Annotated in this window: 41 protein-coding genes and 1 riboswitch (1 of these 42 running past the window's edge); of the genes, 28 read left to right on the forward strand and 13 right to left on the reverse strand. The window is 63.1% G+C overall.

Annotated features, from left to right (window positions below; all coding sequences use genetic code 11):
• Positions 1-283: 283 nt before the first annotated feature.
• Positions 284-2,260, reverse strand: coding sequence for a dihydrolipoyllysine-residue acetyltransferase (gene aceF / locus AC3WJP_RS19410; protein ID WP_493720821.1), 1,977 nt, complete (start codon positions 2,258-2,260; stop codon positions 284-286).
• Between the two features lie 11 nt (positions 2,261-2,271).
• On the reverse strand, positions 2,272-4,917 hold the full coding sequence (aceE, locus tag AC3WJP_RS19415; protein ID WP_493720822.1) for a pyruvate dehydrogenase (acetyl-transferring), homodimeric type: 2,646 nt from the start codon (positions 4,915-4,917) through the stop codon (positions 2,272-2,274).
• Positions 4,918-5,299: 382 nt separating this feature from the next.
• Here aceE and glnE point away from each other — a divergent pair, with 382 nt between their 5' ends.
• The 6 genes from glnE (at position 5,300) to AC3WJP_RS19445 (ending at position 13,815) form a co-directional block, all read left to right on the forward strand.
• Positions 5,300-8,233 (forward strand): bifunctional [glutamate--ammonia ligase]-adenylyl-L-tyrosine phosphorylase/[glutamate--ammonia-ligase] adenylyltransferase, encoded by a 2,934-nt coding sequence (gene glnE / locus AC3WJP_RS19420; protein WP_493720823.1) that lies wholly within the window; start codon positions 5,300-5,302, stop codon positions 8,231-8,233.
• Between the two features lie 39 nt (positions 8,234-8,272).
• Entirely contained in the window at positions 8,273-9,322 is a 1,050-nt protein-coding gene (waaF, locus tag AC3WJP_RS19425; protein WP_493720824.1) for a lipopolysaccharide heptosyltransferase II, read from the forward strand.
• A 1-nt stretch (position 9,323) separates the two neighbouring features.
• On the forward strand, positions 9,324-10,385 hold the full coding sequence (gene waaC / locus AC3WJP_RS19430; protein WP_493720881.1) for a lipopolysaccharide heptosyltransferase I: 1,062 nt from the start codon (positions 9,324-9,326) through the stop codon (positions 10,383-10,385).
• Complete coding sequence (locus AC3WJP_RS19435) at positions 10,385-11,506, forward strand: glycosyltransferase family 4 protein (protein WP_493720825.1); 1,122 nt, start codon at positions 10,385-10,387, stop codon at positions 11,504-11,506. Before waaC ends, AC3WJP_RS19435 begins: the two co-directional genes overlap by 1 nt.
• Positions 11,503-12,309: a lipopolysaccharide core heptose(I) kinase RfaP gene (rfaP, locus tag AC3WJP_RS19440; RefSeq protein ID WP_493720826.1), complete on the forward strand. Its 807-nt coding sequence runs from the start codon at positions 11,503-11,505 to the stop codon at positions 12,307-12,309. The genes AC3WJP_RS19435 and rfaP overlap by 4 nt, the downstream gene beginning before the upstream one ends.
• Positions 12,310-12,372: 63 nt before the next feature.
• Positions 12,373-13,815, forward strand: coding sequence for a lipopolysaccharide kinase InaA family protein (locus AC3WJP_RS19445; RefSeq protein ID WP_493720827.1), 1,443 nt, complete (start codon positions 12,373-12,375; stop codon positions 13,813-13,815).
• A 55-nt stretch (positions 13,816-13,870) separates the two neighbouring features.
• Here the strand turns inward: AC3WJP_RS19445 and AC3WJP_RS19450 are convergent, their stop codons facing one another.
• From AC3WJP_RS19450 to AC3WJP_RS19465, 4 genes are all read right to left on the reverse strand, one after another.
• A complete protein-coding gene (locus tag AC3WJP_RS19450) occupies positions 13,871-17,191 on the reverse strand; it encodes a hypothetical protein (protein ID WP_493720828.1) in 3,321 nt (1,106 codons plus the stop codon).
• Between the two features lie 65 nt (positions 17,192-17,256).
• Entirely contained in the window at positions 17,257-19,296 is a 2,040-nt protein-coding gene (locus AC3WJP_RS19455; RefSeq protein WP_493720829.1) for a hypothetical protein, read from the reverse strand.
• 324 nt (positions 19,297-19,620) lie between these two features.
• Positions 19,621-21,846, reverse strand: a complete 2,226-nt coding sequence (locus tag AC3WJP_RS19460) for an autotransporter outer membrane beta-barrel domain-containing protein (protein ID WP_493720830.1) — start codon at positions 21,844-21,846, stop codon at positions 19,621-19,623.
• Between the two features lie 139 nt (positions 21,847-21,985).
• Positions 21,986-24,409, reverse strand: coding sequence for an autotransporter outer membrane beta-barrel domain-containing protein (locus tag AC3WJP_RS19465; protein WP_493720831.1), 2,424 nt, complete (start codon positions 24,407-24,409; stop codon positions 21,986-21,988).
• Positions 24,410-24,808: 399 nt separating this feature from the next.
• Here AC3WJP_RS19465 and AC3WJP_RS19470 point away from each other — a divergent pair, with 399 nt between their 5' ends.
• Positions 24,809-26,716 (forward strand): hypothetical protein, encoded by a 1,908-nt coding sequence (locus AC3WJP_RS19470; protein WP_493720832.1) that lies wholly within the window; start codon positions 24,809-24,811, stop codon positions 26,714-26,716.
• Positions 26,717-26,779: 63 nt separating this feature from the next.
• Here AC3WJP_RS19470 and AC3WJP_RS19475 read toward each other — a convergent pair whose 3' ends face one another.
• Positions 26,780-28,825, reverse strand: a complete 2,046-nt coding sequence (locus AC3WJP_RS19475) for a TonB-dependent receptor family protein (protein ID WP_493720882.1) — start codon at positions 28,823-28,825, stop codon at positions 26,780-26,782.
• Positions 28,826-29,135: 310 nt separating this feature from the next.
• Here AC3WJP_RS19475 and relB point away from each other — a divergent pair, with 310 nt between their 5' ends.
• The 12 genes from relB to AC3WJP_RS19535 all read left to right on the forward strand — a co-directional run bounded on the left by relB (position 29,136) and on the right by AC3WJP_RS19535 (position 42,357).
• The gene (gene relB, locus AC3WJP_RS19480) at positions 29,136-29,363 is read left to right on the forward strand and encodes a type II toxin-antitoxin system RelB family antitoxin (protein ID WP_493720833.1); all 228 of its coding nucleotides are present in this window, start codon (positions 29,136-29,138) and stop codon (positions 29,361-29,363) included.
• Positions 29,364-29,379: 16 nt separating this feature from the next.
• Positions 29,380-29,613 (forward strand): type II toxin-antitoxin system RelE family toxin, encoded by a 234-nt coding sequence (locus AC3WJP_RS19485; RefSeq protein ID WP_493720834.1) that lies wholly within the window; start codon positions 29,380-29,382, stop codon positions 29,611-29,613.
• A gap of 315 nt (positions 29,614-29,928) precedes the next feature.
• Positions 29,929-31,671, forward strand: a complete 1,743-nt coding sequence (locus tag AC3WJP_RS19490; protein ID WP_493720835.1) for a carbamoyltransferase family protein — start codon at positions 29,929-29,931, stop codon at positions 31,669-31,671.
• Entirely contained in the window at positions 31,668-32,576 is a 909-nt protein-coding gene (locus AC3WJP_RS19495; protein ID WP_493720836.1) for a glycosyltransferase family 2 protein, read from the forward strand. Before AC3WJP_RS19490 ends, AC3WJP_RS19495 begins: the two co-directional genes overlap by 4 nt.
• A 5-nt stretch (positions 32,577-32,581) precedes the next feature.
• A complete protein-coding gene (locus AC3WJP_RS19500; RefSeq protein WP_493720837.1) occupies positions 32,582-34,060 on the forward strand; it encodes an ArnT family glycosyltransferase in 1,479 nt (492 codons plus the stop codon).
• A 118-nt stretch (positions 34,061-34,178) separates the two neighbouring features.
• Positions 34,179-36,002, forward strand: coding sequence for a lipid A export permease/ATP-binding protein MsbA (gene msbA, locus AC3WJP_RS19505; RefSeq protein ID WP_493720838.1), 1,824 nt, complete (start codon positions 34,179-34,181; stop codon positions 36,000-36,002).
• Complete coding sequence (locus AC3WJP_RS19510; protein WP_493720839.1) at positions 35,996-36,892, forward strand: GNAT family N-acetyltransferase; 897 nt, start codon at positions 35,996-35,998, stop codon at positions 36,890-36,892. The genes msbA and AC3WJP_RS19510 overlap by 7 nt, the downstream gene beginning before the upstream one ends.
• Positions 36,893-36,895: 3 nt before the next feature.
• A complete protein-coding gene (locus tag AC3WJP_RS19515) occupies positions 36,896-38,299 on the forward strand; it encodes a PIG-L deacetylase family protein (RefSeq protein WP_493720840.1) in 1,404 nt (467 codons plus the stop codon).
• Positions 38,300-38,405: 106 nt separating this feature from the next.
• A complete protein-coding gene (hldE, locus tag AC3WJP_RS19520) occupies positions 38,406-39,827 on the forward strand; it encodes a bifunctional D-glycero-beta-D-manno-heptose-7-phosphate kinase/D-glycero-beta-D-manno-heptose 1-phosphate adenylyltransferase HldE (protein ID WP_493720841.1) in 1,422 nt (473 codons plus the stop codon).
• Positions 39,828-39,852: 25 nt separating this feature from the next.
• Positions 39,853-40,830 carry a glycosyltransferase family protein gene (locus tag AC3WJP_RS19525; RefSeq protein WP_493720842.1) on the forward strand — a complete coding sequence of 326 codons (978 nt, stop codon included), beginning with the start codon at positions 39,853-39,855 and terminating at the stop codon, positions 40,828-40,830.
• Between the two features lie 11 nt (positions 40,831-40,841).
• On the forward strand, positions 40,842-41,513 hold the full coding sequence (locus AC3WJP_RS19530; protein ID WP_493720843.1) for a hypothetical protein: 672 nt from the start codon (positions 40,842-40,844) through the stop codon (positions 41,511-41,513).
• Between the two features lie 40 nt (positions 41,514-41,553).
• Complete coding sequence (locus tag AC3WJP_RS19535) at positions 41,554-42,357, forward strand: hypothetical protein (protein ID WP_493720844.1); 804 nt, start codon at positions 41,554-41,556, stop codon at positions 42,355-42,357.
• Positions 42,358-42,364: 7 nt separating this feature from the next.
• Here AC3WJP_RS19535 and AC3WJP_RS19540 read toward each other — a convergent pair whose 3' ends face one another.
• The 4 genes from AC3WJP_RS19540 to AC3WJP_RS19555 all read right to left on the reverse strand — a co-directional run bounded on the left by AC3WJP_RS19540 (position 42,365) and on the right by AC3WJP_RS19555 (position 45,840).
• Positions 42,365-43,330, reverse strand: a complete 966-nt coding sequence (locus tag AC3WJP_RS19540) for a metal ABC transporter ATPase (RefSeq protein ID WP_493720845.1) — start codon at positions 43,328-43,330, stop codon at positions 42,365-42,367.
• Between the two features lie 41 nt (positions 43,331-43,371).
• On the reverse strand, positions 43,372-44,184 hold the full coding sequence (locus AC3WJP_RS19545) for an aldo/keto reductase (protein ID WP_493720846.1): 813 nt from the start codon (positions 44,182-44,184) through the stop codon (positions 43,372-43,374).
• Positions 44,181-45,356: an NAD(P)/FAD-dependent oxidoreductase gene (locus AC3WJP_RS19550; RefSeq protein WP_493720847.1), complete on the reverse strand. Its 1,176-nt coding sequence runs from the start codon at positions 45,354-45,356 to the stop codon at positions 44,181-44,183. Before AC3WJP_RS19550 ends, AC3WJP_RS19545 begins: the two co-directional genes overlap by 4 nt.
• A gap of 151 nt (positions 45,357-45,507) precedes the next feature.
• Positions 45,508-45,840 carry a DMT family transporter gene (locus AC3WJP_RS19555; RefSeq protein ID WP_493720848.1) on the reverse strand — a complete coding sequence of 111 codons (333 nt, stop codon included), beginning with the start codon at positions 45,838-45,840 and terminating at the stop codon, positions 45,508-45,510.
• Positions 45,841-46,015: 175 nt separating this feature from the next.
• Between AC3WJP_RS19555 and AC3WJP_RS19560 the strand changes: the two genes are divergently transcribed.
• The 4 genes from AC3WJP_RS19560 (at position 46,016) to AC3WJP_RS19575 (ending at position 49,514) form a co-directional block, all read left to right on the forward strand.
• Positions 46,016-46,909 carry a LysR family transcriptional regulator gene (locus AC3WJP_RS19560; RefSeq protein WP_493720849.1) on the forward strand — a complete coding sequence of 298 codons (894 nt, stop codon included), beginning with the start codon at positions 46,016-46,018 and terminating at the stop codon, positions 46,907-46,909.
• Between the two features lie 251 nt (positions 46,910-47,160).
• Positions 47,161-48,432 (forward strand): lipid IV(A) 3-deoxy-D-manno-octulosonic acid transferase, encoded by a 1,272-nt coding sequence (waaA, locus tag AC3WJP_RS19565; RefSeq protein ID WP_493720850.1) that lies wholly within the window; start codon positions 47,161-47,163, stop codon positions 48,430-48,432.
• 166 nt (positions 48,433-48,598) lie between these two features.
• Positions 48,599-48,997 carry a type II toxin-antitoxin system TacA family antitoxin gene (locus tag AC3WJP_RS19570; RefSeq protein WP_493735686.1) on the forward strand — a complete coding sequence of 133 codons (399 nt, stop codon included), beginning with the start codon at positions 48,599-48,601 and terminating at the stop codon, positions 48,995-48,997.
• Positions 48,990-49,514, forward strand: a complete 525-nt coding sequence (locus AC3WJP_RS19575) for a GNAT family N-acetyltransferase (protein WP_493720852.1) — start codon at positions 48,990-48,992, stop codon at positions 49,512-49,514. Before AC3WJP_RS19570 ends, AC3WJP_RS19575 begins: the two co-directional genes overlap by 8 nt.
• Positions 49,515-49,520: 6 nt before the next feature.
• On the opposite strand, the gene AC3WJP_RS19580 is transcribed toward AC3WJP_RS19575, so the two are convergent.
• Positions 49,521-50,966, reverse strand: a complete 1,446-nt coding sequence (locus tag AC3WJP_RS19580; RefSeq protein ID WP_493720853.1) for a TolC family outer membrane protein — start codon at positions 50,964-50,966, stop codon at positions 49,521-49,523.
• A 146-nt stretch (positions 50,967-51,112) separates the two neighbouring features.
• Positions 51,113-51,220: riboswitch (TPP riboswitch) on the forward strand.
• Between the two features lie 148 nt (positions 51,221-51,368).
• On the opposite strand from AC3WJP_RS19580, the gene thiC reads away from it, so the two are divergent.
• Positions 51,369-53,258, forward strand: a complete 1,890-nt coding sequence (gene thiC / locus AC3WJP_RS19585; RefSeq protein WP_493720854.1) for a phosphomethylpyrimidine synthase ThiC — start codon at positions 51,369-51,371, stop codon at positions 53,256-53,258.
• Between the two features lie 158 nt (positions 53,259-53,416).
• A complete protein-coding gene (gene cytX / locus AC3WJP_RS19590; RefSeq protein ID WP_493720883.1) occupies positions 53,417-54,709 on the forward strand; it encodes a putative hydroxymethylpyrimidine transporter CytX in 1,293 nt (430 codons plus the stop codon).
• Here the strand turns inward: cytX and AC3WJP_RS19595 are convergent.
• On the reverse strand, positions 54,678-55,433 hold the full coding sequence (locus AC3WJP_RS19595; protein WP_493720855.1) for an RsiV family protein: 756 nt from the start codon (positions 55,431-55,433) through the stop codon (positions 54,678-54,680). The genes cytX and AC3WJP_RS19595 overlap by 32 nt on opposite strands.
• A 356-nt stretch (positions 55,434-55,789) precedes the next feature.
• Here AC3WJP_RS19595 and AC3WJP_RS19600 point away from each other — a divergent pair, with 356 nt between their 5' ends.
• The 3 genes from AC3WJP_RS19600 to cpdA all read left to right on the forward strand — a co-directional run.
• Positions 55,790-56,407 (forward strand): NUDIX domain-containing protein, encoded by a 618-nt coding sequence (locus tag AC3WJP_RS19600; RefSeq protein ID WP_493720856.1) that lies wholly within the window; start codon positions 55,790-55,792, stop codon positions 56,405-56,407.
• Positions 56,398-56,850 (forward strand): DUF1249 domain-containing protein, encoded by a 453-nt coding sequence (locus tag AC3WJP_RS19605; RefSeq protein ID WP_226504267.1) that lies wholly within the window; start codon positions 56,398-56,400, stop codon positions 56,848-56,850. Before AC3WJP_RS19600 ends, AC3WJP_RS19605 begins: the two co-directional genes overlap by 10 nt.
• Positions 56,851-56,959: 109 nt before the next feature.
• A protein-coding gene (gene cpdA, locus AC3WJP_RS19610) for a 3',5'-cyclic-AMP phosphodiesterase (protein WP_493720857.1) crosses the window boundary here: on the forward strand, positions 56,960-57,671 show its 5' portion. 101 nt of this gene lie beyond the right edge of the window; the window shows 712 of its 813 coding nt (coding positions 1-712); its start codon is at positions 56,960-56,962; the stop codon falls past the right edge of the window.

Genomic DNA, 57,671 nt, shown 5'->3' on the forward strand with positions numbered 1-57,671 from the left:
CGGCATCCATGCCGGCTATCCCTGCGCAAGCGCACCTCCACGCGGCCTGCTGAAAGGGGGCGGCGACCCCAAGGCCGACTCGAAAGCAGAACAGTGAGATTTGCGTTGCTGCTTCGAAAAAGCTTTTCTGGGGGGCACGCAAATCTGCGGACCACACCCCACTCTCAAATCCAGCCCAAAAAAAACCAAAAAAAAGCCCCGCCACAAAGGACGGGGTTGAGGCTCCGAGCGTGGCAGCTCGAAAATCGATCGCCCCCGACTAGCAGGGGCGATGTGCAGCGGGTTACAGCAGGATAGTGCGGATGTCACCCAGCAGGTCGCTCAGGCGCTTGGTGAAGCGCGCGGCGGCGGCGCCGTTGATCACGCGGTGATCGTAGGACAGCGACAGCGGCAGCATCAGCTTGGGCTGGAAGGCTTTGCCGTCCCACACAGGCTGGATGGTAGCCTTGGACACGCCGAGGATCGCCACTTCCGGGGCATTGACGATCGGCGTGAAGCCGGTGCCGCCAATGTGCCCGAGGCTGGAGATGGTAAAGCAGGCGCCTTGCATGTCGTCCGAAGACAGCTTCTTGGTCCGCGCCTTTTCCGCCAGGGCCGCCGCTTCGCCAGCCAGTTGCAGCAGGCTCTTCTGATCGACGTTCTTGATCACCGGCACCAACAGGCCATCCGGGGTGTCGACGGCGAAACCGACGTTGACGTATTTCTTGCGGATGATCGCTTTGCCGCTCGGCGCCAGCGAACTGTTGAAGTCCGGCAGCTCCTTGAGCAGGTGGGCGCAGGCCTTGAGCAGCAGCGGCAGCACGGTCAGCTTGACGCCGGCCTTTTCCGCCACGGCTTTCTGTGCGACACGGAAGGCTTCGAGCTCGGTGATGTCGGCCTGGTCGAACTGCGTCACGTGCGGCACGTTGAGCCAGCTGCGGTGCAGGTTGGCGGCGCCGACCTGCATCAGGCGGGTCATCGGCACTTCTTCGATTTCACCGAAGCGGCTGAAGTCGACGGTCGGAATCGGCGGGATGCCGGCACCACCGGTGGCGCCTGCGGCCGCGGCGGCCGGTGCTTCCTTGGCCTTCTGCATCATGGTCTTGACGTACGCCTGCACGTCTTCCTTGAGGATGCGACCGTGTGGGCCGGAGGCACCGACGGCGCTCAGCTCGACGCCGAACTCGCGCGCCAGCTGACGCACAGCCGGGCCGGCGTGAACCTTGGCGCCGGAAGCGGCTGCCGGGGCTGCGGCCGGCGCGGCAGCAGGTTTGGCAGCTTCAGGGGCAGCGGCAGGGGCGGCCGCAGCAGGAGCAGCAGCAGGAGCAGCAGCTGGTGCCGGAGCGGCTGTCGGTGCGGCGCCAGCGACTTTCAACTTGAGGATCAGGTCGCCGGTACCGACTTCGTCATCCAGCTTGACGCTGATGCTCTCGACCACGCCGGCAGCCGGCGATGGAATCTCCATGCTGGCCTTGTCGGATTCGAGGGTGATCAGCGATTGATCGACTTCGACGCTGTCGCCGACCTTGATCGACAACTCGATGATCTTGGCCTTGCCCGACGAGCCGATGTCCGGCACGTGGATGTCCTGAACGCTAGGCGCGGCAGGGGCTGCGGCCGGTGCAGCGGCAGGTGCCGGCGCGGCGGCAGCAGGCGCTTCAGCCTTGGCCGGGGCCGCAGCGGCAGGTGCGGCAGGTGCGGCACCCGCCACTTTCAGGACCAGGATCAGGTCGCCGGTGCCGACTTCGTCGCCGAGCTTGACGCTGATGCTCTCGACCACGCCGGCAGCAGGAGAAGGAATCTCCATGCTGGCCTTGTCCGATTCCAGGGTGATCAAGGATTGATCGGCTTCGACGGTGTCACCGACCTTGACCGAAATCTCGATGATCTGCGCCTTGCCCGACGAACCGATGTCCGGCACGTGGATGTCCTGGCTCGACGCCGCGGCAGCCGGCGCCGGAGCGCTGGCGGCAGGAGCGGGGGCCGCGGCTGGCGCTTCGGCCTTGGCTGCAGGTGCCGGAGCGGCCGCCGCAGGGGCTTCGGCAGCGTCTTCGACTTCCAGCTCCAGGACTTCGTCGCCTTCTTTCAGGCGATCGCCCAGCTTGACCTTGAGGCTCTTGACGACGCCGGCCTTGGGGGCCGGAATCTCCATGCTGGCCTTGTCCGACTCCAGGGTCAGCAGGCTCTGGTCGGCTTCGATGCGATCACCGACCTTGACCAGCAGTTCGATGACTTCACCTTCACCGCTGCCGATGTCGGGTACGCGAATGACTTCACTCACGGTGTTTCTCCTCAGCAGTCCAGTGGGTTGCGTTTTTCAGGGTCGATGCCGAATTTGACGATGGCCTCGGCCACCACCTTCGGTTCGATCTCACCCCGATCAGCCAAGGCTTCCAGCGCGGCCAGCACGACGAAGTGGCGGTCGACTTCGAAGAAGTGACGCAGCTTCTTGCGGCTGTCGCTACGGCCGAAGCCGTCGGTGCCCAGAACCTTGAATTCCTTGGAAGGAACCCACTGACGGATTTGCTCGGCGAACATTTTCATGTAGTCGGTAGACGCCACGACCGGGCCTTTGCGGCCAGTGAGGCACTGCTCGACGTAGGTCTGCGCTGGCTTCTGGCCAGGGTGCAGGCGGTTGCTGCGCTCGACGGCCAGGCCATCGCGACGCAGCTCGTTGAAGCTGGTGACGCTCCACACGTCGGCGCCGACGTTGAACTGCTCGCGCAGGATCTTCGCCGCTTCACGCACTTCGCGCAGGATGGTGCCCGAACCCAGCAGCTGCACGTGGTGTGCGGCGTCGCGGGTGTCTTCTTCGAGCAAGTACATGCCCTTGACGATACCTTCCTCGACACCGGCCGGCATGGCGGGCTGCTGGTAGGCTTCGTTCATTACGGTGATGTAATAGAAGATGTCCTGTTGCTCTTCGGTCATCTTCTTCATGCCGTCCTGGATGATCACCGCCAGCTCGTAGCCGTAGGTCGGATCATAGGTGCGGCAGTTCGGAATGGTGCCCGCCAGGATGTGGCTGTGACCGTCTTCGTGCTGCAGGCCTTCACCGTTGAGGGTGGTGCGTCCGGCAGTGCCGCCGATCAGGAAGCCACGGGTGCGGCTGTCGCCAGCGGCCCAGGCCAGGTCGCCGATGCGCTGGAAGCCGAACATCGAATAGAAGATGTAGAACGGCAGCATCGGCTGGTTGTGGTTGCTGTAGGAGGTACCGGCGGCGATGAACGACGACATGGCGCCGGCTTCGTTGATGCCTTCCTCGAGGATCTGGCCCTTCTTGTCCTCGCGGTAGAACATCACCTGGTCCTTGTCGACTGGCTCGTAGAGCTGGCCCACGGACGAGTAGATGCCCAACTGGCGGAACATGCCTTCCATACCGAAGGTACGGGCTTCGTCCGGGATGATCGGGACGATGCGGTGGCCGATTTCCTTGTCCTTGACCAGCTGCGAGAGGATTCGCACGAAGGCCATGGTGGTGGAGATTTCACGGTCGCCCGAGCCGTCCAGGATGGCCTTGAGGGTATCCAGTGGCGGTGTCGGGATGTTGAAGCTCTTGGCGCGGCGCTGCGGTACGAAACCGCCCAGTGCCTGGCGACGTTCGGCCAGGTAGCGCGCCTCGGCGCTGCCTTCTTCGGGCTTGAAGAACGGCAGGTTTTCGAGTTCGGAATCCTTGACCGGGATGTCGAAGCGGTCGCGGAATTTGCGCAGGCTGTCGACGTCGACCTTCTTGGTGTTGTGCGCGGTGTTTTTCGCTTCACCGGCACCGGTACCATAGCCTTTGATGGTCTTGGCCAGGATCACGGTCGGCTGGTCTTTGTGGTTGACCGCCTGGTGGTACGCGGCATAGACCTTGTACGGGTCATGGCCACCACGGTTGAGCTTCCAGATCTCGTCGTCGGTCAGGTCGGCGACCATGGCCTTGAGTTCTGGCGAATTGAAGAAGTGCTCACGGACGAACGCGCCGTCCTTGGCCTTGTAGTTCTGGTACTCGCCGTCGATGACTTCGTCCATGCGACGTTGCAGGATACCGTCGACGTCCTTGGCCAGCAGTGGGTCCCAGAAGCGGCCCCATACGACCTTGTTGACGTTCCAGCCACCGCCACGGAACACGCCTTCGAGTTCCTGGATGATCTTGGCGTTGCCGCGAACCGGGCCGTCGAGGCGCTGCAGGTTGCAGTTGATGACGAAGATCAGGTTGTCGAGCTTCTCGCGGCCAGCCAGCGAGATCGCGCCCAGGGATTCCGGCTCGTCGCACTCGCCGTCGCCCATGAAGCACCAGATCTTCTGCTTGCCGGCCGGGATGTAGCCGCGCGCTTCGAGGTACTTCATGAAGCGGGCCTGGTAGATCGCCTGGATCGGGCCCAGGCCCATCGACACGGTCGGGAACTGCCAGAAATCAGGCATCAGCCAAGGGTGCGGGTACGACGACAGACCGCCGCCATCCACTTCCTGACGGAAGTTGTTCATCTGGTCTTCGGTGATGCGGCCTTCCATGAAGGCGCGAGCGTAGACGCCCGGCGACGCGTGACCCTGGAAGTAGATGAGGTCGCCACCATGCTCGTCGGTCGGCGCCTGGAAGAAGTAGTTGAAGCCGATGTCGTACAGCGTCGCACTGGAGGCAAAGCTGGAGATGTGGCCGCCCAGATCCGAGTCTTTCAGGTTGGTACGCATCACCATGGCCAGCGCGTTCCAGCGTACCAACGAGCGAATGCGGCGTTCCATGAACAGGTCGCCAGGCATGCGTGCTTCGTGGGTGACGGGGATCGTGTTGCGATACGGCGTGGTGATTGCGTAAGGGAGCTGGGAACCGCTGCGGGTTGCCAGTTCGCCCATGCGGGTCATCAGGTAGTGAGCGCGGTCTTCGCCTTCTTTGTCGAGAACCGACTCCAGGGCGTCCAGCCATTCCTGGGTTTCGACGGGATCGAGGTCTTGCATGGCTTGCTCCAGGGCGGAAAGGCTTCCAGAATCGAAGCCTGAGTTTGCGACGGCCTTGTGGGCAGACGATATTGAATTCTTGGATGACCGGAGGGTAAGCCCGGCGGCGTGTAGTTTTACTACAAATTGATCTTCATTTCATGCTTTCGAGATGAAGGTGGGGTAGCGCTACTACACTGCGACGGCTTGTCGCCCCCTTTCGGGTTGTGAGAATAATCGATACGGCGACCAAAATATAAGCAATCGAGGGGCTGTACTGGATGAAATCTGCCAAAAAATCTCAACATTCAGCTATTTGCAACTTTTGTTCGACAGTCCGGCCATCGCCCTTCGCCCAGCTTCCCTCTCTTTCTGCCACCGATACGACGATCTAGGATAGACCATGAGCTTGCCTTCGCTGGTTGAAATCCCCGCCACTCTTGTCCCTTTGATCAGCCGCAATCGGCAGTCGTTCAAAGACGCTGTCGCCGCCCACGAACCTGCTGCAGACATTGATCAATGGAGCGCCGAGCGGTGGGCCGAATTCGATCGCGTGTGCGCGGCCAGCGACTTCGTCCTCGAGCAGGCGGTGCGTGAGCCGAGCCTGCTGCTCGAGCTGGTGGACAGCGGCGACCTGGACCGCAGCTTCGCCCCCGGCGAGCTGTGCGCCCAGGTCAGCGCTGCCGTTCGTCAGGCCGACAGCGAAGACGGCCTCGGCAGGACCCTGCGCCGCCAGCGCAGCCGCCATCAGGTGCGCATCGTCTGGCGCGACCTGACCCGCCAGGCCGATCTGGTGCAGACCTGCCGCGACCTGTCGGACATGGCCGACGCCTGTATCGATCAAGCCTACCAGTGGCTCTATCCACGCCACTGCCTGCAGCTCGGTACGCCCATCGGCCGGCGCAGCGGCGACGTGCAGCACATGGTCATCCTCGGCATGGGCAAGCTGGGGGCGGTGGAGCTCAACCTGTCTTCCGATATCGACCTGATCTTCGCCTACCCCGAAGGCGGCGAGACCGAAGGGGTCAAGCGCGCCCTCGACAATCAGGAGTTCTTCATTCGCCTTGGTCAGCGCCTGATCAAGGCGCTCGACCCGGTCACCGTCGACGGTTTCGTGTTCCGCGTCGACATGCGCCTGCGCCCCTATGGTTCGTCCGGCGCGCTGGTGCTGAGCTTCAACGCCCTGGAACAGTACTACCAGGACCAGGGCCGCGACTGGGAACGCTACGCCATGATCAAGGCCCGCGTGGTGGCCGGCGATCAGGTGGCCGGCGCGCAGTTGCTGGAGATGCTGCGCCCGTTCGTGTATCGCCGCTACCTGGATTTTTCCGCAATCGAAGCGCTGCGCACCATGAAGCAGTTGATCCAGCAAGAGGTGCGGCGCAAGGGCATGGCCGAGAACATCAAGCTCGGTTCCGGCGGTATCCGCGAGGTGGAGTTCATTGCCCAGGCATTCCAGTTGATCCATGGCGGCCGCGATCTGAGCCTGCAACAGCGGCCGCTGCTGCGGGTACTGTCGACCCTCGAAGGGCAAGGCTATCTGCCTGCCGCGGTGGTGGACGAGTTACGCGAAGGCTATCTTTTCCTGCGCTACACCGAGCACGCCATCCAGGCCATCGCCGACCGCCAGACGCAAATGCTCCCCGAGGGCGATCAGGATCGCGCACGCATCGCCTTCATGCTCGGCTTCGCCGATTGGGCGGGCTTCCATGAACGCTTGATGTTCTGGCGCAGCCGCGTGGATTGGCATTTCCGTCAGGTGATCGCCGACCCTGATGAAGAAGAGGACGACAGCGTGGTGGTGGGCGGCGAATGGCTGCCGCTGTGGGAAGACAGCCAGGATGAAGAGGCCGCCTGCCGACAGTTGGAAGACGCCGGCTTTCGCGACGCGCCGCAGTCCCTCAAGCGCCTCACCGACCTGCGTGGCAGCCCGCAACTGCGCGCCATGCAGCGCCTCGGCCGCGAGCGTCTGGATGCCTTCATACCGCGCTTGCTGGCCCAGGCCATCGAGCACGCGCACCCGGATCTGGTCCTCGAGCGGGTGCTGCCGCTGGTAGAGGCAGTGGCGCGGCGCTCGGCCTATCTGGTGTTGCTCACCGAAAACCCCGATGCCTTGCGTCGCTTGCTGACCCTGTGCGCGGCCAGCCCGTGGATCGCCGAGCAGATCACGCGCTTCCCGTTGCTGCTCGATGAGCTACTTAATGAAAGCCGCCTGTTCAATCCGCCCCAGGCGCTGGAGCTGGCGGCCGAATTGCGCGAGCGCCTGACCCGCATCCCCGAGGATGACCTCGAACAGCAGATGGAAGCCCTGCGGCATTTCAAGCTGGCCCACCGCCTGCGCGTCGCCGCCTCGGAAATCACCGGCAGCCTGCCCTTGATGAAGGTCAGCGATTACCTGACCTGGCTCGCCGAGGCGATCCTCGAGCAGGTGCTGGCCCTGGCCTGGCGCCAGACCGTGGCCCGCCATGGTGTGCCGATGCGCAACGACGGCAGCCTGTGCGAGCCGGGTTTCGTCATCATCGGTTACGGCAAGGTCGGCGGCATCGAGCTGGGCCATGGTTCGGACCTCGATCTGGTGTTCATCCACGATGGCGATCCGCAGGCGGAAACCGACGGTGCCAAGCCCATCGACGGCGCGCAGTTCTTCACCCGCCTGGGCCAGCGCATCATTCACCTGCTGACCGCGCAGACCAACTCCGGCCAGCTCTATGAAGTCGACATGCGCCTGCGGCCTTCGGGCGCTGCCGGGTTGCTGGTCAGCTCGCTGGGCGCCTTCTCCCGTTATCAGGAGGGCGAGGCCTGGACCTGGGAGCATCAGGCGCTGGTGCGCGCGCGGGTGCTGGTGGGCGCGGCGGATGTCGGCGCCGCATTCGAGCAGGTGCGCGCCCACGTGCTGGGGCGCAAGCGGGATGAAGCGAGCCTGCGCCAGGAGGTCAGCGAGATGCGCGCGAAGATGCGCGACAATCTGGGAACCCGCGCCACCCAGGCCGGAATGGGGGCCAACGCCTTCGACGCCAGCGCCTCATTCGACCTCAAGCAAGACGCCGGAGGTATCGTCGATATCGAATTTATGGTGCAATACGCCGCTTTGGCGTGGTCCAGGGCGCATCCTGAGCTGCTGCGCTACACCGACAACATCCGCATTCTGGAAGGGCTGGAAGAGGCCGGGCTGATGCCCCAGGCCGATGCCGCGCTGCTGCGTGAAGCCTACAAGGCCTACCGCTCGGCCGCGCACCGCCAGGCCTTGCAGAATCAGACCGGGGTCATTGCCGCAGACCAGTTCGGCACCGAGCGCCGCGAGGTGATGCGTATCTGGGCGCAGCTGGGGCTTGGTTGAGCCCGGCCCGACGCCTGCCCGATCGTTTCTGGAAAGAACATGAACATTCTGATCATTGGACCCAGCTGGGTTGGCGACATGGTGATGGCGCAGACACTGTTCCAGTGCCTCAAGCAACGCCACCCGGACTGCGCCATCGACGTGCTGGCCCCCGACTGGAGCCGGCCGATTCTCGAGCGCATGCCCGAGGTCCGGCGTGCTCTGAGCTTCCCGCTCGGCCACGGCGCCCTCGAGCTGGCCACCCGCAGGCGCATCGGCAAGTCGCTCAAGGGCCAGTACGATCAAGCGATCCTGCTGCCCAATTCGCTGAAGTCGGCGCTGGTGCCGTTTTTTGCCGGCATCCCCAAACGCACCGGCTGGCGTGGCGAGTTCCGCTACGGCCTGCTCAATGACGTGCGCACGCTGGACAAGGCCCGTTATCCGTTGATGATCGAGCGCTTCATGGCCCTGGCCTACGAGCCGGGCGCGCCGTTGCCGCAGCCTTATCCACAGCCGCGCTTGCAGATCGACGCCGACAGCCGCGCTGCCGCGCTGGCCAAGTTCGGCCTGGAGCTGGATCGCCCGGTGCTGGTGTTGTGCCCGGGCGCCGAGTTCGGCGAGGCCAAGCGCTGGCCCTCCGAACACTATGCCCAGGTGGCCGAGAACCGCATCCGTGAAGGCTGGCAGGTGTGGCTGTTCGGCTCGAAAAAGGACCACCCGGTGGGCGAGGCGATCCGCGAGCGCTTGATCCCGGGCTTGCGTGAAGAGTCGGTCAACCTCAGTGGCGAAACCTCGCTGGCCGAGGCGATCGACTTGATGTCCTGCGCCGAGGCGGTGGTGTCCAACGATTCCGGCCTGATGCACGTAGCCGCCGCGCTCAATCGGCCGCTGGTCGCCGTCTACGGCTCGACCTCGCCGGGTTTCACGCCGCCGCTGGCCGATCAGGTCGAAGTGGTGCGCCTGGGGCTGGACTGCAGCCCGTGTTTCGATCGCACCTGCCGATTCGGTCACTACAATTGCCTGCGACTGCTGGAGCCGCAGCGCGTGGTCTCAGCCCTGGAAACCCTGCAAGGCCCGGAACGGGTCGATGCGCTGGTCGAGGTCGACTGAAGTGCGGGTATTGCTGATCAAGACCTCATCGCTGGGCGATGTCATTCATACCCTGCCGGCCCTCACCGACGCTGCGCGGGCCATCCCCGGGATTCGTTTCGACTGGGTAGTGGAAGAAGGTTTCGCCGAACTGCCGAGCTGGCATCCTGCGGTAGACAAGGTCATCCCGGTGGCCATCCGCCGCTGGCGCAAAAACTTGTGGCAGACCCACAAGTCCGGCGAATGGAAGCTGTTCAAACAGCGCGTGCGCGAGCGCCATTACGACTTGGTGATCGACGCCCAGGGCCTGCTGAAAAGCGCCTGGCTGACACGCTACGTCAAGGCACCGGTGGCCGGCCTCGATCAAAAATCGGTGCGCGAGCCGATCGCCAGCCGCTTCTACGATCGTCGCCTGGCGGTCAGCCGCAATCAGCATGCGGTCGAGCGCTTGCGCCAACTGTTCGCCCTGGCGTTGGGCTACGATCTGCCCGCCAGCCTGGGCGACTACGGCCTCGATCAATCGCAACTGTTCACCGGCCCGGCGCTGCGGCCGTTCGTGATGTTTTTGCACGGCACCACCTGGGACACCAAGTTCTGGCCCGAGGCCTACTGGCGCGAGCTGGCCGAGCGCCTTGGGCTGGCCGGCATCGATGTGCGCCTGCCATGGGGCAATCAGGCCGAGCAGGCGCGCGCTTATCGCATCGCCACGGGCTTGAATAACGTCCATGTACTGCCCAAATTGAACCTGGCAGGGGTGGCCAAGGTGCTGGCCTCGGCCAAGGCCTGTGTGGCGGTCGATACCGGCCTGGGGCACTTGGCGGCGGCGCTGGACGTGCCCACGCTGTCGTTGTTCGGGCCCACCAATCCAGGGCTGACCGGCGCCTACGGCAAGGGCCAGGTGCACCTGGCGAGCGATTTCGCCTGCGCGCCGTGCCTGCAAAAGAACTGCACCTACCAACCCACGCCGGACGATCTGGCGAAGTTCAATATCAAGCGCGAGTGGCCCTTGTGCTTCACTCGCGTCAATCCCGAGCGTGTGGCAGGCCGACTGAGCGCGTTGTTATTGGCTGAGGATCTACGTTGATGCAACTGGCATTCGTGCTCTACAAATACTTTCCATTCGGCGGCTTGCAGCGCGATTTCATGCGCATCGCCCTGGAATGCCAGCAACGTGGGCATCAGATTCGCGTGTATACCCTGATCTGGGAGGGCGACGTACCTCCAGGCTTCGAGGTGCTGGTGGCGCCGGTCAAGGCGATCTTCAATCACCGGCGCAACGAGAAGTTGCTGGCGTGGATGCAGGCCGACCTGGCCAAACGCCCGGTCGATCGCCTGGTGGGCTTCAACAAGATGCCCGGCCTCGACGTTTATTACGCCGCCGACGGTTGCTTCGAGGACAAGGCGCAGACCCTGCGCAATGGCCTGTATCGGCGCTGGGGCCGTTATCGCCACTTCGCCGAATACGAGCGCGCGGTGTTCGCCCCGAATGCGAAAACCGACGTGCTGATGATTTCCGAGGTGCAGCAGCCGCTGTTCATCAAGCATTACCACACGCCGCTGCAGCGCTTCCATCTGCTGCCGCCGGGCATCGCCCTGGACCGTCGTGCCCCGGCCAATGCCGCGGAGATACGCGCCGAATTTCGTGGCGAGTTCATGCTCGAAGACGACGAACTGCTGATCGTGCAGATCGGCTCGGGGTTCAAGACCAAGGGCGTCGACCGCAGCCTCAAGGCCGTGGCCGGATTGCCATCGGCGCTGCGCAAGCGCGTGCGTATGCTGGTCATCGGTCAGGACGATCCCAAGGTGTTCCAGCTGCAAAGCGTGGCGCTGGGGCTGGGCGATCGGGTGCAGTTCCTCAAGGGCCGCAGCGATATTCCGCGTTTTCTGCTGGGCGCTGATCTGCTGATCCATCCGGCCTATAACGAGAACACCGGCACCGTGCTGCTCGAAGCGCAGGTGGCGGGTTTGCCGGTACTGGTCTCGGCGGTCTGCGGCTATGCCCACTACATCGCCGAGGCCGACAGCGGCCTGGTGCTCGACGAGCCGTTCGAGCAGGCGCAGCTCAATCGTTATCTCGAGACCATGCTCAGCGATGATGAGGCCCGCGCGGCCTGGTCGCGCAACGGCCTGGCGTTCGCCGACACGGCGGACCTCTACAGCATGCCGCAGCACGCGGCCGATGTGATTCTGGCGGAGCGCCCATGAAGCTCAAACTGGCCGAGCCGTTCCAGAGCCTGTGGGCCGGGCGCGATCCCTTTGTCGAAGTCGAAGGCCTGCAGGGCGTGGTGTACCGCGAGCTCGAAGCGCGGCGTACCTTGCGCACCGAAGTGGCGGGGCGCGGCTATTTCGTCAAGATCCACCGCGGCATCGGCTGGGGCGAGATCTTCAAGAACCTGCTCACCGCCAAGTTGCCGGTGCTGGGCGCCGGGCAAGAGTGGCTGGCGATCCAGCGCTTGCAAGAGGCCGGCGTACCGACCATGACCTCGGTGGCCTACGGCGAGCGCGGCAGCAACCCAGCCGATCAGCATTCGTTCATCGTCACCGAAGAGCTGGCGCCGACCATCAGCCTCGAGGATTACAGCCTCGACTGGGAGAAAAACCCGCCAGCGCCAGCCCTCAAGCGCGCGCTGATCGCCGAGGTCGCGCGCATGACCGGCATGATGCACCGCGCCGGGGTCAACCATCGCGACTGCTATATCTGCCACTTCTTGCTGCACACCGATACTGAGGTCACCCCGGAGCATTTCAAGCTTTCGGTGATCGACCTGCACCGCGCCCAGACCCGCTCGCGCATCACCCGTCGCTGGCGTGACAAGGACTTGGCCGCGCTGTATTTTTCGGCGTTGGGCATTGGCCTGACCCGCCGCGACAAGCTGCGTTTTCTCAAGGGGTATTTCCAGCAGCCGCTGCGCCAGATTCTCCGCGAAGAGGCGGGGTTGCTGGGCTGGCTGGATGGCAAGGCGAACAAGCTGCTCGACCGCAAGCAGCGTTATGGTGATGCCCTTTGACCGTGCCGATGTCTCCGCTTCATGGGCGCCTGATGCCCACAGTCCTTGCCGGGAGGCATGCTGATGCGTTTGTCTGAACTCAAGTCGCTGGGCCGTACGCCAGCGCTGCCGCTGGATATTCAACTGGCCGATGCCGCCGGTGCCGGGACCTTGCAATTGCTCAGCCTGCTGCGCGTGCTGCCGGGGCAGCGCTATGTCGGCGCGGCGGTGTGGCGCGGGCGCCCGGTGCTGGCCAAGTTGCTGGTGGGCAGCCGCGCGGCGCGGCATTTCCAGCGTGAAGTCGCCGGGGTCAAGGCGCTGGCCGCGCAAGGCTTGCCGACCCCTAAGCTGCTGGCCGATGGCTTGCAGGAAGGCGAGGGTGGCTGGTTGTTGTTCGAATTTCTGCCCCAGGCGCAGAGCCTGGCGCAGGCCTGGGCCGAGGTCGAAGCGCTGCCGATGCTCGCCGACGAGCAGCAAGCGGTGCTGGCGGAGGCCCTCACGGCGGTGGCGCAGATGCATGCCAAGGGCCTGTGGCAGGAAGACCTGCACCTGGACAACCTGCTGCGTGCCAACGGCCAGTTGTATCTGATCGACGGCGCCGGCATTCAGGTCGAGCAAGCCGGGCAACCGTTGTCGCGGCCCAAGGTGCTGGAAAATCTCGGGGTGCTGTTCGCCCAGCTGCCCAAGACGCTCGAGCCCTTTATCGAGGAATTGCTGGTGCATTACCTGCTGGCCAACGGTGAGCACGGCCTGCCGCTCGAAGCACTGCTCAAGCAGATCGACAAGGTCCGCCAGTGGCGCCTGCGCGATTTCATCGCCAAGGTCGGCCGTGAATGCAGCCTGTTCAGCGTGCGCCGCGGGGCTTTTGCCTTGCAGGCGATTCGGCGCAGTGAAGTGGCGGCGATGCTGCCGGTGCTGGAGCAGGCCGATGCCTTGCTCGATCAGGGCCTGCTGTACAAGACCGGCGGCGCGGCCACGGTCGGCAAGGTCGAGGCGGGCGGGCGTTTGCTGGTGATCAAGCGTTACAACATCAAGGGCGTGGGGCACTGGTTCAAGCGTTTCTGGCGGCCGAGCCGGGCCTGGCATTCGTGGGTCGAGGGTAATCGCCTGGCGTTCCTGGGCATCACCACGCCGGTGCCGCTGGCGGTGCTGGAGCGTCGATTCCTGTGGCTGCGGCGCAGTGCCTATCTGGTGACCGAATACTGCGCCGGGGCCGATGCCATTCGCCATCTGGAGCCGTACCGCGACAACGGCGAGATCCCCGAGGCCGAGCTGGCGGGGCTGCAGCAGTTATTCACTGATCTGATGCGCCAGCGCATCAGCCATGGCGACATGAAGGGTTACAACCTGTTCTGGCAGGATGGGCGCTGGGCGTTGATCGATCTGGATGCGGTATGTCAGCACGGCAGCGCGGGCAGTTTCGCTCCGGCATTCGAGCGCGATCGGGCGCGGTTCCTGCGTAACTGGCCGGCCAATAGTGCGCTGTATCGCGTGCTGGATGAGCAGTTGCCACGGTTGAACGGTTGATTGCCTATGAATCACCTAGAACCCTTGGACCTGTCGGTCAGCAAGGGGACAAAAGCTAAAAATAGTCCAGCTTGATGTTGTCGATGGACAGGGCGTGATACATGGTCGCGCTGAAAGTGACGGCCGTGATGCGATGAGTGCCTGCCGCATCGGCGAAGACTATGCGCTGGGGCGTTCGATAGGTCTGTCGGCTGCTCTGACCGTTGGCCAACACATAGGTGACTTGAAAGTCGCCTGGACCCGTCGCGTCGAGATCGAAGGTGATCTGCGTTACGGGGCGATGCATCGTCAATGTCCATCCGCCATTTGCGACGGTACGCAATATCATCCCTTTGAGCAGCGGCGATTCCAGCCTGTTCTGCTCTATGGTCGAGGATAATCCCCAAGGGGATACCGAAAAGTACCTCAATGTTTCGGTCGTTCCTGCTCGTATCGATCTGGGCGTCTCTGTGGAAAAATCTTCGGTCTGTGGGTCTGGTAATGCTACTACCCTCACAGGCACTTGCGCCGAACTCTCCCACACCGCGCCTTCGGTACGCGCCACTCGATAACTGACTTGCACCGTGTCGCCGTCGTATTGCGCGGCGCGGTCATTCGGCATCGCAAATTCCAGGCTGCCCGGCATGGGTCGTGCCACCGCTGGTAACAGCACGGGCGGTTGCGCCTCAGAGCCCTGCCAAACTACCTGAACCAATTGTCCTGGTAACGGGTTGTAGCGCGCGGTGATACCCAGCGTGCCCGTGACACCGTGTATTTCCACTTTGCTGTCGTCTTCCAGTCGCTCTATCAACGGTGTCTGCAGCCCTAGTCGCAATTGGGTGAAACGCAGTGTCGAGGAGTTGAAATCGAAGGCCTTCTGCTCATCGGAGCTGCCTGATAGCCCTGCCTTCAACGCCAGAATAATGTCCGCCTGATCGTTGAGCCGCAGTAGCAGAGCGCGGTCAACCGATCGCTGCAGATAGCCCACGGCAACATCCGCCTGGGTCACGATAAAAGGCGGGGAGCCCAGGCGCATGCTCCAGGCGCTGCCATCGTCGCGGGTGCTGTACATCCATAGCCAGAAGATTTGGCCAACGGCCATGAACGGGTATTTGCCTACGCGCACGGTCGCTGCAGTGGTGAAGGTATTGAGGTCCAGTGAGTCGTCGTTGTCGGACTCGACAACTGCGGGTGAGGGGAAGGCGTCCTTGGACACACTTGCCACGATCAGTTCCAGCTCTTCGCCCAGGTGCGCCGGTACACCGCTGACCGTCGCCAGGTAGGTTATCTTCACCGCTGTGCCGAAACTCTCGGCCAGCACCTGCGATGGGACGGTTATACGCGCCTGGCCGTTTTCGGCGGTCGCGCGGGGAATGGCCGGATAATGTCCGCTGAGCAATTTCCAGAACACATCGACCGTATCGCCGGCCCGCAGACGTGCGTCGGTAACCACCACAGTGGCGGTGTTTTCTGTCCATTGGCCGTCGCTGATTTCCCGTACGGGGGCCAGCACGCTGACGGCCAGGCCACTGGCGTCCAGCACCTGCGCCTTGGGCCAGCGCAGGCTGGCGCTGTTGATCACCGACAGTACAAGGGCCTTTGAGCGCGCCCAGTGGCCGTCGCGGCGCAGGATCCTATAGCTCACCGCCACGTTCTGATCCAGGTTCGGTTCGATCAGCCTTGCTCGATCGATACGAAAACGCAGGGGCGGCGAGTTGGCTGGAATGGACCCGATCACCAGCTCTTCGCTGGCGGCAGACCCCACCCACGCCAGTGTGGCGGTGCCTCCCGCAAAGTGGGGATTACTGGCATCGACCAGCACATACAAGGCACCGGTGAGACTCTCGAGGTCGAGTTCGTCGTCAAGGGACAGGGGAGGATCGAAGTCCGGTACCGGGAGCAAGCTGGCGTCGCCCGCTACGGTATGGCGAAGGACCTCCGAGCCGTAGGCCAGCCCCCCGGCCAGCAGATTGTACGAGACTTGCAGTGTGCCGCCGGCGATCTCCAGTACCCAGGCGATGGGCGCTTTGAAGATCAACTCCGCCGCCTGATTCAGCACGGGCTGGATCACGCTGTGAAGGTGCTCGTCACCGGCGCCGTCGATGCCGAGCCATCGTAGTTCCACACTGCTGCCAGGCGCGAAGGCGATGTTGAGCGGCACGACAACCGTGACCGCTACGGCACCCACTGGCGGTACCAGCTCGCCACCGGCAGCCTCATGGATGTACGGCGCAGGCAAGGCTATCGGGGTGCCCACGATCTGCACCATCGTGCTGTGAGAGCGCAAGGTTTCTGTGCTGCGTTGCACCTGGTAGTAAAGATTGAGGGTGCTCCCGCTCAGGCTGCGAACCAGCGGGTTGGGCGCCTCGAATGTCAGGCTCGGACCGCTGAACGGCTGCTCCTCGGTGACGTAATGCAGATAGGGCCAGTCCAGCGGTTGACCCACAACGTGCACGACGATCCTGTCGCCAGGCAGCAGATCGATGCCTGGCACCGTGATGAGCGCCGCGCCGCCAGCCAAGGTATCGGGGTTGAACTGGCTCCCCACTTGGCCGACCAGTATCGGAGCAGCCAGCGTTGCCTGTTCAGCCACGTTGCAGTAGGCACTGAGGCTGAACAATGAGTAGTTCTGCACCCGATCGCGGATCGAATAACGCACCTCGCGGGCATCCCCCGGCCAGGCGGCGATGAGGGTATCGGGCACCGCGATGGTGATGCTGCTGCCCACTTGGTCGGCGGTCAGCGGTGGGTGGGGGATGGCTGCCCCTGCCCAGAACAGGGTAATGACGTCCCCGGCGGCCATGTAGCGATAGGGTGGGATCAGCACCGGCAGGTCGACGCCCGCTACTGGCGTGAGCTCGGCGGGAACGCCCACTGGGCGGGCCAGGTTGTTATTGACGATCGTTCCGGGAGGCAGGTCGTCGGGCGGGGCACCCGGTACGGTCAGTTTTACCGGCAGCAGGGTGGAGCGTGAAGCGGTCACGTTGCCGCCTAGCTGGTCGATGGTGTGGTAATGCACGTCGGCCTGATAGTCGGGGGCAGTGGGTGACGGATTGAATGCGCGGACCGGCGCGGCGAACACCAGCTGCGCATCGCTGTCGCGTACCGTCTGGTCATCCACGTAGGCGTCGTCGACATACAGCACCACGTTGTCGCCTTGAGCATAGAAATCGTACAAGGGGATGACGATATCCACGACGCCCGATTCCCAGCGTTGCTGGCCGACACCACCCTGGTTGATCAGAGCAGGGATGATCGGAGGAGGCAGGCTACCGGTGACGCCGTCGTGAAACAGGCCGGGATGGCCATGCTCTCCGGGCTGGGCGCCAGCGCTGGCTTGTCTGGCGCTGAACGCTTTGTGAATCGCGTGCAGTAAGGTCAGAGGTGGGTTGCGCATGTTGTCGGTACCTCGAAGAGGCGCTGCCGCTGCGCAGCGCTGGCGTTTTGGCGTTAGTTTTGGCGTTAAAGGTCGGTCACTGCCACTCTGACCAGTTGCTCGCGCGCGTTGGCGATGCCGTGCCTGTTTCTGATGGTGTAGTTCGCCGTTACCGAGCCACGCCCAATTGGCAGCAGATCCCATTTGCCGGCAAAGTAATCCGTCGTGATCAGGAAGTCGTGGTACTTGGCGGCGCCACCGGTGGGGTCTGGCACTGTATAGGTCAAGCGGCGCAGGGTATCGGGCGTCTGCGTACCAGTGCCGTCGAGGGAGTAGTAGCCTTGCAGCGTCAAAACGATTTCATCGTCCTCGGCGACATTGGTGTAGTCGAGCATCACCCTGAACGGGGTACCCCCGCCGCTTTCCACTGTCGCCCTGTTGAGCGCGTTTTGGGCGTTCGCTTCGGTGAAGGTCCCGACATCCAGCCCACCCGGCCCGCCCGGGAGCAACGCTGTCGAAATCACTTCAACCGACTGCGCCGGTGACAACGAAGCGTTGATCAGGTCTGTCCCCTGTTTGCGGCTGACGGTGTAGCTGACGTTTATATGGCCTGCGCCACCGCTGGCCATTTCGGCGGGGATGGCGGTCAGTTGGAGTGGAATCCGATCGCTTATGTCCGTCGCGCTGATGGTATGGGTATCGGCCAGCTTCACGCTGCCCCACTGAACCGTGACGACGTCATTCTCTTCGAAGTATTCGACGTCCGAGCCGGAGTCGTCGGTGGCGAACCAGGGCACGAACACAGTGGCATCGGTGAGGATGTCGTCCTGGCTGATGTAATTGTCGGTGCCGCTATCCCCCACTGCGGTGGGGCGGCGAAGGTTTTCGTTTTCGGGTGTCTGCGGATCTGGATCGACTCCGCCGGGGGTGGTGATGTTCACCTCTATCGGGTTCGATCGCGGTGAGGTGGCCAGCAGAGCGGTGCCTCGATACAGCTCGTAGTAGGCATCGACGCTGTATTGCTGATTGCCGCCGCCGGCTTCGACGATCAGGGCGTAATCCAGATCGAAGGTGAGGATGGGGTTGTTGCCCGTCTCCGAGGCGTCGATCGCAATGGGCTGCGTGTGGGCATCGCCCAGGTAGAAGATGATCGTGTCGCCGCCTTCGGCTTTGTCGAACCCCGGGATCTGTACTTCCACAGGGTGGCGGGCATCGGCTTCGTCGATCAGGCGATCGTCCTCGAATAGGGCGATGATCGGTTTGGACAGGTCCGTGTCCACTGGTGCGCCTTCGAGGATGAGCGTCAAGGGCCTCGGCTGCAGCTTCGTGGCACTGGCGTTGCCGGCCTGGTCGCGTAGCACTATGCCAAAGAACAACGGGCCGTCGCCAATATCCCTGAGTACTGACTCGGGTATCTTGACTTGAATGTCATTTCCCGCGCCGCCCGCTTGTACTTCGGTGTAGGCCTCGGGAATGTAAAATGCGGCGCCCACCAGAGGGTTCTTGGTGTAATAGGGTTCGATGATGTCGAAGTCCTCCATCCCGAACCAGTCCGGCACCGTCGCCACCAGAAAACCGCCTTCCAGTGAATGGACGGTAACCCCGTGTTCTACCGCATCTTCATCGAAGGCGATCAGCGGCAGCGTGGTCCCGCCAGGTGGGGTGCGGTCGATACGCAGGGGTTGAGGGGGGACGCCGTTGAATTCGTTGCCGAAGCCGTCATCCATCAGGTAGGTCACCGTGTGACGGCCTTCGGCAATCAGATTGGCGCCGCTATTGGGCAGGACCCGGATAATCTTCGAGGGGCCATCTGCTGGACCGATGGCAGCGACAGGAAAAGCGGTGTTATCGAGGAACAAGGTGACCAGGTCCCCTTGTGCGGAAAATTCGAAGTAGGGTATTTCGACGACGATGTCCCGGTCTGCGTCGGCTTTCAGGACCAGCCCATCAGCATTGATGGTGGCGGGCAGCACTGCCGGGGGCGTGTCCTGAAGCAGTTGCCCGGCATCGGTCGTGGTGGTTGACTGTAACTTTGCGGCGCTGCGCAAATGCTTCTTGTGTGCCCGTATGGCAATGGACGAGCCTGTTTTGCCGGAAGCTTCGAGTAAGCGGACAAGAGTGTTCATGTGCCTATCCTTCCTTGATCGGTAAGGCGCCATAATCCCTGTGAAAATAAATGTTCGAACAGGAGGGCGCGAATATAAAATTTCATTGAATTCGGAAACTTGGCGCCGCTCGATGGGAAGCGTTGCGCACTATAAAGTTAGTGCGGGATATAGGTGGTTATCAAGTTTTAAGTTTTATTTATTTTCGTCTGGAAAATAGTAAATGCAGACGTGTTGGCTATAATTTGTTCGTTGAAGTATTGAATAAATATATTCAAAGTGCGGCTGTGTGTATATTGATGACCCAGTGCAAGAAAGCGGGCTGTCAGCCCGCTCCTTTGAAAGTTAGAAGCGGTAGCGAAGTCCAAGGTTCAATCCCCAGGGCTGCTCGAGCCTGCGGCCTTTGGCGTAATCGAACTCGGCATGAGCCTGCACGCGCTCGGACGCCTGAAGCGCTATGCCGACCCCCAACTCCCCACGGCTACCGGAAAGGTCATTGTTGAACGCGTTGCCGTTGACCTTGACGCGGTTGCTGCTGACGAACTCGTGGGCCAACGCTGCCTTGGCGTGGAGCTCCAAGGTACCCCCGGCGCGCAGTGTCATCTTCTGGCTGATCCTGGCACCCGCTTTGCCCAGGGTGGAATCAGCGTGGTTACTGCTGGCGCCCATGCCGTTGTCCAACCGGTAGTGCTGGCCTTGCACCTTGAGTACCGACAACTGGGTGAAGGGCGTAACTGCGACCGTGTCGTTGAGGGCGATGCGGCGCCCGGTCTCCACCGAGAAGCCCAGCCCATAGTGGTTGTAGTCGCCGCTGGCTTGCGCGCCGTCGCTCATGCGCACTTGCGAGGCATTCTGGAAGCGGTTGAGCTTTGCCAGCGCGTCGAGGTAGTGGCCATCGTCGGCCACCCAGGTCGCGTAGGCGCCGACATGATAGCTGTCGACCTTGCCGGAGGTGCCGGCTTGCAGGTCCAGGTCGGCCTGGCTGTAACCGGCCTGTACACCTATCAGGGCCTGGCCTCGGGCAACCGGCAAGGGGGCGTCGGCGCCCAGGCTGATCCCCTGCTGGGTTTGCCGATAGCCCACGCCCGCCGCGGCCGACAGGTCGAGCCTGCTGCCATAGGCGCGGCTCCACAGCCCAGGCTGGCCGATGCCGCTGCGCCATTCGCCCATGCGCCCTTGCAGGCTCGACAGCTCGCCATACCACACGCTGGGCGCGGCGCTGAACAGTCCCAGCACTGAGCGGGTGCCGGGCGCCACGACGTCGCCGGGGCGTTGCACCAGTTGCCATTGATCGCCGATCTGCTTGAGGTCATAGACGAAAGTGCCGAGGTCCACCTGGCCGCCGATCACGCCGAACTGGCCGGTGCCGCCGCCGGTCTGCACCACGGTCAGCGGCGCCTGGCCCTGAGCGACATCGGTGCCGGTGTTCTTGATCGCCAGCAGGTGGTTGCCACTGACCTCACCCTTGACCACCAGCCTGTCGCCTTGGCCAGCAGCCAGATCGGTACCCAGGCCGAAGGAGCCTTGGCCGTCCAGGCGGTCGAGGGTCAGTTCGCGGAAGTCACCGGCCGAACCACCCAGCTCGACATGGCCGCCGTTCAGCTCGAGATTGCCGACCGCCGCGCTCTGCGTCATGCGCCACTGGGCGCCGCTGTCGATCGCCAAGGCGGCGACACCGGTCATGTTGCCCGTGAGGCGTGCGTTGTCTTGCAGGGTGATGCGGGTCGTTGAGCCCTCGGCTACGTGAATGTCGCCGTCGAGCGCGGTGTTGGCGGCGGTGAAAGCGACCTGGGTATTGGCGCCAGCCTCCAGAATCACGCCGTTACCGCCCTTCAGCGTGGCGCCGTTCTGCACGAGGATGACGGCATTGACGGGCGTGCTGGTCGCCTCCACGGCGATGGCTGCGCCGCTCCCGCCCTCGACATGCGCGTTATCGACCCGCAGAGTGGCGATACCCGCCTGAGCGGCAGGCCGCGTATCACTGCCCAGCAGCACACCGTGCTGGGCACCGAATAGACGGCTGCCTTCGCTGGCGTTGAGCGTGCCACCAAAGACACCGGCGCCCAGGCCCTGGGCGCCGACCCCACCGCCACTGCTGGCGTGTCCCGTCACCTGGGTGTTGCGCAGGTTGATTTCACTGGCGTAAGTCGCGTTGATGCCACGCCCGGTACCCGTCAGCACGCTGTCTACCACCGTGACCTGGGCACCCAGGCCGACAGTGCCGTTGTTGGCGTTGATGGCTGCGGCGCGGTCGCTGGTCAGGGTGCTGTTGCGAATCACCGCACTGCCCTGGCTGATGGTCAGGGCAGTGCTGGCGCCGCCGCTGACAGTGGCATCGGCGAGGGCGACGGTCGACCCCGCCGCATTGATCGCCAGGCTGCTGCCACCTTGGACCTGCAGCTGCGCGCCGTTGCGCAGCGTCCAGTTCTCTGGCGTGTCGCCAGGGCTGACCACCGCCGATTGATCAGGGCCATTCAAGACCCGGGCTGCGGCAGGGGTGATGCCATCGAACGCCAGGGCGATGCCGACCGCTACAGTCGGCAGGGTGAAGCGATAATGGAGATAACTCATAACGGCGCGGCCTCTGGAGCATCTGCCGGACGGGCAGATAAAAGCGCGCAATTCTGGGATCAGCCCCGGCTCAGAGATATAGGACGGGTCTGAAAGTGGGGATGTCCGTACTTGATTCGGTTGCGATCATTGCCCGCGCTCACCATGCATAGCGCACCCCCAGGCTGGCGCCCCACGGCTGTTCGATGTGCTCGCCGTTGCTGTAGTCGAAATCCGCCTGCAGCTGCAGATTGCCGGCGAGCTGGGCGATGACCCCGGCCCCCAGCTCGCCGCGCCCCCCGGACAGGTCGTTGTTGAAGGCATTGTCATTGACCCGCACGCGGTTGCTCTTGGCGAACTCCTGCGCCGCCGCGACTTTGATATAGGGTTGCAGCACATCCCCATTGGCCAGTTGTATGTTGCGGCCCAGGTGCGTGCCGATTTTGCCGAGCAGCGAGTCGTCGCCGTTGCTGCGGGCCTGCAGGCCGTTGTCCAGGTTGTAGTTGCGACCTTGAACGTGCAACGCCGACAACTGGGCGAAAGGTTCCAGGTACCAGCCGTTCGCCAGTTTTATATGCTTGCCCGCTTCCAGCGATGCACCGACGCCGTTATCGCGGAAGTGGCCTTTGGTGCGGCTGCCGTCGCTGACCTGTGCGCTCGAGTCGTTCTGGAAGCGATTGAGTTTGATCACGCCGTCGATGTAGTAGCCGGTGTCCGACAGCCAGGTGCTGTACAGGCCCGCGTAGTAACTGTCGACCTGGCCCGAGGTGCCTTGGCCCATGTCCAGATCACTGCGGCTGTAACCGCCCAACACCCCCACCACCCAGCGCCCGCTACTGCTGGGCAGCGGTGTGTCGAGCCCGAACGTGATGCCGTGCTGACGCTGCTGATAGGCGACGCCAGCATCGGCCGAGACGTTGTACTGGCTACCGTAGGTACGCACCCAGGGACCACTGGTGCCTTGGCCCAGGCGCAGCTCGCCCATGCGGCTGCGCAGCGTGGTCAGCTCGCCGTACCACACGGTCGGCGCGGCGCTGAAAAGACCCAATACCGAGCGTGTCCCAGGCGTCACGACCTCTCCACCGCTGTCCGTTTCGCGCTGAACGAGCGTCCAGTCGTCACCGTTTTTTTGCAGGTCGTAGACGAAGGTACCCGCGTCCACTTCGCCCCCCGCCACGGCGAAACTGGCGGAGCCGCCCGCAGTCTGGACCACCGTCAGGGTGCTGCCCGGCACCGGGTCGACGCCGTTGTTGCTGTTGTGGATCAGCAGTTGGTAATCGCCGCTGGCCTGGCCGCTCACTACCAGTCGGTCACCTTGGGCGGCCGCCAGGTCAGTGTTCAAGGCAAAGCTGCCATTGCCGGTCAGAGTGTCGGCCTGCAGGGTGCGGTAGCCGCCGCTGCTGCCATTGAGGCGTATCTGGCTGGCGTCGAGGCTCAGCGTGCCTACCTGGGAATCGCCGGTCAGATCCCAGGTGGAGCCCTGTGCAAGGCTCAATGCATTCACTTGGTTGAGTTGCCCGGTCAGGCTCGAGGCGTTAGTCAGCGCGATGGTCGCCACGCCATTGGCATTGCCGGTCCAGGTGCTGGCCTGCAGTTGCAACTCGGCAGTCGAACTGTCGGCCACGCTGACATTGCCCTTGAGGGTGCTGTCGCTGAGATTCAGGATTACCTGACTGGCCTGGCTGGCGGTGACATCGCCATTGATCGTGCTGCGTTGTACCAGGGTGGCGTCGATCTGGGCACCGCCGGTGGCGGTCAACGAGCCTTGCAGGGTACTGGCCTGGGCTTGCAGGCTCAGCGCCGAGTTCGCCACGGCCTCGACCGCCACACCGTTGCCGCCGATCAGGGTCGCGCCGTTATCGAGTATCAAGGTCGCATCGACCGGCGCTGCAGTGAGTGCGCTCCCCACCAGCACCGCGCTACCGCGCAGGCCCTGTACCGTCGAGCCGTCGACCGCCAGCGTCGCGTCGGTAGCGGGCGCAGAGGAGGTGGTGGCCACCATCACCGCTCCGTGATTGGCGCCAATCGCGCTACTGCCTTGTTGGAGGCTGACCTGGGCCGCCGTGATATTGATGCCCACGCCGCCTCGATCGGCTTCGGTACGGCCATCGTCGGCGCCGTTGATCTGTGTTTGAGTCGCAATCAGCTGGTTGCCAGCCCCCAGAGCGACGCCCTGACCGATGCCGCTTACGGTACTGGCGCTCAGTGTCAGCATGGAGGGGTTGTTGGCGATCATGATGATGCCATTGCTGGTATCGCTGCTCAGCGTACTGTTGAGCACGGTGGCAGTAGACGCGGACAGTTGCATCGCATTGGCGAAGCGCGCAGCTGTTACCGTGGCGCCGTTCAAGTTCAAGATGCCCGCGCGAGTCGCCGCCAATTGCAATGTCTGGCCGCCCGGGTTGACGTTAAGTGTCGCGCCATTACTCACGGCCCAGTTCTGTGCCGTATCCCCGGCGTTTACCGTGGCGCTGGCGGTCGGTCCGCTGAGTGTCGCGGCGAAAGCGTGCAGCGGACAGCAGAACGTTGCGCCCATAAACAGAAACAATGGCCAATGGCAGTTTGCTCGAACATGAATACTCATAAAGAAATCCATTCAAAGGGGGGCGATCTATGTGGCAACTGGATGATTTGACGGTGCGACGGTACGTTGGAAAATAATGTACACATCACTTATAGATGATATTTCCAAGGGGGGTAGATTTTTTCGTGCCTCGATCTAGCCTGTTGAATGTCGGAGACATACTTCTCTGCGTATCAAGGTTTGAAAATAGATTTTCAATCTCTTGCTATATGAAGTTTCTATTTCATATGGCCAGCGTCCATATATTGTTTGGTCGAGGGCAATACCATGTCCACTTCACGTATTTTATCTTCCGCGTCTACAGGTTTTGCCGTACAGCGGAGTCGCCGTCCGCAAGCGACCGCAGCTGCACACTCGCGTCAGGGCGGCCAGCCTTTGCAGGTGGCCGGCCCTTGTCGGTTGCCCGACGTCATTCCCGGCAATGCCGACGGCCTGCTGCTGCGCGGCCATGCCGATAGCGATGTCAAAGTGCATATCCCCTATGAAGCATTTTTCAATGAGTACGATCCGATCGAACTCGTGGTGGAGGGCGAATATCTCGCCGTCGAACCCATCAACCCGGGCGATCAGCGGCCCACCATCGTCCGCTATCTACCCGGCCCGCTTGCCGAAGGGCGATACAACGTGACCTACCAGGTGACCAGTGCAGTGGACTGGAACGCGTACGAAGGCTTTCCTGCGCAACCCTTGCGCATCGACCGCACGGCGCCCGGCGGTGCCGCCATCGCCGGTCTGGCGTTCAGTCAGCAGGTGATCGACTTCGGTGTCACGGCGGCCGACCTGGTCGACGATCTGCTCAGCGTCGATGTACCGGCCTGGACGGGCATGGAAGACGGCGATTGGGCAGAACCCTATTACCAACTGGATCCGCTCACCGGCACCAGTTTCGCCATGCGCAGCGCCGACAAGCAAGTGGGCGCCGGCGGGGCAGGGCAGGTGCTGACGCTGGGGATTCCCCGTGATCAGCTGCTGGCCATGGGCGATGGGGTGCGCTGGTTCGGTTACGTGCTGCGGGACCTGGCCGGCAATGCCAGCGCTTTGCGACCGGTGCCGGTGCCGCTGAACATCAGGATGGTCGATATTCCCATCAACCTTCGTGCGCCACGAATAGATGGCCATGACGACGACGGCGTGATCAGCGAAGCGGATGCCCGTGGGGCTGTCGAGGTGATCATCCCGGGCTTCGACAAGACCCACCCGGGCGATGAGATTGTCTTCGTGCTCGGCAGCGCGCGCTCGGCCCGGTTGCGTATCAACGAGGACGATGTCGGCAACGACCCGATCATGGCGTTCTCCGTCCCCTACGCCATGGTTGCCGGCGGCGGTGGTGCGGGTATCCCCGAGCGCTACAGCGCCGATGCGTATTACGAGGTCTATCGTGGCGCCGATCTGCTGGCCACCTCGCCGCGACCTAATCCAGTAACGGTCGATATCACCACCCCGGCCGGCCCTGACCCTGACCCTTCGACGCCCATCAACGAGGCCTTGCGTCAGGTGACGGTGCGTGGCGCCAGCGGTGTGGACAATGTGATTTCGGCTGCCGACACGCTGCAGGATGCAACGGTGTTCATCCCGTTCGAGGCCGATAACCTGGCGCCTCCGCCTGTTGATCGTGCCTATCTGGCGGTGGGCGATGTGATTCGGGTGCGCTGGGGCACGGTGGAATTGCTCGACAGCCTGACGATCGAGGCCGACCACCTGGCCCTTGGGGCACCTTTGGAAATTACCGCCACCTCGGCCGAGGTCATCGGCCAAGGGCCGGGCAGCATAGCGGTCAGCTATAGCGTGTCCCGTGCGATCGCCGGCTCTGTGTCGCCGGTTTTCAATACGACGTTCGCTGGTCAGCAGGGCGTCTCGGTGTCCTCCGCCGATTTGCTGCCCGGTGGTCCCGGTGGCCTGCCGAGCGGCGACTTTGCGGAACGGAACGCCAGCAACGCCCTGACCAAGGTGCTGGTGGAGAGCGGCGGCGGCACGCCGTATCGGGTGATGCTGGATTACCTGAATGTGGCGGTGAATGACCGAATCGCTATCAGCTTGCAAGGCTATGACAACCTTGACGGCACCGGGCCGCAGACGCCGGATACCGCCTACAGCGATGTTCACGTGCTCCAGGAGGAGGACCTGCCGACTGAAGAAGATCCGGCCAAATTCCATGATTTTCTGATCCCCACCCGCTACTTTTCCGGTAAGTGGACTACACCGATTCAGGGGCGGGGTTCGGTGGTGGGCAGCCATAGCATCGAAAATGCCGAAGGCGCCGTGCCGGCCCCGTCGGTGGTGGTGCGTGTGGCGGTTACCGATCTGTAGGGGGCTGCGGCGCTGAAGCGCAACAGTCGTTGCGCACGCACTCGCTCAGCATTCAGAAGGTACTCAAAACTGATACTGCACCCCGGCCCCCGCATACCACGAGCGCCCGGGTGCAGCTTCGTAGTATCGGTTATTGCTGTCACCGACGATCACCGAGCCTACGTATTGCCGGTCCAGCAGATTGTCCAGGCGCAGGGTCTGGTGAAAGGTCCAGTGCTCGATCTTCTGTTCGAAGCGCGCACGCCAGTTGAATACCGTATAGGCCGGTGCGGGCTTTTGCTCGTTGCTGTCTTCGACATAGACCTTGCTGCGGTACATGCCTTCCAGCGCGGTGCTGACCCAGTCGCGGGGTTTCCAGTCGAGTTCGCCGAACAGGGTGTCTTTCGGTACGCCGGGCAGGTAGTTGCCTTTGTCGATGGGCGTGGTGCCGCTGATGAAGTCGCTGTCGTATTGCGCCACCAGATGGGTATAGGCGATCTGCGTGCTCCACTGCTCGCCGAGCTGGCTGTCGATGCCCAGCTCCAGACCGCGGCGCAGGGTGCGGCCGGCGTTCTGGTAGCTGGTGCGGCCGTTGTTCGAGCCGGCCACCACCAGCTCGTCGTCGGTGGTGATCTGGAACAGCGCCAGGTTGACCCGGGTGTCGCCGAGCACCTTGGCCTTGAGGCCCACTTCATATTGCTTGCTGGTGGAGGGCTTGAGGCCGAAGTTGAAGCCTTCGGTGGCACCCGGCGCGTAGGCCATTTCCGCCTGGGTCGGGGTTTCGAAGCCCTTGCCGGCGCTGACGTAGCCGTGCAGGTTCTCGGTAAAGGCGTACATGGCGCTGACCGAGGGGTTGTTCTGCTGATAATCCTTGCTGCCGCTGGCGTCGCCGTTGCTCAAATAATGATCGCTGACGTCCATTTTCATGGTGCTGTGGCGTATGCCGGCCTGGAAGGTCCAGTCCCCCAGCGCCCAGTTGGCCTGCACGAAGGGGTCGAGGCTGGTGGCGGTGTCGACCTCGTCGCGGGCCAGGGCGCCTTTGACGCCCAGCTCGGTGGCGGTGTAATTCTGGTAACCGCTGCGGTCGTCCTGGCTGCGGTCGTAATCCAGGCCGGCGATCACCGTCAGGTCGCCAGGCGCCTGGCTGATGGGTTGCAGCCAGTGCACGCTGGCGCCGTAGAACTTGCGGTCGAAATCGACCACGCCGCCACCGCGGGTATTGGCAGCCACGCCTTTGGGAATCGACAGGTACTGCAGCACGCTGCGGGTGCCGGTGTAGGCGTTGACCTGCAGCGTCGCATCGCCGATGTAACGCTCGTAGTTCATGCCCAGTTGTTGGTGGTCGATACTCTTGCGCGTGTTGTAGGTCAGCGCGCCTGGAGTCACCGAACGCGGATCGGCCTTGTACGCGGCCCAGGTCTGCCCCAGCGGGTCCTGGGTGCCGTTCTGCTCCAGGCTGCTGTAGATCAGCGCCATCTTGCTGTCGTCGTCGGGCTTGAAGTTGACCTTGGCGAACGTCTGGTCGCGGCGCGCGGCGCTGTGGTCGCGGTAGCCGTCGGTGTCCATGCGGGACGCGTCGAGCACAAAGCCGACGCCATCCGCCGCGCCCTCGGCGCTCAGGTGGTTCTTGCTCAGGCCGTCGCTGCCTACCAGCGTCTCGGCGCCTACACGCGGAGCGCCTTGGCCTTCGCGGGAAAACATCTGGATCACTCCGCCGGCGTTGCTGCCGTACTGGGTCGCCGCCGGGCCGCGCAGCACTTCGATGCGCTCGGCGGTGTCGAGGTTGAAAGTCGCTGCCTGGCCCTGGCCGTCCGGGGTGCTGGCGGGGATGCCATCGGCGATCAGCTTGAGCCCGCGCACGCCGAAGGCCGAGCGCGCGCCAAAGCCGCGAGAGGAAATCTGCAGATCCTGGGCGTAATTCTGCCGATTCTGCACCACCAGCCCCGGCACCCGGCTGAGCACTTCCGAGGCGTTGATGCGCAGCTGCCCGTCGTTGATCTGCTCGCGGCTGACGCTGTCCACCGAATACGGCAGGTCGAAGCTGCTGCTCGCGCTGCGCGATCCAGTAACCACGCTGGAGTCGAGGACGATCACCGGCGTATCGGCATGGCTCAGCGTAGGGCAGGCCATGCCGCCGAGAATCAGACAGCGCAGCAGACGGGACGCCTGGAGGGCGGGCAGCAGGGTTTTCATGGGACGGGGTACCGGAGTGGAAGCGATGCGTGGCGGGCATTTTAGCGGGTGGCGGGAGGTTGGGGGGAAATGGATGTCGGTCGGGGCGGCGCGGCGCATCAGCTCAGAAGCGTCCTACGAAGTACGCAGCCTTGTCCGATAGCCCGGCATTTGTCCCTTGCATAAAGTATTCGACGGGCTGACACGAGCAGCGGTTCAAGGGAGGTGTGATACAGTGAATACATGCATTCAATCCGAGGATCGATCCGTGGCCACCTCAATTCGACTCAGTCCGCAAACCGAGCAGCGCCTCAATTTTCTGGCTGCCAGCACCGGGCGGACCAAAGCCTATTACCTGCGTGAAATCATCGATCAAGGCCTTGCCGACGCGGAAGAATATTACCTTGCCGCCGAGGTCCTCGAACGCGTCAGGAAGGGGGAGGAGCCTCTACACTCGAGCGCCGAAGTGAGAAGAAAACTTGGTTTGGACGATTGAGTACACCGATACCGCAATGCGACAGCTGCGCAAGATAGATAAGCAGAGCGCCCGTCGAATTTTATGTTTCATGGATGAACGTATCGCTACGCAAACCGATCCGCGCTTTAACGGCAAAGCCCTTTCGGGGCCGCTGGCGGGGTTATGGCGCTATCGAGTGGGTGATTTCAGAGTCATCTGTGAGCTGGATGATGGCCGGATCCGAATTCTTGTGCTTTCGGCGGGTCATCGGAAGGACGTTTATCGGTAGTTGTCTTCTCTGCCAGCCCCCAAGTGGCGAAACCTCCGGAAGCATTTTTATCCAAGCAGTCCGATTGCCTCGCTCGCCACTTTTTGCGTCAATGCATCCCCGGCTCGGGGGGGCAAGATTTTCCCTTCGAGGCACTGAACCGCCAGCGCGATAGCGAATCCGATATGACGCTGTGCTAGGGTGTCGAGCGCGATAGGGTCCCCCGGTTTCAGAGCGGCTACAGGCGGTGTCGTTTGGGTTATAATCGGCCCCTTTAGCTGCCGGCAGCCCAGATTGGCTGCGGTGCATCATTTCAGATTAATAGAGGCTCGACCCTTGGCATTGACGATTCTTGGCCTGTCCGGCGCCCTAAGCCATGATCCATCCGCTGCGCTGTACATCGACGGCAAGTTGATCGCCGCCGCCGAAGAAGAGCGCTTCGTGCGTGACAAGCATGCAAAGAATCGCATGCCCTACGAGTCCGCCAAGTTCTGCCTGGAGCAGGCCGGCATCAAGCCGTCCGATGTCGATGTCGTGGCCATTCCGTTCGCGCCGATCAGCCTGTTCGGCGAAGCCCGCTGGCACTATGCCAAGCGTTACTGGTATGCCCCGGATCGCGCTCTCGACGCCATCCTCATGGGCAACCGCCGCTACAAGCGCTACCGCAACAAGATCGTCTGGTGCCTCGAGCAACTGGGTTTCGATCCGAAAAAAATCAAGATCGAACCGGTCGAGCACCACCTGGCTCACGCCTCCAGTGCCTACCACTGCTCGGGTTTCCAGGAAAAGACCGCGATTCTCGGCATCGACGGCAAGGGCGAGTACGCCACCACGTTCTTCGGCTATGGCGAGAACGGCAAGATCCACAAGATCAAGGAATTCTTCGATCCCGACTCCCTCGGCGGCCTGTACGGCGCGATCACCGAGTTCCTCGGTTTCGAGATGCTCGACGGCGAATTCAAGGTCATGGGCATGGCGCCTTACGGCGATGCCAGCAAGTACGATTTCTCGCGTCTGGCCAGTTTCGAAAACGGCGAGCTGGTGATCAACACCGATTACGCCAACGTCATCGGCCTGCGCCGCTATAAAGAGAAGGGCAAGGGCTTCTACTTCTCGCCCAAGCTCATCGAGTGGCTGGGCCCCAAGCGCGAAGGCGATATCGCCGACGAACCCTACATCCATTACGCCGCCAGCATGCAGGCTTTGTTCGAAAAGCTGGCCCTGCAGATGATCGACCATTACCTGGGCGACATTCTTAAGGACACCGGCAAACTGGCCTTCGCCGGCGGCTGCGCGCTCAACGTCAAGCTCAACCAGAAGATCATCGCCCGTGACGACGTCAAGGAGTTGTTCGTGCAGCCGGCTTCTGGCGATGCCGGTACCGCCGTGGGCGCCGCGGCCTATGTCTCCCACGCGCGTGGCGTGCCGGTGGAGAAGATGGAGCATGTCTATCTCGGCCCGTCCTACAGCAACGAAGATGTGATCGCCGCCTGTGCGCGCCATCCGAGCAAGCCGAACTGGAAGCAGATCGACAACATGCCCGAGCATATCGCCAGGATCATGGTCGAGGGCAATCCGGTCGCCTGGTTCCAGGGGCGCATGGAGTTCGGTCCGCGGGCTCTGGGCGGTCGTTCCATCATCGGCTGCCCGAGCGTGCCGGGCGTCGCCGATCGCATCAACCACCAGATCAAATTCCGCGAGCGCTGGAGGCCTTTCTGCCCGTCGATGCTCGACACCGTTGCGCCACAGATGATCAAGATCGATCATCCGGCGCCGTTCATGACCTTCACCTTCGAAGTGTCCGAAGAGTGGAAGACCCGCGTGCCGGAAGTGGTGCACGAAGACGGCACGTCCCGCGCCCAGGTGCTCAAGCGTGAATACAATCCGCGTTATTACGACATGATGAAGGCACTGGAGGTGCTGACCGGCAATGGCGTATCGCTGAACACTTCGCTGAACCGCCGGGGCGAGCCGATGATCTGCTCTCCCACGGATGCGCTGAACATGTTCTTTGGGTCGGACCTGCAGTACTTGATCATGGAAGACATCTTGGTTGTCAAGGATACAGTTACAGAATGACCCCGCCCTCTACAGTGATCAGCATAGTTGTACCCACTTACAACTACGCCCGTTATCTGCATCGTGCCCTGGACTCCATCCTCGGCCAGTGGGCAGATGACCTCGAGCTGATCATTGTGGATGATGGCTCCACCGACAATACTGCGCAGATCGTCCAGGATTATGTGTCTCGCTACCCTTCGGTGCGATATGTCCATCAAGAAAATGCGGGGCCGGCGGCGGCGCGCAATCACGGCATCAGCCTGGCGCACGGGCGGTTCGTTCTGCCTGTCGACTCCGATGACGAGCTGATAAGCGGTGCGATCGCCGTTCTACGTGCCATGGTGCAAGCCACGCCGGGTGCGCAGGTGATTGTCGGCGCCCACGTGTCGGTGTATCCGGATGGGCGTGAGCGCACGCGCCTGCCGGTGCCGGTGCCGGCCATGGCGCCAAGGGCCATCACTTGCCGCTATCTGCTCCAGAAGCGGATTTCGTTCGCTCCGAGCAGCATTTTGATTCGCCGCGATTTGCTGTTGCAGCGGCCTTATCCAGAAAAACTGCGCACTGGCGAAGATATTCCGGTGTTTGCCTATCTGCTGGTCACGGCCGAGCAGATCATGGTGACCGACCAGGTCATCGCACGTATTCACAAGCACCCTGACAGCCTGCGCAATGATCGTCGTGACGAAGAGGCCTTGGCGTTGGCGATGGTGCAGGAGGTCTTCACCGGGCTGCCGCCTGAATGCCAATCGTTGCGCACGCGCTATGAGGCGCAGCGCTATCTGTCGCTGTTCCGCGCCGCGGTACGGGACGATGACCGCTTGACCGCGCGGCGTTTCTATCGTCGGGCGTTGTACCTGAGTGCAATGCAGGCGTTGCGCTGGGTGTACTTTCGTAAGGCCATTCGCTTGTTTTTCAAGGATTAATCTGCATGCGGTCAGTGGTTTCAGCGGCGGGTAGCAACTCACCCGTCACGGCATTAAAGAACTTTTCGCCCCTGTGGTTTACCTTCATCGCCAGCCTGTTGCTGTCGCTGATCGCTATTGCGGGTACCGATATCCTCGCCCGCGATGCGGCGTTCTACATGGACATCGCTCACCAGGTGAACGTCCAGGGCGCGCGGGTGGCGCTGACGATGTTCGATTGGCCGTGGTTCGCGATGCTGATCGCCGGCACTCATGCGCTCACCCACCTGCCGCTCGAAACCTGCGCCCACCTTTACTGTGTGCTGTTCATGGCGGGTACCTGCACCTTGCTGGTCGACTGCGTTCGCCAGCGTGTGCCCGAAGCGACCTGGTGGGCCTGTCTGGTGGTGCTGGCCATGCCGGCGATCAACCAGTTTCGCTGGGATATCATCCGTGAAGCGGGCTTCTGGTTTTTCTGCGTGCTGGCCTTGTGGCTGACGTTGCGCTGGGAAATCCGTGGTGGCTGGCTGCGCGCCGCGGTTATCTATGTAGCCGTAGGCGCGGCGGCGCTATTCCGCCTCGAAGCCCTGACCGTGCTGGTTGCCCTGGGCGTGTGGCAGTTGCCCAATCTGTTCATCAAGGGGCAGAGACGCTCCTTCCTGGAGTTTTTCTGGTTGCCGCTGGTATTGCTCATTCCAGTGCTGCTGGTGGCGATACCGCGCATCGATTGGCACTCCAGCCGCGTTGCCTACATGCTGCAACTGATCGATCCACGATCGGTATTCGCCAACTTCAACAAATTGGCGAATCAGTTCGGCAGTTCTCTGGTCAACAAGTATTCGGTCGATGAGGCCGGGCGCATCATCTTCTTCGGCCTGCTGGCCTCGTTGCTGATCAAGTTCGTCAACCTGATGGGGCCCTTTGCGCTGCCGTTCCTGTGGCCACGGGCGTGGCGGGTCTGGCAGCTGTATTGGCGGGCCTTCCGGCCGTTCGCCTATGTCGCTGGCGCCTACTTCGTGGTGATGATGCTGTTTTTCATCAACTCGCAGTTCATGATTGGTCGTTACCTGAGCTTTCTTGATGTCATGGTGATTCCGCTGCTGGCGGTCGCCCTCAGCCGGTTTGCTCAGGCCTGGCCGCGATTGGCCAAGGCAGTGCTGGTGCTGGGGTTGCTGGTAATGCTTGCCAACGTGATATCCCTAGGGACGAAAAAGACCAATTTCATCGCCACCGGGCAATGGGTAGCCGCCCATATCGATGCGCAAGCACCGGTTTTTTACGAAGATGGGCGCATTTCCTTCTATGCCGGCCGCGGTTATCCACAGCCGACCATCCCGCGCGAAATCGCCACGGCCCCCGGCAACGCCGAGCGCTATCAATACTTCGTGTTCGAGGCCGACCAGAGCGAGCCCTGGCTGCAGACATGGATCGCCGACCATCGGCTGCGCGTGCTGGCGAGCTTCACGCAACGCAAGGGCAAGACGGTCACCGTGGTAGGGCCTTGAAATGGCGGGAGTGAGCGTGGTCCGCGGCCCAGACGGGCAGACAACGCTGCTCCCCAGCAGGTTCATTCAGTGTTTGTAGGGTTGTGATACGATTGGTTTTTTTCGCCAACGGATACTCATGAGCAGCCCCGACCCTCGCGCCCAGCAGTCCACGCTGAAGATCTATCTGCGCCTTCTCGGTTACGTGCGTCCTTATGCCGGGATGTTCGCGATGAGCATCGTGGGGTTCCTGATCTTTGCCTCCGCGCAACCGATCCTGGCCTACATCCTCAAGTACTTCGTCGACGGGTTGTCCAATCCCGAGGCCAGTCTGTTCCCGAACAACCCCTATCTGGCGCATTTGCAGCTGCTGCAGGCCGTGCCGCTGATGATCGTGATCATTGCCATCTGGCAGGGCGTCGGCTCGTTCATCGGCAATTACTTGCTGGCCAAGGTGTCCCTGGGGCTGATCCACGACCTGCGCGTGGCGCTGTTCAACAAACTGCTCAACCTGCCGAGTCGCTACTTCGACAACCACAACTCCGGGCATATCATTTCGCGCATTACCTTCAACGTCACCATGGTCACCGGTGCCGCCACCGATGCGATCAAGGTGGTGTTTCGCGAAGGCCTGACGGTGGTGTTCCTGTTCATTTCATTGGTTTGGATGAACTGGAAACTGACTCTGGTGATGCTGGCGATCCTGCCGTTGATCGCGCTCATGGTCAGCAGCAGCAGCAAGAAATTCCGCAAGCAGAGCAAGCGTATTCAGTCGGCCATGGGCGATGTCACCCACGTTGCCTCCGAGACCGTGCAGGGCTTTCGCGTGGTGCGCAGCTTCGGCGGCGAAGCCTACGAAGCAAACCGCTTTCGCAGCGCCAGCCAGAGCAATACCGACCGTCAACTGAAGATGAACCGTACCGGTTCCGTGTACACGCCGATGCTGCAACTGGTGACCTACACCGGCATGGCCATCGTGATGTTTCTGGTGCTCTACCTGCGTGGCGACTCGTCGGCCGGCGAGCTGGTGGCCTATATCACCATGGCCGGCCTGCTGCCCAAGCCGATCCGTCAACTGTCGGAAGTCAGCTCGACCATCCAGAAGGGCGTGGCCGGTGCCGAGAGCATTTTCGAGCAGCTGGACGAAGAGGACGAGGTGGATGAAGGCAAGGTCGATATCGCCAAAGTCAACGGCCGCCTGGAAGTGCAGCACCTGAGCTTCACCTATCCCGGCACCGAACAGCCAGTGCTCGACGACATCAGTTTTGTCGTCGAGGCCGGGCAGATGGTGGCGCTGGTGGGACGCTCGGGGAGCGGCAAGTCGACCCTGGCAGCCTTGGTACCGCGCTTCTACCAGCATGCTCAGGGCCAGATCCTCCTTGACGACACGCCGATCCAGGATTTCACCCTGCGCAACCTGCGCCAGCACATCGCGCTGGTCAACCAGCAGGTCACCCTGTTCAACGACACCGTGGCCAACAACATCGCCTACGGCGACCTCGCTGGCGCGCCACTGGAAGATATCCAGGCGGCTGCGCAGCAGGCCTATGCGGACGAATTCATCGTCAAGATGCCCGATGGTTATCACACTCTGGTGGGCGAAAACGGCGTGTTGCTGTCCGGCGGCCAGCGCCAGCGTCTGGCGATCGCCCGGGCGCTGCTCAAGAACGCCCCGGTGCTGATCCTCGACGAGGCCACTTCGGCCCTCGATACCGAGTCCGAGCGGCACATTCAGGATGCCCTCGACAGCGTCATGAACAACCGCACCACCCTGGTGATCGCACACCGACTGAGCACCATCGAGAAGGCCGATCTGATTCTGGTCATGGATCAAGGCCGTATCGTCGAGCGCGGTAGCCATGCGCAATTGCTGGAAATGAACGGCTACTACGCACGGCTGCACGCCCGGCAGTTCAAAGAGGGTGACGACGCTGTGCCGCCACACTCGGTCGAAGTATGCTGAGGGCCCTTCGCGCCTGGCGCGAGCGTGGCTGGACGGTGATTGACAGCCAGGCCTATGCACAGGCCTGGGACCGCTTCGGCGGCAGCGTCGCGACCCATCCGCAAGTGCTCGAGCGCCTCGCCGCACTGGCCGACATTCCGGTGCGCTACCTTGGCTGGGAGCGCGACGGCGAGCTGGTGGCTGCGGTGCCGTGCTGGGGTCAGCATCTGGCGCTGTCCAAGGACGTGCTCAAGCGCGCCGGCAAGCGCGGACTGTTCGATCTGGGCAACGCCGAGGTCATTCTGCCGATTGCCGACGATGCCCAGGTCGAGGTGCGTCAGCGCATGCGCTACGTGTCCGAACTCAATGTCGGCAAGGTGCGCGGGTTAAAGCCCCTGCCTCAGGGCCTGGCGCTGGCCCGCGCGCCGGAAGACTATTCCAAGAAGTTTCGCTACAACCAGCGCCGCGAACAGCGTCTGCTGGAAGAGGCGGGCGGGCGCCTGAGCCCGATGGCGCAGCTGTCGGCTGTCGAGCAAGCGGCCATCTACGCCGATCTGTTCCAGCGTCGCTGGGGCTTCGAGGTGCCGGGCAAGGCCAGACTTGCCGAGGTGTTCGAGTTGCTGCGCGAGTTCATGACCGGCTCCGTGGTGCTGCTCGATGACGCGCCGGTGGCGATCCAGATTCTTTATCGCGTCGAGGCGCCAAAATGGGTGTCGCTGGAGTACATCAATGGTGGTGTCGATCCGCAAAGCCGTGATTTCAGCCCCGGCAGCGTGCTCAGCTTCGTCAACACTCAGGAGGCCTGGGAGCATGCTCGGGCGCTGGGCAAGCCGCTGCGCTACTCCTTTGGCCGCGCCGACCGCGAATACAAGGGCCGCTGGTGCCATACGGTGCCGGCCTACCAGGTGTAAAGCATGAGCGAACGCAAGCAACGGCTACTCAAGGCCCATCGACGCAACAAGCGCATCGCCCTGCTGGTGGCCTTGCTGGTGCTCATCCTGATCGGCGTGCTGGCGGCCTGGTGGTGGGTGCCGCTGCTCCTGGTGCTGGGTTGGATCGCCCATGAGGCCTGGTTCGCCGACCACCTGTTCTATCGCCCCAGCGACGATTACCAGTACGAATTCGCCTTCGGCACTTCGATCCAGGACGCGCGCATCGATGCCCAGGGGCTGTTGACCCTGGACCGACCCGCCGCAGCGGGTGAAACCCTGGTGCTGGAAGTGCGCTTGCGCGCGACCTGGTTCGGGCGCTGGGTCGATCCGGCCGTGCTGATCGGCGACGATCGCCAGGAATTCGAGCGCGGGGTGCGCGGTCGGCGTTACCTGAACCTGTCCGGCCAGGCCGAAGCGTTGGCCGCTGGCAAGCTGAAGGTGCGCGGATCGCTGTGCCGGGTAGCGCCCGAAGCGCGGCTTTTTGTGCAGGCGAACGAGGATTTTGCCCAACGCCGGGTGATGATTATCGCTCCCCACGCCGACGACGCCGAGCTGGCCGCGTTCGGGCTTTATAGCCGCTGCGCCGAAGCCAGCATCGTCACCCTGACCCAGGGCGAGATCGAGGCCGAGCACTACCAGCGGCTGGGGCTGAGCCTCAGCCAGGCCGCCGAGCTCAAGGGCCGGCTGCGCAGTTGGGACAGCCTGGCGGTGCCGCTGTGGGGTGGCGTGGACGCCAGCCGCTGCGTGCAGCTTGGCTACTATTGCCTGCAGCTCAAGCCGATGGCCGCCGAACCTGAGCGGGCCTTCGGCTCACGCGAGTCGCAACAGGCTGATATCCGCAGCGTGCGCCAGCATAATCCACTGACGCTGCCGGCCGACGCCGACGGCCAACCGACCTGGCACAACCTGGTCGCGGACCTCAAAGCGCTGCTGGAGCACTATCGCCCGGAAGTGGTCATCACTGCGCATCCGCAGCTCGACCCCCATGCCGACCATATCGCCAGCACCCAGGCGCTGTTCGCCGCTATCGCCAGCAGCAGCTGGAAGCCTCGGCAGGCGCTGTTCTACGCCAACCATCTGCACGATAACGATCGCTGGCCCATGGGCCGCGCAGGCGCTGGGGTGGCGTTGCCGCCGGCCATCGAGGCGTTGCCCGCCGATCGCCTGTGGAGCCCGGTGCTGTCGAGCGCCACGCAGCTCAACAAAGCCATGGCGCTGGGCATGCAGCACGATCTGCAAGGTCGGCCCGCGCTGAAAAAGCGCCTGCGTCGGTGCATCCAGTACTGGCTGGCCGGACGCCGCTGGCCGGCGACCGGCGAAGACGAGTTTTTCCGCAAGGCCGTGCGTCGCCACGAGCTGTTCTGGGTGCGTGACCTGAGCGACTGATCGCACCGCGCCGCAGCACATTGTCAGCGGGCATGACTGCCCATAAAAGCGCCGGCGAGGCTGTGCTAATATCGCCGCCCTGTTCATTTTGTAATGTGGGTTGCCCATGAAATTGTCCATGCCGCGATTTGGTCAGGCCCCTGTGTTGGTAGTCGGCGATGTGATGCTCGATCGTTACTGGCATGGCGGGACCTCGCGCATCTCCCCTGAAGCACCGGTGCCGGTGGTCAAGGTCGAGCAGATCGAGGATCGCCCGGGCGGCGCCGCCAACGTCGCCCTCAATATCGCTGCGCTGGGTGCGCCGGCCTCCCTGGTCGGCGTGACCGGCGATGACGAAGCCGCCGAGAGCCTGTCCAACAGCCTCAAGGCCGCCGGCGTCAACGCCGTGTTCCAGCGCATCGCCCAGCAGCCGACCATCGTCAAGTTGCGGGTCATGAGCCGGCACCAGCAATTGCTGCGTATCGATTTCGAAGAACCCTTCGCCACCGACGCCTTGGCCCTCGGGGCCGAGGTCGACACCCTGCTCGAAGGCGTCAAGGTGCTGGTGCTGTCGGACTACGGCAAAGGCGCGTTGAAAAACCACCAGGCCCTGATCCAGGCCGCGCGCGCACGTAACATTCCGGTGCTGGCCGATCCCAAGGGCAAGGACTTCACCATCTACCGCGGTGCCAGCCTGATCACTCCTAATCTCAGCGAATTCGAAGCCATCGTCGGCGGTTGCCTTGACGAAGCCGAACTGGTGGCCAAGGGCGCACAGCTGATGCAGGAACTCGACCTCGGGGCCTTGCTGGTCACCCGTGGCGAGCACGGCATGACCCTGCTGCGCCCGGATCACCCGGCGCTGCACTTGCCTGCCCGCGCCCGCGAAGTGTTCGACGTGACCGGTGCCGGCGACACGGTGATTTCCACCCTGGCCGCGGCCATCGCCGCCGGTGAAGAATTGCCCCAGGCCGTGGCCTTGGCCAATCTGGCCGCCGGCATCGTGGTCGGCAAGCTCGGTACCGCCGCCATCAGCGCCCCGGAGCTGCGCCGTGCCATTCAGCGTGAAGAAGGCTCGGAGCGTGGCGTGTTGAGCCTCGACCAGCTGCTGCTGGCCATCGACGATGCCCGTGCCCATAACGAACGCATCGTCTTCACCAACGGCTGTTTTGACATTCTGCATGCCGGCCACGTGACCTATCTGGAACAGGCACGCGCCCAGGGCGATCGGTTGATCGTGGCGGTCAACGACGACGCCTCGGTCTCGCGGCTCAAGGGCCCGGGCCGGCCGATCAACAGCGTCGACCGGCGCATGGCGGTACTGGCCGGGCTGGGCGCGGTGGACTGGGTCATCAGCTTCAGCGAAGACACCCCCGAGAACCTGCTGACTCACGTACGTCCGGACGTGCTGGTCAAAGGCGGCGACTATTCGGTCGAACAGGTCGTGGGCGCTTCCATCGTTTCGGCCTACGGCGGCACGGTGAAGGTGCTCGGGCTGGTGGAAAACAGCTCCACCACCGCTATCGTCGATAAAATTCGCAGCCGGTGAGTGCGGGTATGAGGGGCGCGCAGGTATGAGGGTCATGTTGTTGGTCATGGACGAGCAGCGCGTGCTGCTCGATCGTCTGTACGACATCGTCCGCCAGCATTGTGGCGAGTGCGTGATTCAGCGCCTGAGCAAGGCGCAGCAGATGAACCTGGGGGCCTTTCTGGCCTCGGTGAATCATCAGGATTTCGATCGGGTGGTGATCTTTTCCCGGGTCAAGCGCCTCGTTCCACAACTGCGAGTGCTGCGATGCGTGCCGGGGCTGATGTTCCTCGAGCACGACGCCTACCAGAACTACATGCCCGACAGTAAGTATCAGCACATGTACTCGCGCCTCTACCGCCGCTTGCCGGCGTGTCGTGCCTTGCTGTCCGGCGCCGTGGTGGCGCAGCGCATGCAGATCGAGGGCATCGACGCGGTATTCGTGTCCAAGGGCTATGACGAGCAGATGCTGCACAACCTGGGGCGCGAACGCGATATTCCGGTGGGCTTCCTTGGCAGCCTGAAAAGCAAGGAATACGCGCAGCGCAAGGCGATTCTCGAGTCGATGGCGAGCAAGACCGGGATGCTGGTCACCCGCACCGAGTCGGGCGAGGCGTACCTGCAGACGCTCAACCGGATCAAGGTGTTCGTCAGTGCCGACATCGGTATGGGCGAGTTCATGATCAAGAATTTCGAAGCCATGGCCTGTGGCTGCGTGTTGCTGGCCTGGAGCCAGGGCGACGAAGATCATCTGCTGGGCTTCGAGGACATGCACAACGTGGTGTTCTACCGTTCCGAGGCCGAGGCGCTGGAAAAACTCGCGTTGCTGCAGCGCGATCCGGCGCTGGCCGAACGTATCGCCGCCAACGGCCAGGCCTTCGCCCGCGAGCACTACAGCTTCGCCCGGGTCGGCCGCGACCTGGCCGCGGCCATTCAGGCGCCGATGCGCCCTTGGCAGGCGCCGGGCTGGCTGACGCGGCAGTGGGTGCGCTGGCGCTACGGGCTGCAGGTGCCGGAACAGTGACGGGGACCGAGATGGACCTAAGCGCCTTGCCCGGCGGTGATCAGGATATTCTCGCTGCTGTGGCCGAGCGCCTGCTCAGCTGCCTGCGCGATGCCGAGCGGGTGGTATTGGTGGCCAACAATCCAGCGATCGAAGCGGTGGACTTCGAGGCCCTCGAACTCGGGCCGCGTGATGTGCTGGTGAGCTTCAATCTCTGCCTCAAATGGCCGTTGCTGAGCAGCCGCTGGACCAACGTCTTCGTGCACGGCTTCAATGCGCCGGACCACTATTTTTTCGGTCTGCCCTATTCGCCCGAGGTACAAGCCCTGTGGCAGACTCCTCAGGCGCGTTGCTTCACGGTACTGGTGGGCGTTGCCGATGCCATGTCGGCACTGGCCGATGTCACCCTGTTACGTGAACGTGTTCCCTTGCCAGCGTTGTGGAACTACCCGGTAGCCCGGGCCGACGGCAAGCGCTTCGTCGGCCCGACCACAGGTTTCAATGCGTTGGTGCTGTTCGATTGGCTACGCCGTGAGCAGGGGCTGAAGTACAGGTTGCTCACCCTCGGCTACTCGAACGAGGCCGGAAAGTTGTGGAACGGCCATGCCTGGGATTACGAGCGCGCCTGGCTGGCGGCGGCGGACGTCGAGACGATCGCCCTGCAAAAGCGCCCTTGGTGGCAACGTATGTTGAAGCGTCGCTGAGACGGCGACTTTCTTTGTTTCGGGTTCAAGGTGCAATGCTGTGTTGAAAGTGGCGGTCGCGTTTTTTGGAATTCCCAGGAATTCGGCAATCTGTTTCCCTTCGATCCAGCAACAGGTGCTGGCACAAATTCCGGCGGATGCGCAGGTGCAGTGCTTCTATCACCTGTATCAGGTCGACAGCGTGCAGAACCTGCGCTCCGGCGAGCAGGGCGCGTTGGTGGCCGACAACTACGCGCCGTTCGCGGCCATGACCGGCGTGCTCGAACGTAACGACGGTGTGCTGGAGCGCTGGGAGTTCGAGCGGATCAAGGCGCTGGGGGATACCTGGGCCGACGAGCATGCTTCGGTGCGCAACCTCATCCTGCAGCTCAACTCGTTGCATGCTGTCACGGCCATGGTCGAAGCCTTCGAGCCGGACTTCGTGGTCTTCGTCCGGCCCGACATCGAGTACCACAACGCGCTACCCGGCTACGTGTTCAAACAGGCCGAGGCGCGGCGCTTGAATGCCTATATCCCCGATTGGCAATGGTGGGGCGGACTCAATGATCGGTTCGCCATTTGCGGGCGGGATGTCTATCGCGCCTATGGTCGACGGATCGAGCAGATTTTCCAGTTCTGCGCCGCCACGGGGCGCAAGTTGCACTCCGAACGCTTGCTGAAATTCGTCCTGCAGGGCGCCGACGCCAAGGTGTGCCTGTTGCCGACCACCGCGTCACGGGTGCGGATCAACGGCGCTTATGCCGAAGAGGACTTCTCCGGCAAGCACGGCATGGGCAAGCGCGAAAATCGTTATTTCCATCTGTTCGCGCGCTTGCGCACCTGGGCCGACAAGCGTCGGGGCTGACCCGGCGTCAGCCCGGTAGATGGCCCCGTACCATGCGCACCAGCTTGCGCGCCTTGACCCGCAGGCGCACCAGGCCGGTCCGCTGGTTTTTCGGCAGTACCAGCCCTTGCTGCTCGACCCAGTCCTTCCAGCGAATCCGCTCATCGCGCACCACCCAGCCGTCCTGGGCGGCGAAGCTTTCGGCTAGAAACACCCCGCGAGTGCTGGCCGGGACCAGCTTGTCGCGCTTGAGGGTATAGAGTTTGGGCACCGGCTTGCCGTCCAGCAGCGGCAGCAGGTAGAGATCCGGGCGGCGGCGGTCGAGGCGCGCCTCGAGTTGGCCTTTGTCGAGCTTCTCGTCGACATGAAAGAGGCTCAACACCTTGGCCTCCCGAGGGATTTCCAGGCGCAGGTCGTAGACCAGCTGCAAGGACGCGGTGGGCAGATGCACGTAGGCGCGCGGGCGTTCGATCAGGTTGAGGCTGCCACAGCGCACCGGCTTGGCGGCACCCATGCGTGGGCTCAGGGCAAAGGGCGCGGACTCGCGATAGCGCAAGGCCGGCTCGTAAGGGGCTGGCAGCCAGGTGTCCTTGAAGCGGCCATTGAGCCAGCCGTCCGGGGTTTCCAGCAGACACTCTTCGGCCACTTCCTGCACCGCGGTGTGCAGCGGCAGATTGAGTTCGTGGGCGGGCACGTAGCCGGAGATCAGCTTGAGCACTACATCGCCGCGGTCCTCGCGGCGTTGGCGCACCAGCACCCAATAGTCGCGGTTCTGCCAGTTGAGGGTCAGGCGCACCGACACACCGAGATTGGCCAGTTCCACGCAGAAGCGCTGCGGATCGCTGATGTCGATCGGCTTGCGGCGCTCGAGGGTCTGGGAAAAATTCAGCGGCATGCCGACCCCTTCGTAACTCAGGGAATCGGCAGTGGCTTCGACGAACAGCGGCAGGGTCTTGAAGTTGCTGGGATTCTTGTTTTTAAGCAATCGCGGCATGTCGGCTCCTTCTGGCGTCGGGGTCGGCCGCGACGGCGGCGCTAAGGGCGGCGTAGCACGGACGCCGCCGTATTGACGTTGTGGGCAAGGTGCAGCGGGTTGATCGTCCCGACAATAGCACTGGCAACGCCTGGGTGGTCAAACAACAATTCGAAGCTGGCGCGCACCGGGTCGATGCCAGGCGTGAGGCAGACGTGACCACTGGCCAAGGCTTTCTTCACCAAAATGCCCTTGCCATGTTGCCGGGCATGGGCGATGACCGGGGCTTCCTGCTGTTCGCTCAGGTTATAAGTGACCATGGCGCAATCGCCGCGTTCCAGCGCTTTCAGGCCGCCGGCCACGGTTTTGCCGGAAAACCCGAACGCCAGCAGTTTGCCTTCGCGCTTGAGTGCCTCGAGGGTGTCGTACACGCCGGTCTGTTCGAGGATCGACAGGTCATTGCCATCGGAATGCACCAGGACCATTTCCAGATGATCTGTTTCCAGACGTTTCAGGCTACGCTCGACCGACAGCCGCGTGTGCTCGGCGCTGAAGTCGAAGCGCGACTGACCGCCTTCGAATTCCTCACCCACCTTGCTGACGATCACCCAGCCGTCGCGCTGGCCGCGCAGCAGGGGGCCCAGGCGTTCTTCGCTGATGCCGTAGGCGGGGGCGGTGTCGATCAGATTGATGCCCAGACCGCGCGCCTGGTTAAGCAGGGCGCGCGCTTGATCATCGTCGGGGATGGTGAAGCCATTGGGGTATTTGACCCCTTGGTCGCGGCCCAGCTTGACGGTGCCCAGGCCCAATGGCGAGACCATCAGGCCGGTGCTGCCCAGCGGGCGATGCAGGTCGTGCAGGGTGGCAATGGTCATGGCAGCAGTTGCTCCCAAGGGGTCAGACCGAGCGCTGGGCGCGGCAGGCCGGGCAATGGCGAGGCGGCGCCGGGGACGATGGCATCGCGCTGCAGCGCGCCGATCACCCGTTCGGCGAAGTCCGGCGCCAGCGCCAGCTTGGTCGGCCAGCCCACCAGCAGGCGGCCCTGTTCAGCGAGGAAGGCGTTGTCCGGGCGCACCAGTCCGGACTGCGCAGGCTCGGCGCGGTTGACCCGCAGGGTGGCCCATTGCACCTGGCTGAGGTCGATCCAGGGCAGCAACTGGCCGAGCTCCTTGCGCGCGGCGGCGATCTGCGCAGCCGGCTCGCGGGCGACGCCGTCGGCTTCGGCAATATCGCCACCCAGATACCAGACCCACTGGCCATCGGCGGCTGGATGAGTGGTCACCGTGATTCGCGGTTTCGGTCCGCCACCCAGGCAGTGGGCGTACAGCGGCTTGAGGCTGGCGCCCTTGGCGAGGATCATGTGCAACGGGCGGGTCTGCATTTTCGGCTGCTGGATGTCCAGCGCCTGGAGCAGGTCGGCCGTGCCTTCGCCAGCGCTGAGGACGATGCGCTGGGCACGGATCTCGCGCCCGTCGACCACCAGCCCGCAGAGCCGATCATCCTCCAGCAGCGGCACGATATGTTCGCCGGCCAGCAGGCTGTCGCCGCCCAACTCGGCCAGGCGGGTGATCACGCTGGGCACATCCACCACCAGCTCGGCCAGGCGATAGACCTTGCCCTTGAAGGCTTTGTCCTGCAGCGCCGGGGGCAACTGGTCGCCTTTGACCTGATCGACCCGGCCGCGCACGGCCCTGCTGGCGAAGAAGCTGGTGAGGTTGCCGGCCAGAGTGCCCGGCGACCACAAGTAGTGCGCCTGGGACAGCACCCGGGCGCCGCGCAGATCCACTTCACCTTCCCCGGCCAGGGCATCGCGCCAACGCTGGGGCATCTGGGCGATGGCTTCCGACGCCCCGGTGAGGGCGCCATGCAGGGCGTATTTGGCGCCGCCATGGATGATGCCCTGGGACTTGAGGCTCTGCCCGCCCCCCAGGCCGCCACGCTCTACCAGCACAGTCGAGTAGCCCAGGCGCCGCAGGCGCGCATTGAGCCACAGACCGGCGACGCCGGCGCCGACGATCAGGACGTCAGTGTTGAGAGCGGATGGCATGCAGGGGACCTCGATGGCAGAAACAGTGCGCCAGTATACAGGGACGATCAATGTAGCGAGGGGGCTTGCCCCCGATAATCGATCAGCCGCCTGGTTGCGCCTGACACACCGCCATCGGCGGCAAGCCACCTCGCTACAGGGATTGAGCTGATCAATGCCCCGCCGTATTCGAAAACAACTGGATGACCACCACCCCGCAGACGATCAGCGCCATGCCCGCCATGGCCGGCACATCGAGCTTCTGCCCGTAGATGAACAACGCGGCGATGCTGACCATGACAATGCCCATGCCCGCCCAGACCGCATAGGCCACGCCTACCGGGATGCTGCGCACCACCAGAGTGAGCATCCAGAAGGCCGTGGCGTAGCCAGCGATCACCAGAATCAACGGCAACGGCGTGCTGAAGCCTTTGACGGCCTTCATCGAAACGGTGGCGATGACTTCGGCGCAGATGGCGATGGCGAGGTAGTAGTAAGCGGTCATGATATATCTCCAAAATAGATGGCAACCTTGTAGCGAGGGGGCTTGCCCCCGATTGCAGTGTGTCAGGGGTCACCGTGATCGGGGGCAAGCCACCTCGCTACAGGTAATGGCGATATTTTCGCGGGTTCGTCAGATGCGGTACAGTCATTACCTATCTGATATGGAGATAGGTGCAATGGCGCAAACCCAGTGGAATCTCGAACAGATGCGCCTGTTCGTCAAAGTCGCCGAGCAGCGTTCGTTCTCGGCGGTCGCGCGGGATCTGCATCGTGCCCAGTCTGCGGTCAGCAACGCCATCGCCTTGCTGGAAGCGGACCTCGGGGTGGTGCTGTTCGAGCGCAGCAGCGGCCGCCAGCCGCAACTGACCGAGGCGGGCAGGGCGCTGCTGGATGAAGCCCGCGAGGTCCTGCGCCAGTGCGAGCGCCTGGACGGCCGGGCGCTGGCGTTGATGCGCGGGCAGGAGGCGCAGCTGCGTCTGGCTCAGGATGAGGCCATGCCGTATCAGCCGGTGATCGACGGGCTGGAGGCGTTTGCCGGCGCCTTCCCGGCGGTGCAGGTACAAATCGCCAACGCCGCCCAGGGCGATGTCGCTCGGCGCCTGGTGGACCGCCATGCCGACCTGGGGCTGCTGTTTCGCCACGAGCAGATTCCGGCCGAACTGGAGAGACGCGCGCTTGGGCAGGTCGAGATGGTTACCGTGTGCGCCAGCGGCCACCCGCTGGCGCGCGAGCCACGGGTGAGTCGTCAGCAATTGGCCCGGCATCGGCAGCTACTGATTGCGGTGCAGAGCAGCGGTTTCCCCGGCGGCGAGGCGATCAGCCCGCAAATCTGGCGTGCCGACAGCTTCTACATGATCGCCGAGCTACTGCGCTGTGGCCTGGGCTGGGCGTGGCTGCCGCGCCATGTGGTGCAATACCCGGCGTATCAGGGCTCGATGGTCGAACTGGTCAGCGATTGGGCGCCACCGCCCTTGGTGGTGGAGCTGGCGTGGCGGCGGGATGCGCCATTGGGGCCGGCGGGGCAGTGGTTGGCGCAGCGGTTTGCGCTGGAGTTGCAGGCGATTGGATGAGGGGCGTCAGGCTAGCCGGCGATGTCGTCCTCGCGGGCCTTTTCGCGGGCAAGCCCTGCTCCCACAATTCGGAGTCGTACGACTGTGGGAGCATGCCTCGCTCCCGCAATTCGGAGCCGTACGACTGTGGGAACATGCCTCGCTCCCAAAATCCGGAGTCGTACAGCTGTGGGAGCAAGGCTTGCCCGCGAAGAGGCCCGTAAGACCACCACAGGTGCCAAGCCACAACCGCCAAGGTAAACTCCGCCGCCATGAACAGAACTCTCTACACCCTGCTGTTTCACCTCGGCCTGCCGATTGTCGCGATACGTCTGTGGCTGCGCGCGCGCAAGGCGCCGGCCTATGCGCGACGCGTCCGCGAGCGTTTCGGTTTTGGCCTGCCAACGATGCAGCAGGGCGGCATCTGGGTGCACGCCGTCTCGGTGGGCGAGAGCATCGCCGCCGCGCCGATGATCCGTGAGCTGCTCGAGCGCTACCCGCAACAGTCCATCACCGTGACCTGCATGACGCCCACCGGCAGCGAGCGCATCCTGGCGCTGTTCGCCAACGAGCCGCGCATCCAGCACTGTTACTTGCCCTATGACCTGCCGTGGGCCTCGGCGCGTTTCCTCGATCACCTGCGGCCCCGGCTGGCGGTGATCATGGAAACCGAGCTGTGGCCCAACCATATCCATCAATGCGCCCGCCGCGGCATTCCCGTAGCACTGGCCAACGGCCGCCTGTCGCAACGCTCCGCCCGCGGTTATGCACGCTTCGCTGGCCTGACCCGGCCGATGCTGGCGCAAATGAGCCTGCTGGCGATCCAGACCGAAGCCGAGGCCGAGCGCTTTCGGCAGCTCGGCGCGCGGCCTGAATGCGTGCAGGTGACCGGCTCGATCAAGTTCGATTTGACCCTCGATCCAGCGCTGGTGGCGCGAGCCGAAGCATTGCGCGCCCAGTGGCAAGCTACCGCTCGCCCTGTATGGATCGCCGCCAGTACCCATGAAGGCGAAGACGAAGTCATCCTCCAGGCCCATCGCCAACTGCTCGCGACACACTCCGATGCGCTGCTGATTCTGGTCCCGCGCCACCCGGAGCGCTTCAATGACGTCTTCAATTTGTGTACCCAGCAGGGCTTTGCCACGGCCCGGCGCTCCCTCGACCAGCCCGTCGACGTCACGGTCTCGGTGCTGCTCGGCGATACCATGGGCGAACTGCTGTTTCTCTACGCCCTGTCCGACATCACCTTCGTCGGCGGCAGCCTGGTGCCCAACGGCGGGCACAACCTGCTGGAGCCGGCGGCGCTGGCCAAACCCGTGCTCAGCGGTCCGCACCTGTTCAACTTTCTCGAAATCGCCGCGATGCTGCGCGATGCCGGCGCCCTGCAGCAAATCGACGACGCCGATGGCCTGGCCACCGCCGTTCAGCGCCTGATCGAACTGCCCCGCGACGCCGCGAGGATGGGCGCGGCGGGGGTGACGGTGATGAAGGCCAACCAGGGCGCGTTGGAGCGTTTGCTGACGGGGTTGGCACGGTTGATCTGAATGGCGGGGGGGCATCCCAACGCCTTTTCAGAAGCTTCCTACGAGACCCTGGGAAACAGCGCCCCTGTATCTGCGGCTATTCCTTCTTTTATAGCCGAATAGGCTGACATCGTGGCCCTCCTCGTTTGTGCACAATGGCCGCTGGCACTTCGAGGAAAGAGAAACGATGCATAACTTTATTGATATGGCGGATACCCGCATAGGGTTCGAGGTCCGTGAGGCATACGGTTACTACCCCTACAAAGCCTTGGAGGCCTTCTCCATGTCCAAGCTCGACGAAAGCCTGAGCGCTCCCAAAACCGCCAGGCTTGAACTCAAAACCACAGACATCGCCAAGGACTTCATCCGCAAGGCTGCGATGCTGTCTGGCCAGGACATGACATCGTTCATCATCGCTTCTGCTTTCGAGAAGGCTGAAGCAGTCATGGAGCGCCACCAGCGAATCGAGTTGTCCGCCCAAGGATTTTCGCGACTGCACGAAATCCTCGCCGCAGAAGCGATCGTCGAGCCTGCTCAGCAGCTCAAGGACCTCATGAGGGGTTTTTCGGCCGATCGCAGTGCCTGAGGCTTACACAATCGAGGGGCAACTGCTCGCCAACTATGACCGTTACCAATTTCCCAGAGGCTTCGACTGTGGCGTCGATGTGATCAACAGCTACTTCAGGAAAGGTCTCAGGCGCTCGCTGCGTAGCGAGAATGTCTCTGGGATAGCGGCTGTATCAGCCTCGAGTGAGGTGATCGGAATCTGCACATTGACGCTGTGTTCGCTGGATCGCCAACATGTTGCAGATCTCGTCGCGCCGGCCAACCTGCTGCCACAAGTTGCCGTGGTTCGCCTGGTCATGCTTGGGGTAGACAGGGCACATCAGGGCGGGGGTGTCGGTCGTCAATTGCTGCGCAAGTTTTTCCTGCAGAGCATCAGGGTCCACAGTGAAATCCCCATCAAGGGGATCTATCTGGACGCCCCACCCGATGCCGTGCGGTTTTATCAGCGGCTTGGTTTCAACCCGATGGAAGCACCGAACGATTACTGCAGCACACCTATGTTCTTGCCCATTCGGGCGTTGCTGCGTGCGATGTGAAAGGCACTATTTATTTTTCTTGGGCGGCGCCAGCAGCGCCTGCGCCGCGGCAGCGAGATCCGGCGGCAGAAAGTCCTTGTCCGGGTTGTAATCGGGTTTGAGGTAACGGGCCAGGTCCTGCAGATCCTGCGGGCTGAGGGTGCCAGCGGCTTGCTTGAGGCGCAGGTTGTCGAGGATGTAGTCGTAGCGCGAGTTGTTGTAGTCGCGCACCGAGGCGTACAGCTGGCGTTGCGCATCGAGGACATCGACGATGTTGCGGGTGCCGACCTGATAGCCGATCTCGGTGGCTTCGACGGCGCTCTGATTGGAGATGATCGACTGCTTGCGGGCCGCCACTTCCTCCACGTCGGTGTTCACCGCGCGGTGCAGGTTGCGGGTGTTCTCCACCACCTGGCGGCGCAGGCTTTCGCGCTGTTGCTCGCTTTGCACCAGGCGCTGATAGGCCTGGCGAACCTGAGAGCTGACCATGCCGCCGCTGTAGAGCGGAATGTTGACCTGTACGCCGATGGAGCGCCGGGACACGTCGCTGCCATAGACCAGCCCCGGAGTTTCGGTCGGGTTGCTGAGCTGGAAGTTGTCGTTGTCCCCTTTTTCGTACTGCGCCACGACGTCTACCGTAGGTGCGTGGCCCGCCTTGCGCTGGCGCAGGGTTTCCTCGGCGGCGGTGACGGCGTAGTTGCTGGCCAGCAGATTGAGATTCTGTTGCGAGGCGGTGTCGACCCAGGCCTTGGCATCGTTGGGGCTCGGCGTGAGGATCGGCAGCGTGTGGACGATCCCCTGCAGGGCGATGTACTCGCGGTTGGTCAGGGTCACCAAGGCCTGCAAGGCGTCATCGACCTGGCGCTGAGCGGTCAGCCGGGAAGCGCGGGCGGTGTCGTAGCTGGCCTGGGATTGCAGGACATCGGTCTTGTCCGACAGGCCGACATCGAAGCGGCCGTTGGACTGATCCAGCTGACGCTTGAAGGCGGCTTCTTCGGCCTTGGTCGCGGCCAGCGTGTCCTCGGCGCGCAACACGGCGAAATAACTCTCGGCGCTCTGCAGGATCAGATTCTGCTCGGTGGCGGACAACTGCAGCGCCGCCTGCTCGTCCTGAGACTTCGCCGCCTTGAGCTGGAACCAGCGGTCGGCGCGAAAGATCGGCTGATTCAGGGTGGCTCGATACGAATTGCCGCTGCGGTTGAGTACCTGCTGTGGCTGGTCCAGCGCGGTACGGGTGTTGTTGATATCGCTGCCCAGTGACAGGTTTGGCAACAGACCGGCGCGGGCCTGAGGCACGTTTTCGCGGGTGGCGGCATAGTCCGCGCGGGAAGCCGCCAGATCGGCGTTGTTGCTGACCGCTTCCTGATAAACGCTCACCAGATCGGTGTTGCTCGCCAGCGACGGTTCGGCCGCCCATGCGCTGGCATGGGAGGCGCAGGACACGGCAAGCGCCAGTGAGAATTTGCGCAACATTGATTCAATCCTTGAGGGCGAAGTCTGGTTAGAGGGGGCGTTGCGAGTGTAGTTGCGTGGCCGTCCGGCAACAATCGGCCATTTGCGCCAAATACCGTTCACGCACATTGCATTGGCAATGCGCGGCGCTCTTGACTAGACTGGCCGGGTTCTTGTCGGGGTGCCTTGCGTTAAGAGGCTGAGATCGGATAATTCCGGATCCCGTTGAACCTGATCAGGTTGATGCCTGCGTAGGGAACAAGATTTCTCGTCCACCCGGCGAGTCCTCTTGTGCTGCGTCCGGGTCGTCGTTCGAGCATTCGAGCGGCTGCACGAGACCCAGCACAGCACCGTCCAAGGTGCATCCGTGCCATTCAGGTTCGCTCCGACATTCCGCCGCTGGATGCTGTCTGGAGAGCCGTGATGAGTAAACAAGAAAAATCCGTCGTGCACCTGAGCGAATCGGCCAAAGTCGATTCCGGATCCGTGCAACCCTTCACCCGTTCGCAAAAAATCTACGTTCAGGGTTCTCGCCCGGACATCCGCGTGCCGATGCGCGAGATCAGCCTGGACGTCACGCCTACGGACTTCGGGGGTGAGATCAACGCCCCGGTGACCGTCTATGACACGTCCGGCCCCTACACCGACCCCGCCGTCACCATCGACGTGCGCAAGGGCCTGGGCGATGTGCGCTCCGCCTGGATTGACGATCGCGGCGATACCGAGCGCCTCGACGGCCTCAGCTCGCATTTCGGCCAGCAGCGCCTCGATGACCCGGAACTGACCAAACTGCGCTTCGCCCACGTGCGCAACCCGCGTCGGGCCAAGGCCGGTGCCAACGTCAGCCAGATGCACTACGCGCGCCAGGGCATCATCACCGCCGAGATGGAATACGTCGCCATCCGCGAGAACATGAAACTGGCCGAAGCTCGCGCCGCCGGTCTGCTCAAGGAACAGCACGGCGGCCACAGCTTCGGCGCCAGCATCCCCAAGGAAATCACCGCAGAGTTCGTCCGTGACGAGGTCGCGCGCGGCCGTGCGATCATCCCGGCCAACATCAACCACACCGAGCTGGAGCCGATGATCATCGGCCGCAACTTTCTGGTGAAGATCAACGGCAACATCGGCAATAGTGCCTTGGGCTCGTCGATCGAGGAAGAAGTCGCCAAGCTCACCTGGGGCATTCGCTGGGGTTCGGACACGGTCATGGACCTGTCCACCGGCAAGCATATCCACGAGACCCGCGAGTGGATCATCCGCAACTCGCCGGTGCCGATCGGTACGGTGCCGATCTACCAGGCGTTGGAGAAGGTCAACGGCGTGGCCGAAGACCTGACCTGGGAGCTGTTCCGTGACACCCTGATCGAACAGGCGGAGCAGGGCGTCGACTACTTCACCATCCATGCCGGCGTGCTGCTGCGCTACGTGCCGCTGACCGCCAAGCGCGTCACCGGCATCGTCAGTCGCGGCGGCTCGATCATGGCCAAGTGGTGCCTGGCGCATCACCAGGAAAACTTCCTCTACACCCATTTCGACGAAATCTGCGAAATCATGAAGGCCTATGACGTCAGCTTCTCGTTGGGTGACGGCCTGCGCCCAGGGTCCATCGCCGATGCCAACGACGAAGCGCAATTCGGCGAACTGGAGACCCTGGGCGAGCTGACCAAGATCGCCTGGAAGCACGACGTACAGTGCATGATCGAAGGCCCTGGCCATGTGCCGATGCAGTTGATCAAGGAGAACATGGACAAGCAGCTCGAGTGCTGCGACGAGGCGCCGTTCTACACCCTCGGGCCGTTGACCACCGACATCGCCCCAGGCTACGACCACATCACTTCGGGCATCGGCGCGGCGATGATCGGCTGGTTCGGCTGCGCCATGCTCTGCTACGTGACGCCCAAGGAGCACCTCGGGCTGCCGAACAAGGATGACGTCAAGACCGGCATCATCACTTACAAGATCGCCGCCCATGCAGCCGACCTCGCGAAAGGCCATCCGGGCGCGCAGATCCGCGACAACGCCCTGAGCAAGGCGCGCTTCGAATTCCGTTGGGAAGACCAGTTCAACCTCGGCCTCGATCCGGATACCGCGCGGGCCTACCACGACGAAACCCTGCCGAAGGACTCGGCCAAGGTGGCGCATTTCTGCTCGATGTGCGGGCCGAAGTTCTGCTCGATGAAAATCACCCAGGAAGTGCGTGAGTACGCCGCCAATCAGAAGATCGCGGTGGTGGACCTGAGCGTGGAGGAGGGCATGCGCGAACAGGCCGAGCGCTTCAAGCAGGAAGGCAGTCAGCTGTACCAGAAGGTCTAGAACTGTAACGGCTGCCTGATGTGAATTCTGTGGTGGGGGGGCTTGCTCCCGAGGGGCCATGACTGACACACGGAGGTGAATCAGTACCGGCCTCTCGGGGGCAAGCCCCCTCGCTACAGGGAAAAGTGCAGGTTTCATCAATCACCATCTCACTCGAGATCCCCAATCAATTGAACACCTACTCCCCCGACATCGCCGTCCCCGCCAATCAGCGGGTTTTCGGTGCGCGTGATCTGTTTTCCCTGTGGTTCTCCCTCGGCATCGGCCTCATGGTCCTGCAGACCGGGGCGCTGCTGGCGCCGGGCCTGGGCCTGAGCGGTTCGCTGCTGGCGATCTTGCTCGGCACGGCGGTCGGCGTATTGCTGTTGGCCGCCGTCGGCGTCATCGGCACCGATACCGGCCTCTCGGCCATGGCCACGCTCAAGTCGAGCCTGGGCCGCCATGGCGCGGTGCTGCCGGCGCTGCTCAACCTGCTGCAACTGATCGGCTGGGGCTCGTTCGAGATCATCGTCATGCGCGATGCCGCGAGCCTGCTGGGCGCCGGGCATTTCGGCGAAGGCAGCGCACTGGCCAATCCGCTGTCGTGGACGCTGGTCTTCGGTGCGCTGGCGACCTTGCTGGCGGTCAGCGGGCCCTTGACCTTCGTGCGCCGCGTGCTGCGCAAATGGGGCATCTGGCTGTTGCTGGCGGCCTGTCTGTGGCTGACCTGGAACCTGTTCACCAAGGCCGATCTCGGCGCATTGTGGGTGAAAACCGGCGATGGCAGCCTGCCGCTGGCGGCGGGCTTCGACATCGCCATCGCCATGCCGCTGTCGTGGCTGCCGCTGATTGCCGACTATTCGCGCTTCGGGCGTCGCGCCAAGAGCGTGTTCGGCGGCACCGCGCTGGGCTTTTTCATCGGTAACTTCTGGCTGATGAGCCTGGGCGTCGCCTACACCTTGGCATTCGCCCCGAGCGGCGACACCAACGCCTTGCTGCTGGCGTTGGCCGGCGCCGGCCTGGGTATCCCGCTGCTGTTGATCCTGCTGGACGAGTCCGAAAACGCCTTTGCCGATATCCACTCGGCGGCGGTGTCGACGGGCATGCTGGTCAAGCTCAAGGTCGAGCACCTGGCGCTGGCCATCGGCGTGCTGTGCACCTTGATCGCCTGCTTCGCGCCGCTGGCGCAATACCAGAACTTCCTGCTGCTGATCGGCTCGGTGTTCGCGCCGCTGTTCGGCGTGGTGCTGGTCGACCACTTCATCCTGCGCCAGCGCCGTGCGCCACAGGTCGCGCAGGCATTGCGCTGGCCAGCGTTGCTGGCCTGGCTGGGCGGGGTCAGCACCTATCACCTGCTGGCCAACCTGTATCCGGATGTCGGCGCGACCCTGCCGTCACTGGTACTTGCCGGCCTGCTGCAGTGGCTGCTCGGCCGGGCCTTCAGCCGCGGCCGGGAAACAGCTCAGGCTTGAGGATGCCGTTGAGGCGCGGGTAAGGGATGCGCAGTTCGATGTGGCCCATGGCGTAAGGCGCGATGGTGTTCACATCGTACTTGAGGATCACCGCACCGTAGGTCAAGGCGATGTTCGGCGTCTTGCGGAACGGCCAGCTCTTCGCGAAGTTCGGGTCGTCGGTGACTTTGGTGGCGGCCATCCAGCCTTGATGGGCCAGCTCGGCGTTCTTCCAGAACGCGTCTTCCTGGCCAGGCACCAGCATGTCGTCCAGGCGCAGGGCCTTGCTCTGGGCCCGCGAATAGTTGATGAAACCGCGGCCCGGGGTCGGCATGTTGCGGGTATCGCCGGTGTCGACGTAGCTCGACAGCTCGACGATCACCAGACCGTCATGCTGCTCCCGTACTTTGGCCTGCAGATAGCTGCTGGTGTGCGCCGGCGCCTGCGCCAGGTACTGCTGCTCGTATTCCTGCAGCGAGTTGGTGTTGGCGGCAACCGGCGAAGTGCGCGTCAGGTCCAGCAGGCGACGCTGGACCATGGTGTCCAGCTGCGGCTCGTCGGGAAAGTGCACGGTGTCGATATTCACCAGCGGGCAATCGGCACCCGCGCAGCCGGGCTTGAGGTGCTCGAACGCGTCGCGCTTGACCTCCAGCGGCTTGTGCAAGTTGGGCGTGAACAGGCTTTGGCACGCGCCCAGGCTGAGCGCCATGGCCGTGATGGCGGAAAGTTTGAGAAGCGGTGACATGCTGATCCTTGGTGTTGAGTCGCGCATAGTGGCTCGGCTTGAGGGCCCCTTCGCGAGCAAGCCCTGCTTCCACAGGGTGCCGTGGGAGCAGGGCTTGCTCACGAAGGCGCCAGTAGCAGCGGCACTGGGGCCGACTTTGCATCAATTTGCTGATTCGACTCTGTGCAACGCAGTCGGTTCGCCACTAAGCTCGATAGTGTGGCGCCATAGTAGGGGAGCGCTGCACGGGAGGCCAGTCAAGGGGCCGTGGCTGAGCATATTTTCACCGAAACTGCAAATGGACGAAGGGGGCTGCACCACAGCGGTGGGCGCGTTAGGATGGTGCGTTGCTGCAAAGTCTGACAACGAGGAAACCCATGACTGACGCCAATCACTCCGTACCCAAGGCTGTCGAAATCGAGCAGCGCGAGCATTGCTACGAGGGCTTCTACAAGCTCGACAAGGTGCTGCTCAAGCACGAGCTGTTTGCCGGTGGCATGAGTCGGACCATCTCGCGCGAGCTGTTCGTGCGTCATGATGCCGTTTGCGTGCTGCCCTACGATCCGCAGCGTGACGAGGTGGTGCTGCTCGAGCAGTTTCGCGTCGGCGCCATGGGCAAGACCGATAACCCCTGGCTGGTCGAGATGGTCGCTGGTCTGATTGATCGCGATGAACAGCCAGAAGAAATTGCACACCGCGAGGCACAGGAGGAAGCTGGGCTGTCGCTGGCGGCGCTGTGGCCCATCACGCGGTATTTCCCTTCGCCGGGGGGCAGTGACGAGTACGTGCATCTGTATCTGGGGCGCTGCAGCACCTTCGGTGTCAGTGGCATCCACGGGCTGGACGAAGAGGCCGAGGACATCCGCGTTCGCGTCTGGTCCTTCAGCGACGCCATGCAGGCAGTCAAAGACGGCAAGATCATCAATGCGGCAACCATCATCGCCATTCAATGGTTGGCGTTGAACCGCGAGGAAGTCAGGGGGTTGTGGAAGTGAATAGGTTGCGCGAACGCTACCGGGTCGATCTGATCGGGTTGCAGGCGGCCTGCGAGGCCAACTATGCACGCTTGATGCGCCTGTTGCCGGACATGCGCAACCAGCAGCATTCGCGCCGTATTGCCGTGAGTCAGGGTGATCAGATGCTCGGCATCCTCGCCCTCAACGTGCTGCAGGCCTGCCCCTACACCACCACCTTGCAGGTGCGCCAGGAATTAAGCCTGCCCTGGCTGCCGGTGCCGAGCCTGGAGGTGCAGGTGTATCACGATGCCCGCATGGCCGAGGTGATCAGCGCCGAGCACGCGCGGCGTTTTCGCAGTATTTATCCGTACCCGAATGCGCACATGCACCAGCCGGACGAAAAGGCCCAGCTCAACCTGTTTCTCGGCGAATGGCTGAGCCACTGTCTGGCCTGCGGTCATGAGCACGAGCACGTGCGCTGAAGGCGTTTCGGCATTTGCCGCGGTGCGCTAAACACTTGTTTGCCGGCCGATTTGCCCCCTTGCCTCATCCCTACCATAATCCCAGCTGAATCCGTTCAAGGAGACGGCCTTGCCGAACCCCTCTGCAGCATCCGTTGCGCCGTTGATCGTGCAGATTACCGATCCCCACCTGTTCGCCGATGCGGATGGCCGCCTGCTGGGCATGAATACTCGGGACAGCCTGGAAAAGGTCATCGACAAGGTGTTGCTGGAGCAACCGCAGATCGACCTGCTGCTGATAACCGGCGACCTGACTCAGGATGGCAGCGCGGCGTCCTACGAGGCTTTCATGGACATGAGCGCGCGCATTCCGGCCACCATGACGCGCTGGTTCGCCGGCAACCATGACGAGCCGCTGATCATGGAAGAGGTGGCTCGCGGTACGGAGCTGCTCGATCCGGTGGTCGACATCGGTGCCTGGCGCATCGTCCTGCTCAATTCGGCGGTGCCGGGTTCGGTGCCGGGGCGTCTGGCGCCTGCCGAGCTGGAACTGCTGGAGCGCTCGCTCGAGGCTGCCCCCGACCGCCATCACCTGATCTGCCTGCACCATCATCCGATCTCGATCGACTGCAAGTGGATGGAGCCCATCGGCCTGCGCAACGCCGACGCCCTGTTTGCGATCATCGAGCGCTACCCGCAGACCAAAGCGCTGCTGTGGGGGCATATCCACCAGGAAATCGACCAGCCGTTGGGTGGCCTGCGGTTGTTGGCGACGCCGTCCACCTGCATCCAGTTCAAGCCCCGCAGCGACGATTTCGCTCTGGATGATCTGCCGCCAGGTT

Source organism: Pseudomonas sp. GW821-FHT01A09 (genome assembly GCF_058986725.1).

Coding starts and splice junctions, on each gene's coding strand:
- aceE (WP_493720822.1), bottom strand. CDS start 4,917: ATGCAAGACCTCGATCCCGTCGAAACCCAGGAATGGCTGGACGCCCTG.
- glnE (WP_493720823.1), top strand. CDS start 5,300: ATGAGCTTGCCTTCGCTGGTTGAAATCCCCGCCACTCTTGTCCCTTTG.
- waaF (WP_493720824.1), top strand. CDS start 8,273: ATGAACATTCTGATCATTGGACCCAGCTGGGTTGGCGACATGGTGATG.
- AC3WJP_RS19435 (WP_493720825.1), top strand. CDS start 10,385: ATGCAACTGGCATTCGTGCTCTACAAATACTTTCCATTCGGCGGCTTG.
- rfaP (WP_493720826.1), top strand. CDS start 11,503: ATGAAGCTCAAACTGGCCGAGCCGTTCCAGAGCCTGTGGGCCGGGCGC.
- AC3WJP_RS19445 (WP_493720827.1), top strand. CDS start 12,373: ATGCGTTTGTCTGAACTCAAGTCGCTGGGCCGTACGCCAGCGCTGCCG.
- AC3WJP_RS19450 (WP_493720828.1), bottom strand. CDS start 17,191: ATGCGCAACCCACCTCTGACCTTACTGCACGCGATTCACAAAGCGTTC.
- AC3WJP_RS19455 (WP_493720829.1), bottom strand. CDS start 19,296: ATGAACACTCTTGTCCGCTTACTCGAAGCTTCCGGCAAAACAGGCTCG.
- AC3WJP_RS19460 (WP_493720830.1), bottom strand. CDS start 21,846: ATGAGTTATCTCCATTATCGCTTCACCCTGCCGACTGTAGCGGTCGGC.
- AC3WJP_RS19465 (WP_493720831.1), bottom strand. CDS start 24,409: ATGAGTATTCATGTTCGAGCAAACTGCCATTGGCCATTGTTTCTGTTT.
- AC3WJP_RS19475 (WP_493720882.1), bottom strand. CDS start 28,825: ATGGCCTGCCCTACGCTGAGCCATGCCGATACGCCGGTGATCGTCCTC.
- AC3WJP_RS19485 (WP_493720834.1), top strand. CDS start 29,380: ATGCGACAGCTGCGCAAGATAGATAAGCAGAGCGCCCGTCGAATTTTA.
- AC3WJP_RS19495 (WP_493720836.1), top strand. CDS start 31,668: ATGACCCCGCCCTCTACAGTGATCAGCATAGTTGTACCCACTTACAAC.
- AC3WJP_RS19500 (WP_493720837.1), top strand. CDS start 32,582: ATGCGGTCAGTGGTTTCAGCGGCGGGTAGCAACTCACCCGTCACGGCA.
- msbA (WP_493720838.1), top strand. CDS start 34,179: ATGAGCAGCCCCGACCCTCGCGCCCAGCAGTCCACGCTGAAGATCTAT.
- AC3WJP_RS19510 (WP_493720839.1), top strand. CDS start 35,996: ATGCTGAGGGCCCTTCGCGCCTGGCGCGAGCGTGGCTGGACGGTGATT.
- AC3WJP_RS19515 (WP_493720840.1), top strand. CDS start 36,896: ATGAGCGAACGCAAGCAACGGCTACTCAAGGCCCATCGACGCAACAAG.
- hldE (WP_493720841.1), top strand. CDS start 38,406: ATGAAATTGTCCATGCCGCGATTTGGTCAGGCCCCTGTGTTGGTAGTC.
- AC3WJP_RS19525 (WP_493720842.1), top strand. CDS start 39,853: ATGAGGGTCATGTTGTTGGTCATGGACGAGCAGCGCGTGCTGCTCGAT.
- AC3WJP_RS19530 (WP_493720843.1), top strand. CDS start 40,842: ATGGACCTAAGCGCCTTGCCCGGCGGTGATCAGGATATTCTCGCTGCT.
- AC3WJP_RS19540 (WP_493720845.1), bottom strand. CDS start 43,330: ATGCCGCGATTGCTTAAAAACAAGAATCCCAGCAACTTCAAGACCCTG.
- AC3WJP_RS19545 (WP_493720846.1), bottom strand. CDS start 44,184: ATGACCATTGCCACCCTGCACGACCTGCATCGCCCGCTGGGCAGCACC.
- AC3WJP_RS19550 (WP_493720847.1), bottom strand. CDS start 45,356: ATGCCATCCGCTCTCAACACTGACGTCCTGATCGTCGGCGCCGGCGTC.
- AC3WJP_RS19555 (WP_493720848.1), bottom strand. CDS start 45,840: ATGACCGCTTACTACTACCTCGCCATCGCCATCTGCGCCGAAGTCATC.
- AC3WJP_RS19560 (WP_493720849.1), top strand. CDS start 46,016: ATGGCGCAAACCCAGTGGAATCTCGAACAGATGCGCCTGTTCGTCAAA.
- waaA (WP_493720850.1), top strand. CDS start 47,161: ATGAACAGAACTCTCTACACCCTGCTGTTTCACCTCGGCCTGCCGATT.
- AC3WJP_RS19570 (WP_493735686.1), top strand. CDS start 48,599: ATGCATAACTTTATTGATATGGCGGATACCCGCATAGGGTTCGAGGTC.
- AC3WJP_RS19580 (WP_493720853.1), bottom strand. CDS start 50,966: ATGTTGCGCAAATTCTCACTGGCGCTTGCCGTGTCCTGCGCCTCCCAT.
- thiC (WP_493720854.1), top strand. CDS start 51,369: ATGAGTAAACAAGAAAAATCCGTCGTGCACCTGAGCGAATCGGCCAAA.
- AC3WJP_RS19595 (WP_493720855.1), bottom strand. CDS start 55,433: ATGTCACCGCTTCTCAAACTTTCCGCCATCACGGCCATGGCGCTCAGC.
- AC3WJP_RS19600 (WP_493720856.1), top strand. CDS start 55,790: ATGACTGACGCCAATCACTCCGTACCCAAGGCTGTCGAAATCGAGCAG.